This is a genomic window from Nocardiopsis prasina DSM 43845 (genome assembly GCF_000341265.1).
Lineage (GTDB): Bacteria > Actinomycetota > Actinomycetes > Streptosporangiales > Streptosporangiaceae > Nocardiopsis > Nocardiopsis prasina.
Genome location: NZ_ANAE01000146.1, coordinates 1 through 57671 on the forward strand (window position 1 = coordinate 1; position 57671 = coordinate 57671).

47 protein-coding genes (1 of these 47 running past the window's edge) are annotated in these 57671 nt (G+C 71.4%); 16 read left to right on the forward strand and 31 right to left on the reverse strand.

Annotated elements, in window-relative coordinates:
* Nucleotides 1-374 precede the first annotated feature (374 nt).
* Nucleotides 375-599 (reverse strand): DUF7455 domain-containing protein, encoded by a 225-nt coding sequence (locus D452_RS0116645; RefSeq protein WP_026129396.1) that lies wholly within the window; start codon nt 597-599, stop codon nt 375-377.
* Between the two features lie 494 nt (nt 600-1093).
* On the opposite strand from D452_RS0116645, the gene D452_RS0116650 reads away from it, so the two are divergent.
* Nucleotides 1094-3199, forward strand: coding sequence for a DNA gyrase/topoisomerase IV subunit B (locus tag D452_RS0116650; protein ID WP_017545282.1), 2106 nt, complete (start codon nt 1094-1096; stop codon nt 3197-3199).
* An 80-nt stretch (nt 3200-3279) separates the two neighbouring features.
* Here D452_RS0116650 and D452_RS0116655 read toward each other — a convergent pair whose 3' ends face one another.
* The 5 genes from D452_RS0116655 to D452_RS0116675 form a co-directional block, all read right to left on the reverse strand.
* Complete coding sequence (locus tag D452_RS0116655) at nt 3280-4416, reverse strand: L-cysteine desulfhydrase Cds1 (RefSeq protein ID WP_017545283.1); 1137 nt, start codon at nt 4414-4416, stop codon at nt 3280-3282.
* A gap of 176 nt (nt 4417-4592) precedes the next feature.
* On the reverse strand, nt 4593-4919 hold the full coding sequence (locus D452_RS0116660) for a tetratricopeptide repeat protein (protein WP_026129397.1): 327 nt from the start codon (nt 4917-4919) through the stop codon (nt 4593-4595).
* Nucleotides 4920-5144: 225 nt separating this feature from the next.
* A complete protein-coding gene (locus D452_RS0116665) occupies nt 5145-5675 on the reverse strand; it encodes a beta-class carbonic anhydrase (protein WP_017545285.1) in 531 nt (176 codons plus the stop codon).
* Between the two features lie 87 nt (nt 5676-5762).
* Complete coding sequence (locus D452_RS0116670; protein ID WP_017545286.1) at nt 5763-8255, reverse strand: DNA gyrase/topoisomerase IV subunit A; 2493 nt, start codon at nt 8253-8255, stop codon at nt 5763-5765.
* Between the two features lie 209 nt (nt 8256-8464).
* The gene (locus D452_RS0116675; RefSeq protein WP_017545287.1) at nt 8465-10789 is read right to left on the reverse strand and encodes a glycosyl hydrolase; all 2325 of its coding nucleotides are present in this window, start codon (nt 10787-10789) and stop codon (nt 8465-8467) included.
* Between the two features lie 523 nt (nt 10790-11312).
* On the opposite strand from D452_RS0116675, the gene D452_RS0116680 reads away from it, so the two are divergent.
* A complete protein-coding gene (locus D452_RS0116680) occupies nt 11313-13517 on the forward strand; it encodes a RecQ family ATP-dependent DNA helicase (protein WP_026129398.1) in 2205 nt (734 codons plus the stop codon).
* Nucleotides 13518-13787: 270 nt separating this feature from the next.
* On the opposite strand, the gene D452_RS0116685 is transcribed toward D452_RS0116680, so the two are convergent.
* On the reverse strand, nt 13788-14723 hold the full coding sequence (locus D452_RS0116685; protein ID WP_017545289.1) for a carbohydrate kinase family protein: 936 nt from the start codon (nt 14721-14723) through the stop codon (nt 13788-13790).
* A gap of 358 nt (nt 14724-15081) precedes the next feature.
* Here D452_RS0116685 and D452_RS0116690 point away from each other — a divergent pair, with 358 nt between their 5' ends.
* The 4 genes from D452_RS0116690 (at nt 15082) to D452_RS0116705 (ending at nt 20400) form a co-directional block, all read left to right on the forward strand.
* Nucleotides 15082-17802: a bifunctional acetate--CoA ligase family protein/GNAT family N-acetyltransferase gene (locus D452_RS0116690; protein WP_017545290.1), complete on the forward strand. Its 2721-nt coding sequence runs from the start codon at nt 15082-15084 to the stop codon at nt 17800-17802.
* Between the two features lie 86 nt (nt 17803-17888).
* Nucleotides 17889-18467 carry a DUF5998 family protein gene (locus tag D452_RS0116695; protein ID WP_017545291.1) on the forward strand — a complete coding sequence of 193 codons (579 nt, stop codon included), beginning with the start codon at nt 17889-17891 and terminating at the stop codon, nt 18465-18467.
* Nucleotides 18468-18821: 354 nt separating this feature from the next.
* Nucleotides 18822-19646, forward strand: coding sequence for an enoyl-CoA hydratase-related protein (locus tag D452_RS0116700; RefSeq protein ID WP_017545292.1), 825 nt, complete (start codon nt 18822-18824; stop codon nt 19644-19646).
* Between the two features lie 100 nt (nt 19647-19746).
* On the forward strand, nt 19747-20400 hold the full coding sequence (locus D452_RS0116705; RefSeq protein ID WP_017545293.1) for an MBL fold metallo-hydrolase: 654 nt from the start codon (nt 19747-19749) through the stop codon (nt 20398-20400).
* 48 nt (nt 20401-20448) lie between these two features.
* Here the strand turns inward: D452_RS0116705 and D452_RS0116710 are convergent, their stop codons facing one another.
* From D452_RS0116710 to D452_RS0116720, 3 genes are all read right to left on the reverse strand, one after another.
* Nucleotides 20449-22770 carry a CHAT domain-containing protein gene (locus tag D452_RS0116710; protein ID WP_239646411.1) on the reverse strand — a complete coding sequence of 774 codons (2322 nt, stop codon included), beginning with the start codon at nt 22768-22770 and terminating at the stop codon, nt 20449-20451.
* 208 nt (nt 22771-22978) lie between these two features.
* Nucleotides 22979-23398, reverse strand: a complete 420-nt coding sequence (locus tag D452_RS0116715) for a hypothetical protein (protein WP_017545295.1) — start codon at nt 23396-23398, stop codon at nt 22979-22981.
* Nucleotides 23399-23401: 3 nt separating this feature from the next.
* Nucleotides 23402-23881: an RNA polymerase sigma factor gene (locus tag D452_RS0116720; protein WP_449289521.1), complete on the reverse strand. Its 480-nt coding sequence runs from the start codon at nt 23879-23881 to the stop codon at nt 23402-23404.
* A gap of 450 nt (nt 23882-24331) precedes the next feature.
* On the opposite strand from D452_RS0116720, the gene D452_RS0116725 reads away from it, so the two are divergent.
* Nucleotides 24332-24826, forward strand: coding sequence for a DUF3145 domain-containing protein (locus D452_RS0116725; protein WP_040694042.1), 495 nt, complete (start codon nt 24332-24334; stop codon nt 24824-24826).
* 317 nt (nt 24827-25143) lie between these two features.
* Here D452_RS0116725 and D452_RS0116730 read toward each other — a convergent pair whose 3' ends face one another.
* The 4 genes from D452_RS0116730 to D452_RS0116745 form a co-directional block, all read right to left on the reverse strand.
* Nucleotides 25144-25599: a DUF1707 SHOCT-like domain-containing protein gene (locus D452_RS0116730; RefSeq protein WP_017545298.1), complete on the reverse strand. Its 456-nt coding sequence runs from the start codon at nt 25597-25599 to the stop codon at nt 25144-25146.
* A gap of 124 nt (nt 25600-25723) precedes the next feature.
* Entirely contained in the window at nt 25724-26512 is a 789-nt protein-coding gene (locus D452_RS0116735) for an inositol monophosphatase family protein (protein ID WP_017545299.1), read from the reverse strand.
* Complete coding sequence (locus D452_RS0116740; protein WP_017545300.1) at nt 26509-27567, reverse strand: ATP-grasp domain-containing protein; 1059 nt, start codon at nt 27565-27567, stop codon at nt 26509-26511. The genes D452_RS0116735 and D452_RS0116740 overlap by 4 nt, the downstream gene beginning before the upstream one ends.
* Nucleotides 27568-27817: 250 nt before the next feature.
* Nucleotides 27818-28348, reverse strand: coding sequence for a YbhB/YbcL family Raf kinase inhibitor-like protein (locus D452_RS0116745; protein WP_017545301.1), 531 nt, complete (start codon nt 28346-28348; stop codon nt 27818-27820).
* Between the two features lie 175 nt (nt 28349-28523).
* Between D452_RS0116745 and D452_RS0116750 the strand changes: the two genes are divergently transcribed.
* Nucleotides 28524-29489 carry an LLM class F420-dependent oxidoreductase gene (locus D452_RS0116750; protein ID WP_017545302.1) on the forward strand — a complete coding sequence of 322 codons (966 nt, stop codon included), beginning with the start codon at nt 28524-28526 and terminating at the stop codon, nt 29487-29489.
* Nucleotides 29490-29594: 105 nt separating this feature from the next.
* Here D452_RS0116750 and D452_RS0116755 read toward each other — a convergent pair whose 3' ends face one another.
* The 3 genes from D452_RS0116755 to D452_RS28435 all read right to left on the reverse strand — a co-directional run bounded on the left by D452_RS0116755 (nt 29595) and on the right by D452_RS28435 (nt 32768).
* Complete coding sequence (locus D452_RS0116755) at nt 29595-30845, reverse strand: PucR family transcriptional regulator (protein ID WP_017545303.1); 1251 nt, start codon at nt 30843-30845, stop codon at nt 29595-29597.
* 298 nt (nt 30846-31143) lie between these two features.
* Nucleotides 31144-31461, reverse strand: a complete 318-nt coding sequence (locus tag D452_RS31430; protein ID WP_017545304.1) for a hypothetical protein — start codon at nt 31459-31461, stop codon at nt 31144-31146.
* The gene (locus D452_RS28435) at nt 31407-32768 is read right to left on the reverse strand and encodes a bifunctional aspartate transaminase/aspartate 4-decarboxylase (protein ID WP_239646412.1); all 1362 of its coding nucleotides are present in this window, start codon (nt 32766-32768) and stop codon (nt 31407-31409) included. The genes D452_RS31430 and D452_RS28435 overlap by 55 nt, the downstream gene beginning before the upstream one ends.
* 266 nt (nt 32769-33034) lie before the next feature.
* Between D452_RS28435 and D452_RS0116765 the strand changes: the two genes are divergently transcribed.
* The 3 genes from D452_RS0116765 to D452_RS0116775 all read left to right on the forward strand — a co-directional run bounded on the left by D452_RS0116765 (nt 33035) and on the right by D452_RS0116775 (nt 35157).
* Nucleotides 33035-33541, forward strand: coding sequence for a hypothetical protein (locus D452_RS0116765; RefSeq protein ID WP_017545305.1), 507 nt, complete (start codon nt 33035-33037; stop codon nt 33539-33541).
* Between the two features lie 199 nt (nt 33542-33740).
* Nucleotides 33741-34064 carry a putative quinol monooxygenase gene (locus D452_RS0116770; RefSeq protein ID WP_017545306.1) on the forward strand — a complete coding sequence of 108 codons (324 nt, stop codon included), beginning with the start codon at nt 33741-33743 and terminating at the stop codon, nt 34062-34064.
* A gap of 43 nt (nt 34065-34107) precedes the next feature.
* The gene (locus D452_RS0116775; protein WP_017545307.1) at nt 34108-35157 is read left to right on the forward strand and encodes an aldo/keto reductase; all 1050 of its coding nucleotides are present in this window, start codon (nt 34108-34110) and stop codon (nt 35155-35157) included.
* Between the two features lie 51 nt (nt 35158-35208).
* Here D452_RS0116775 and D452_RS0116780 read toward each other — a convergent pair whose 3' ends face one another.
* Together D452_RS0116780 and D452_RS0116785 are read right to left on the reverse strand one after the other, a co-directional pair.
* A complete protein-coding gene (locus D452_RS0116780) occupies nt 35209-35406 on the reverse strand; it encodes a hypothetical protein (RefSeq protein WP_026129400.1) in 198 nt (65 codons plus the stop codon).
* 55 nt (nt 35407-35461) lie between these two features.
* Complete coding sequence (locus D452_RS0116785; protein ID WP_017545309.1) at nt 35462-36676, reverse strand: acyl-CoA dehydrogenase family protein; 1215 nt, start codon at nt 36674-36676, stop codon at nt 35462-35464.
* 269 nt (nt 36677-36945) lie between these two features.
* On the opposite strand from D452_RS0116785, the gene D452_RS0116790 reads away from it, so the two are divergent.
* The gene (locus D452_RS0116790; protein WP_017545310.1) at nt 36946-38748 is read left to right on the forward strand and encodes an AMP-dependent synthetase/ligase; all 1803 of its coding nucleotides are present in this window, start codon (nt 36946-36948) and stop codon (nt 38746-38748) included.
* 73 nt (nt 38749-38821) lie between these two features.
* On the opposite strand, the gene D452_RS0116795 is transcribed toward D452_RS0116790, so the two are convergent.
* Nucleotides 38822-39670 carry an LLM class F420-dependent oxidoreductase gene (locus D452_RS0116795; RefSeq protein WP_017545311.1) on the reverse strand — a complete coding sequence of 283 codons (849 nt, stop codon included), beginning with the start codon at nt 39668-39670 and terminating at the stop codon, nt 38822-38824.
* 186 nt (nt 39671-39856) lie between these two features.
* Here D452_RS0116795 and D452_RS0116800 point away from each other — a divergent pair, with 186 nt between their 5' ends.
* Nucleotides 39857-40657, forward strand: coding sequence for a hypothetical protein (locus D452_RS0116800; protein ID WP_017545312.1), 801 nt, complete (start codon nt 39857-39859; stop codon nt 40655-40657).
* A gap of 49 nt (nt 40658-40706) precedes the next feature.
* Here the strand turns inward: D452_RS0116800 and D452_RS0116805 are convergent, their stop codons facing one another.
* The 5 genes from D452_RS0116805 to D452_RS0116825 form a co-directional block, all read right to left on the reverse strand.
* Nucleotides 40707-41717 carry an ABC transporter permease gene (locus tag D452_RS0116805; RefSeq protein ID WP_083927541.1) on the reverse strand — a complete coding sequence of 337 codons (1011 nt, stop codon included), beginning with the start codon at nt 41715-41717 and terminating at the stop codon, nt 40707-40709.
* Nucleotides 41714-42676 (reverse strand): ABC transporter permease, encoded by a 963-nt coding sequence (locus tag D452_RS0116810; RefSeq protein WP_017545314.1) that lies wholly within the window; start codon nt 42674-42676, stop codon nt 41714-41716. Before D452_RS0116810 ends, D452_RS0116805 begins: the two co-directional genes overlap by 4 nt.
* The gene (locus D452_RS0116815) at nt 42673-44193 is read right to left on the reverse strand and encodes a sugar ABC transporter ATP-binding protein (RefSeq protein ID WP_017545315.1); all 1521 of its coding nucleotides are present in this window, start codon (nt 44191-44193) and stop codon (nt 42673-42675) included. Before D452_RS0116815 ends, D452_RS0116810 begins: the two co-directional genes overlap by 4 nt.
* Before the next feature lie 54 nt (nt 44194-44247).
* Nucleotides 44248-45369 carry an ABC transporter substrate-binding protein gene (locus D452_RS0116820; RefSeq protein WP_017545316.1) on the reverse strand — a complete coding sequence of 374 codons (1122 nt, stop codon included), beginning with the start codon at nt 45367-45369 and terminating at the stop codon, nt 44248-44250.
* 142 nt (nt 45370-45511) lie between these two features.
* On the reverse strand, nt 45512-47830 hold the full coding sequence (locus D452_RS0116825; RefSeq protein WP_017545317.1) for a glycoside hydrolase family 2: 2319 nt from the start codon (nt 47828-47830) through the stop codon (nt 45512-45514).
* Between the two features lie 249 nt (nt 47831-48079).
* On the opposite strand from D452_RS0116825, the gene D452_RS0116830 reads away from it, so the two are divergent.
* Nucleotides 48080-49126 carry a LacI family DNA-binding transcriptional regulator gene (locus tag D452_RS0116830; RefSeq protein WP_083927542.1) on the forward strand — a complete coding sequence of 349 codons (1047 nt, stop codon included), beginning with the start codon at nt 48080-48082 and terminating at the stop codon, nt 49124-49126.
* A gap of 157 nt (nt 49127-49283) precedes the next feature.
* Here D452_RS0116830 and D452_RS0116835 read toward each other — a convergent pair whose 3' ends face one another.
* Entirely contained in the window at nt 49284-50165 is an 882-nt protein-coding gene (locus tag D452_RS0116835; RefSeq protein ID WP_017545319.1) for a LysR family transcriptional regulator ArgP, read from the reverse strand.
* 84 nt (nt 50166-50249) lie between these two features.
* Between D452_RS0116835 and D452_RS0116840 the strand changes: the two genes are divergently transcribed.
* Nucleotides 50250-50927 (forward strand): LysE/ArgO family amino acid transporter, encoded by a 678-nt coding sequence (locus tag D452_RS0116840; protein ID WP_017545320.1) that lies wholly within the window; start codon nt 50250-50252, stop codon nt 50925-50927.
* 653 nt (nt 50928-51580) lie between these two features.
* Here the strand turns inward: D452_RS0116840 and D452_RS0116845 are convergent.
* Genes D452_RS0116845 through D452_RS0116860 form a run of 4 tightly spaced genes read right to left on the reverse strand, consistent with a single transcriptional unit; the run spans nt 51581 to nt 56204 of the window.
* Nucleotides 51581-53173: a glycoside hydrolase family 43 protein gene (locus tag D452_RS0116845; protein ID WP_017545321.1), complete on the reverse strand. Its 1593-nt coding sequence runs from the start codon at nt 53171-53173 to the stop codon at nt 51581-51583.
* Nucleotides 53174-53201: 28 nt separating this feature from the next.
* Complete coding sequence (locus D452_RS0116850) at nt 53202-54026, reverse strand: carbohydrate ABC transporter permease (RefSeq protein ID WP_017545322.1); 825 nt, start codon at nt 54024-54026, stop codon at nt 53202-53204.
* A gap of 1 nt (nt 54027) precedes the next feature.
* The gene (locus D452_RS0116855) at nt 54028-54915 is read right to left on the reverse strand and encodes a carbohydrate ABC transporter permease (RefSeq protein ID WP_017545323.1); all 888 of its coding nucleotides are present in this window, start codon (nt 54913-54915) and stop codon (nt 54028-54030) included.
* Nucleotides 54912-56204, reverse strand: coding sequence for an ABC transporter substrate-binding protein (locus D452_RS0116860; RefSeq protein ID WP_017545324.1), 1293 nt, complete (start codon nt 56202-56204; stop codon nt 54912-54914). The genes D452_RS0116855 and D452_RS0116860 overlap by 4 nt, the downstream gene beginning before the upstream one ends.
* Before the next feature lie 216 nt (nt 56205-56420).
* On the opposite strand from D452_RS0116860, the gene D452_RS0116865 reads away from it, so the two are divergent.
* Entirely contained in the window at nt 56421-57437 is a 1017-nt protein-coding gene (locus tag D452_RS0116865; RefSeq protein WP_017545325.1) for a LacI family DNA-binding transcriptional regulator, read from the forward strand.
* Between the two features lie 179 nt (nt 57438-57616).
* Here D452_RS0116865 and rpsN read toward each other — a convergent pair whose 3' ends face one another.
* Nucleotides 57617-57671, reverse strand: partial view of a 30S ribosomal protein S14 gene (gene rpsN / locus D452_RS0116870; RefSeq protein ID WP_017545326.1) — the final stretch only. The gene runs 251 nt beyond the window's last position; the window shows 55 of its 306 coding nt (coding positions 252-306); its start codon lies beyond the right edge, outside the window; its stop codon occupies nt 57617-57619.

A 57671-nucleotide genomic window follows, 5' to 3' on the forward strand; every position in this document is an offset into this window, starting at 1 on the left:
CGAACCCGCGCTGCGCCTGTACCGGAGTGCGGGGTTCGAGGAGGTCTCGCGCTACCACAACCGGGTCCTCGCGGACTGAGGTGGCGCTCCGGCCCCGCCGGAGTGCCGTACCCCTGGGTCCTCGGCCAGGGACGACCCGTCTCCGGACCGGAACCCGGAAGGGATCCATGGAGCCGGGTCCCGGGCTGGACACGTCACTCACTTCTCAGGGTCACACCTGGGACCCCGGCGGAGGCCCGTGTTTCCTCGGGCCTGATCCCCGAGGAGTTCCCGAGATCGCGTACGTCACTCGCGTCCCGGGTGTCACACCCCAGAACGAGGACGGCGGCCCCCGGAATCCGGGGACCGCCGTCGACGTTTCGTGGTCGTCGTGGCTAACGCTCTTCCGCGTCCTTGTCGCTCTTGGTGAGCTTGTCCGTCTCGTCCTGGATGTCCGAGGCGATCTTGCGGAGCGAGTCGTCGTGTTTACGCATGTGGTGCGCGCAGAACAGGAGTTCGCCGCCGGAGTTCAGCAGCACCCGGACGTACGCCTGTGCACCACAGCGGTCGCAGCGGTCAGCAGCCGTCAGCGGCTGAGTGGGGGCAAGGGTTCCAGTCACTTCGCCATCCTCAATACTCGGCGTTAGTCACCTCTGACAACATCTAACCCGACCCAGACGTTCCCAACCGGGTCCCGTGTACGCCGACAGCGGAATCCGCCCGGTTCGTGCCCGTCTGGTACCCAATGGGTCATATTCGTCGGACACGCTTCCTCGTTCTTGTTGTACCCCTGAGGGGGGCCTGGCTATCCCCGGAAAACGGGAGTATCCAGGTCGCATCCACCAGAGGTGGTAGTCTCGCGCGGGCAGGCCCCGTCCGACCCCCATGTCGGCCCGCTCCGACCCGCACACGGGTGCGTGGAGCCCGTCACGGCGGCCCCGGCGTCGACGCCGGAGACCCGCACCCGGGGGACACGACCCCGCCCACACACGGCCGTGCCACGGCAAAGTCCCCGGCTCGCCGTAGCCTGGCCCCCTCAACAGTCGGCGCGGCGCGGTACAAAGGGCACGCGCCGCACAGCCACGATGGCCCTCAAGACGCAGGAGATGTCCGAGTGACCGCCTTGACCGCAGCCGTCCACGATCCCGAGGATTACTCCGCTCGGCACCTGTCGGTCCTGGAGGGCCTCGAAGCGGTCCGCAAGCGGCCGGGCATGTACATCGGGTCCACCGACAGCCGAGGCCTCACCCACTGCATGTGGGAGATCATCGACAACTCCGTCGACGAGGCCCTGGGCGGCCACTGCGGGCGCATCGACGTGACCCTGCACAGCGACGGCTCCGTCTCCGTCAGCGACGACGGGCGCGGTATCCCCGTGGACACCGAGCCCAAGTCCGGACTCTCCGGTGTGGAACTGGTCATGACCAAGCTCCACGCCGGCGGCAAGTTCGGCTCGGGCTCCTACACCGCCTCCGGCGGTCTGCACGGCGTCGGCGCCTCCGTCGTCAACGCCCTCTCGGCCCGCGTGGACGTGGAGATCGACCGCCAGGGGCACACGCACGCCCTGAGCTTCCGCCGGGGCATCGCCGGACGGTTCGCCGGTGCGGGCCCCGACGCCGAGTTCACCCCGGTGTCCGGGCTGGAACAGGTCCGCAAGATCGCCAAGAAGATCACCGGCACCCGCATCCGGTTCTGGCCGGACATGCAGATCTTCCTCAAGGACGCCGAGATCACCCGGGAGAACCTGCTCGACCGGGCGCGCCAGACCGCCTTCCTCGTCCCCGGGCTGACCATCGCGGTGCGCGACGAGCGCGCCGAGGGGGAGACCGCCTACACCGAGGAGTTCCGCTTCGACGGCGGCATCAGCGAGTTCTGCACCTTCCTGGCCCCCGACGACCCGGTCAGCGACGTCCTGCGCATCCAGGGCTCCGGCAACTTCACCGAGACCGTCCCGGTCCTGGACGAGTCCGGTCACATGGTGCCCGCCGACGTCGAACGCCGCCTGGACGTGGACGTGGCCCTGCGCTGGGGCACCGGCTACGACACCACCGTGCGCTCCTTCGTCAACGTCATCTCCACCCCCAAGGGCGGAACCCACATCAACGGGTTCGAACGCGCTTTGGTGCGGGTGATCAACGACCAGCTGCGCGCCACCAAGCTGCTCAAGAACAGCGACGACCCGGTCACCAAGGACGACACCCAGGAGGGCCTGACCGCCGTCGTCACGGTGCGCCTGCCCGAGCCGCAGTTCGAGGGGCAGACCAAGGAGATCCTCGGCACCTCGGCGGCCTCCCGGATCGTCTCCCAGGTGGTCGGCAACGAGCTGCGCGAGTTCCTCACCTCCACCAAGAAGGCGGAGAAGGCCAGGGCCCGCACGGTCATGGAGAAGGTCGTCGGAGCCGCCAAGGCCCGGCTGGCCGCCCGCCAGCAGCGCGAGACCCAGCGCCGCAAGAACGCCCTGGAGAGTTCCGCGCTCCCCGCCAAGCTGGTGGACTGCCGCAGCGAGGGGCTGGAGCACAGCGAACTGTTCATCGTCGAGGGTGACTCCGCCCTGGGCACCGCCAAGCTCGCCCGAGACTCCGAGTTCCAGGCGCTGCTGCCCATCCGGGGCAAGATCCTCAACGTGCAGAAGTCCTCTGTCGCGGACATGCTCAAGAACGCCGAGTGCGCGGCGATCCTCCAGGTCATCGGGGCCGGTTCGGGGCGTACCTTCGACCTCGACGCCGCACGCTACGGCCGGGTCATCCTGATGGCCGACGCCGACGTGGACGGCGCGCACATCCGGTGCCTGCTGCTCACCCTCATCTACCGGTACATGCGGCCGATGCTGGAGGCCGGGCGCGTGTACGCGGCCGTGCCGCCGCTGCACCGCATCGAGCTGACCAACGTCCGGCGCAAGCGCGGGGCCAAGCCCGAGGACCGGTACGTCTACACCTACTCCGACGCCGAGCTGCGCCGTACCCTGCTGGACCTGGAGAAGCGCAAGATCTCCTGGAAGGAGCCGGTGCAGCGGTACAAGGGTCTGGGTGAGATGGACGCGGACCAGCTCGCCGAGACGACCATGGACCCGCGCCACCGCACGCTGCGCCGCATCCGGGTGGAGCAGGCGGAGGAGGCCGCGTCCGTGTTCAGCCTGCTGATGGGCAACGAGGTGGCGCCGCGTCGCAAGTTCATCCAGGAAGGCGCCCAGGAGCTGGACCTGGAGCGCATCGACGCCTGACCGGCTCCACACGCGAGGGCCGGCACCGGCCCGGGGTTCGATCGAACCCCGGGCCGGTGCGGGCCCGTTCGTGTTCCCGCTCAGGGGGCCTTCGGCGGCTCCCAGACCCCGTCCCCCAGGAAACGGTCGATCGCCGCCCGGTACGGGCCGGGGTCCAGGCCCCGCTCCGACACCCAGGCGTCGTTGTAGTAGCTCTGCTGGTACCGTTCGCCGCCGTCGCAGATCAGGGTGACCACGCTGCCCCCTCGGCCCTCACGGAGCATTCTGGCGACCAGGTGCCACACGCCCCACAGGTTGGTGCCGGTCGATCCGCCCGCGCACCGGCCGGTGACGTCGTTGAGGTGGCGCATCGCGGCGATGCTCGCGGCGTCGGGCACCGGCATCATCAGGTCGATCACCGACGGTACGAAGCTCGGCTCCATCCGGGGGCGGCCGATGCCCTCGATCCGGGAGGGCATGCCGGTGGCGTAGTCGGCGGCACCGGTGACCCAGCCCGGGAAGAACGCCGAGTTCTCGGGGTCCACCACGGCCAGGCGGGTGTGCAGGCGCCGGTAGCGCAGGTAGCGGCCGATGGTCGCCGAGGTCCCGCCCGTGCCCGCGCCCACCACGATCCAGTCCGGGTCGGGGTGGCGCTCCATGGCGAGCTGCTCGAAGATCGACTCGGCGATGTTGTTGTTGCCCCGCCAGTCCGTGGCCCGCTCCGCGTACGTGAACTGGTCCATGTAGTGGCCGCCCGTCTCGGCGGCGAGGCGCTCGGCCTCGGTGTACATGTCCGGCGGGTTGTCCACGAAGTGGCAGCGACCGCCGTACCTCTCGATGAGCGCGATCTTCTCCGGGCTGGTCCGGCGGGGGACCACCGTGATGAAGTCCAGCCCGACCAACTGCGCGAAGTAGGCCTCCGACACCGCCGTGGAGCCCGAACTGGCCTCCACGATCGTGGTGCCCTCGGTGATCCACCCGTTGGCCAGCCCGTACAGGAACAACGACCGCGCCAGCCGGTGCTTGAGGCTGCCGGTGGGGTGCACCGACTCGTCCTTCAGGTACAGGTCGATGCCCCACTCCGGGGGCAGCGGGAACACGTGCAGGTGCGTGTCGGCCGAACGCGTGTCGTCGGCGATCACCCTGCGGACCGCCTCGTCCGCCCAGGAACGGGCGCTGTCGGAACATCGGTCGACCCAGGGCAGGTCCGGGTCGGGGCGGTCAGGAAAGGGAGCCATGGTCAGGAGGCTACCCGCATCCTTTCGGGCCTGCCGCTTCGCTTCGTCCCGGGGTCGGCGCCTCGCGGAGGAACCTTCGGCGTCTGCGGTGCGATGGCTTGTTCCCCGCGATCCCACCGGGTTCCGGACGACACAGGGCCGGGCCCTGGGAGGCCCGGCCCGGTTCGGTGTTCCCGTCAGTCCAGGGAACCGCCCGACATCACCGCGTGCATGCGCCGGTAGGTGGCCGCCTCCTCGTGGCGGCTCTGCCTCTCCAGCGTGCGTGCCAGAGCGATGTGCGCCCAGTTGTCCACCGGGTCCAGCTCGATCAGACTGCGGAAGGCCGACTCGGCCTTGTTGAGCTGAGCGGAGTGGAAGTAGGCACGCCCCAGAAGCTCCAACATGGAGCGGCTGCCGGGCTCGTTCTCCACCACCGGTTCGAGGATCCGGGCGGCGTAGATCGGGTCGCCCAGCTCCATGAACATGCGGGCTCGGTTGTAGGTGTCGTAGGTGCTCTCTTCCACGGTGCTCCTCTCGACGGTGCCACCGTCCCGGGTCACAACCGTCCGGGAAGGGGCGGCATTCCCGGGTGATGGGCGAGGCGGGTGCGGGGGGCGGGGACGGGTGGTGGTGCGCACCACCCACCACAGTGATCCCCGTGCCGCACCCTCGCGACACCTTCCCGGAAACGACACACGACCGCCCCCGGCCGTACTCGGCTGGGGGCGGTCGTGTGTTCACCGGGCCGACTAGAGGTCGACCGGGGTCACGCTGCCGTTGTCCACGTCGTAGATCGCACCGGCCACCGGCAGGCCCTTGGGCAGCAGCGGGTGGTGCCGGATGCGCTCGAGGTCGTGCTGGAGCGCGCCCAACTGGTCGTTGTCGGTCTTGAACTCCAGGCTGCGCGTGTCCACCCCGTAGTCGTTCAGGATGAGGTCGTGGACGACGTCGTCGTTCTCCACGGACGCCATCTTGCACTTGGTGTGGGGCAGGATCAGGACTCGTTCGACACCCAGCAGGTACACGGCGAGGACCAGCGTACGCAGGGTGTCGTCGGTGACCCGGGCGCCCGCGTTACGCAGGATCTTGGCGTCGCCGGGCTCGAGGCCGAGCATGTCCAGCGGTTCGATCCTGGAGTCCATGCACGTGACGAGGGCCAGACCTCTCGCCGCCAACGGCTTGAGGCCGTTGAGTGAGAAGTCGGCGGCGTAGTCGGCGTTGGCGCCGAACACGTCGTCGAAGACCCCGGGGGGAGGGGTGGCGTCGGTGCTGTCGCTCACTTTCGGTGACTCCCTGTGTCGTTTGGGTGCATGGACTCTCGTGCACACAGACAAGCACATCCGCGTGCACGTTGGGTCGGGTTGTACTCAGGCCCCTGAGCCCGGAGGGGTGATTCCGGAGTCGGTCTGGCCACTGCCGACCGTGACGACCGCACTGGTCAGGGCCTCGCCGGAGCCGTCCCTGCGCTCGGTCAGGTCGGGCAGGCGGACCGGCTTTCCGTCGGCTCGTGAGGCACGGGCCGGTGCGCGTCCCACCCACGCGAACATCAGGGTGTCCTCACCCTTCAGGTAGCGGTGGCAGCGCACGCCGCCGGTGGCCCGCCCCTTGGACGGGTAGGACGCGAACGGGGTGACCTTGGCAGACCCGGGCTGGGTGCCCTCCAGGGCGTCGCCGCCGGACACGGTCACCACAAGGGAGTCCTCGGGGCTGGGCACCGCGCCGAACCACAGCACGCGGGCCTCCTCGGAGAGTCTGACCCCGGCCACGCCGCCCGCCTGGCGGCCCTGCGGCCGGGCGGTGGAGGCGGAGAAGCGCAGCAGCTGCGCCTCGGAGGTGATGAAGACCAGGTCCTCGTCGCCCGTGGACAGCTGGGTGACGCCGATCACGCGGTCGTCGTCCTTGAGTGTGATGATCTCGAAGTCGTCCTTGTTCGGCGGGAAGTCGGGTGCGACCCGCTTGACCACCCCGCCTACGGTGCCCACGACGAACCCGGGCCCGGAGGTGTTCATGGACACGATCGACACGACCCGTTCGCCCTCTTCGAGCTGGACGAACTCGCCGACGTCCAGACCGGCGGCCAGAGGCGGACGCTCGGGTTCGCCCTCGCCGTCGACAGGGAGCTCGGGCAGCTCCACCACAGGGACGCGGATCATCCGGCCCAGGTCGGTGACCAGCCCGATGTCCGAACGCGAGGTGGTCGGGACCGAGACCTCGATCGCGTCGTGCTTGGCGCGCAGGCCCGTGTACACGCGCGGCGGGGTCGCCCCCTTGGTGCGGCCGACGTGACCGTCGACGCCGAACAGCACGTGGCAGGGCTGGTCGGCCATCTCCAGCGGGATGACGGCGGCGCGGGCCACCCCGTCACTCTCGCGCAGCTGCGTGCGGCGCGGGGTCGCGAACTTCTTCGAGACGTCGTTGAGCTCCTTGGAGACCACGCGACGCAGCTTCTTGTCCGACTCCAGGATGGAGGTGAGCTCCTCGATCTCCAGGTCGAGCTTGTCCCGCTCGGTCTCCAGCTCCAGCCGGTCGAAGCGGGTGAGGCGGCGCAGCGGGGTGTCGAGGATGTAGCGCGCCTGGATCTCGGACAGGTCGTAGGCGCCCATCAGGGACTCACGCGCGGCGGCGGTGTCGTCGGCCTCGCGGATGAGCGCGATGACGCGGTCGATGTCGAGCAGGGCGACTAGCAGACCCGCGACCAGGTGCAGGCGCTCCTGGCGCTTCTTGCGGCGGTGCTCGCTGCGGCGGCGGACCACGTCGATGCGGTGGTTGACGTAGACCTCGAGCAGTTCACGCAGGCCCAGGGTCTGGGGCTGGCCGTCGACCAGGGCCACGTTGTTGATGCCGAAGGTCTCCTCCATCGGCGTGAGCCGGTAGAGCTCCTCCAGGACCGCCTCGGGGTTGAACCCGTTCTTGAGCTCGATGACCAGGCGCAGGCCCTGGTTGCGGTCGGTGAGGTCCTTCAGGTCCGAGATGCCCTGGAGCTTCTTGGACTGCACCAGTTCCTTGATGCGGCTGATGACCTTCTCGGGGCCGACGCTGTAGGGCAGTTCGGTGACGACCAGGCCGGTGCGGCGGGCGGAGACCTTCTCGATCGCGACGGTGGCGCGGGTCTTGAAGGTGCCGCGGCCCTTGCGGTAGGCGTCGCGGACGCCGTCCAGGCCGACGATGGTGCCGCCGGTGGGCAGGTCGGGTCCGGGGACGAACTCGGTGAGCTCCTCCAGGGTGGCCTCGGGGTTGGCGATCAGGTGGCGGGCGGCGGCGATCACCTCGCCCAGGTTGTGCGGGGCCATGTTGGTGGCCATGCCGACCGCGATGCCGGACGCGCCGTTGACCAGGAGGTTGGGGAAGGCCGCCGGTAGGACCTCGGGTTCGGTCTCCTGACCGTCGTAGTTGGGCTTGAAGTCGACGACGTCCTCGTCGATGGACGACACCAGGAGTTCCGCGGCGCTGTCCAGACGGGCCTCGGTGTACCGCATGGCGGCCGGGGCGTCGTCGCCGCCCAGGGAGCCGAAGTTGCCGTGGCCGTCGACCAGCGGGACGCGCATGGCGAAGGCCTGGCTCAGACGGACCAGGGCGTCGTAGATGGCGGAGTCGCCGTGGGGGTGCAGCCGACCCATCACCTCCCCGACAACGCGGGCGCACTTGACGTGGCCGCGGTCGGGCCGGAGGCCCATCTCGTTCATCTGGTACAGGATGCGCCGTTGGACCGGTTTCATGCCGTCACGCGCGTCGGGTAGCGCGCGTTGGTAGATCACCGAGTACGCGTACTCCAGGAAGCTGCCGCGCATCTCCTCGGAGACGTCGATGTCGATGATCTTCTCGGCGAGATCCTCGGGGGGACGGGAAGTAGTACGGGCCATGTCCGTAATTCTGGCCTGTGCCAGGGACTGAAACGTACCGGGGCGCGTGGTTGGGCGTGTGTGAGTCGCGCGACTGGGGGGTTTCGCACCGTCTTCGACACGGTTTTCCGTCCCCGGAGGACCCGGGGACGGAAAACCCGACTCGCGTGTCGCGGGTGCGCCTCCCGCCGCGCGCCCGGTCACGGGAGGGGGCGCGGAGGGAGGGACCGTCAGCCGGTGGTCACGGCGGTCTCCCCGGCGGGGACCTCAAGCGAGGTGCCGTCGGAGAAGGAGACGGTGAGCGGGCCCGTGCCCGGGTTGAAGGCGGTGTACGTGCTGGTCCCGTCCTTGTCGAACACCGCGTAGTGGGCGGTGTCGGCGGTCACGGACACGTCCACGGTGCCGAGCTCGGCGAGGGTGGAGACCCACTGGTAGGTGTGCGGCTTGGAGCCGCCCGCCTCGGGTTCGTAGGTCTGCCACTGCTCCTCGAACATCCGCAGGGCGTCCTCGCCGTCGGAGAGCGCGCGGTGCGCCCAGTGGATGTCCCGCCAGATCTCCGGCTCCCCGCCGAGCTTGTCCACGAGTGATTCGTAGATCACCCCGGCGTGCTCGGGGTCGTGGCCCAGGTAGAGGGAGCCAGCGGTGATGGGGAGGTAGTTGATGCCGTAGTGCTCCTCGTGGCCGCCGTCCCACCAGATGCGGTAGTCGCCGCCGTCGCCCCAGACCATGCCCACGACGTCCTCGGGGTAGTCCTCGGGGAAGGTGTCCCCGCCGGCGTTCTGCCAGTAGCGGGCGATGGTGGAGGCCTGGGTGGTGTGGAGGTAGACGCCGAGGTCGCGCAGCTCCTCGTCGCCGGTCAGCGCGCCGAAGTGGGCGGTGGCGGCGGCGAAGTGCATGCCCTCGGAGGAGGACTCCTGGTTGTTGCCCGCCGCGAACCCGGCGTGGCCGGAGGCCCAGCCGTGCCCGGCGTAGGGGGAGAAGGAGCGCAGGCGCGGGAACATGTCGCCTTCGGTTCCGGCCACGTCCTGGATGAGCAGGCGGATCATGCCTCCCCAGGCGTCCTCGTCGGCCCAGTCGCGATCGTAGCGGGCGACAACGGCAGGGGCCGGGGCGNCGTGGTCGTTGAGTTCGGTGGCGGCCCCGAAGCTGTCGGGGTAGCCGAGCATGGTGCCCCACTCCTCGTTGTAGTGGAACTGGCGGGTGCCCCCGGCGGTCAGCCAGTCCTCCAGGCGCTCCTGGACCAGGGTGAGGAGTTCGTCGCGGGCCTCGGTGTGGCCGATGGAGTCCGCGATGGGGATGAGCTGGGCCAGACGGCCCATGGCCTTGCCGTCCCAGTAGGTGTCGCCGGGCTCGGGGAAGAGTTCCTCCTCCGCGAGGACCTCGTCGATCAGGGAGGCCAGCCGCTCGTGGTCCGCGGCGTCGACGGTGGGCAGGCTGGGCATGATGCCCTGCGTGGTCAGCTCGGTGGTGAAGGAGGCGCCCTCGGAGACCTTCATCTCACCGCGGGGGGAGGCGTAGGCGAGGTCGGTGAGGTCGCTCGTGGCGTTGGCCCACTGGTGGGGGTACAGGGCGGTGAGGGTTCCGGTCTCCTCGCCCTCCCTGGCCTCGGTCTCCAGCTGGTAGGTGCTGGTGAGGGTGGACGCGGCCTCGTCGTAGTCGTACTCCACGACGGAGCCGGTGACGAAGGAGTGGGCGTAGGGGGCGAAGGCGTCCAGGTCCTCGGGTGAGGGCAGGACGGCCACCGAGTAGTACCCGTCGTCCCCGGTGTCGGCGGTGAGGGTGTCACCGGAGACGCTCCAGGGCGAGTCGGAGGGCGAGAACAGGGCGTAGTGCCTGCCGTTGACGGTGGCACCGACGGTGGAGCCGTCCTCGTGCCAGATCTCGGGGGTGCCCGAGAAGGTCACCTCGGCCCCGGCGCCGTCGGTCTCGGCGTAGGCGAAGGGGAGCCCCTGGCCGATGGTGACCCGGAGCTGGGCCCCGCCGCCCTCCCACTGCGCGGTGACGGTCCAGTCGCCGCTGTCCGCGGTGCGGGTGTCCGGGGAGTCCAGACCGGCCGCGCCGAGGGTGAGGTCGGAGACGGCGGTGTACTCGTACTTGAGGTCGTCGCCGACCATCTGGTGGGAGTCGGGGTAGCCCATGTCGAGCCCGCCCTCGTGGGGCTTGTAGCTCAGGGGGTGCGCGAAGAGGTTCTCTCCGTGGGGATTGTCGGGGTAGCGCTGGAAGATCAGTGACGACCACCACTCGTTGGTGGGGGCTGGACCGGTGTGGTCGTCGGTGACCTTGGGCGCGACGGGAGCGCCGTTGAGGTCGGAGGGGCCGGAGGCGCCCGCGGGGAGCGTGGTGGTGTAGCTGCCGGAGCCGACCGGGACCTCGGCCGCGCTGTCGGCGGAGACCGTGGTGGCCGGCGTGGCGCCGGTGACCGCGAGGGTCGCGCCGCCGACCGCGAGGGCGGAGGCGGCGGCCAGCAGACCCAGGGAGGTCCGGGTCCGCGGGTGCGCGTGTCGGGGGGATCGGGGGAGGAAACCGCTGGTGGGGCGGCCTCGTGGTTGCGCCATCGTCTGCCTTCCGTGTTTCTCTCGGGGGAGCCCACGTGATCGGGAGCGCTCCCATTCCTGGGAGACATGAGCCCTGGCGTCGAGTGTTCAGATGACACTCGGTGAGCGCAATGCCACATAACTGGAAAGTTTCCATTCTGTTACCGGCGCCGCCTCTGTGGAACCCGGAACCCGGTTCCCGTCCGTACCCGCTGCCCCGGACGTGATCCAGGGCCGGAGGAAGCGCCTCACCTCCTCCGTCGACCCGCTCAGCGGCGTTCCGGGCGGGGGCCACGGGACTGCGAGGAAGGACAGGGAGCTTGGGAACGCCGCCGAGCGGCCGGGTGGAGCCCGGTGGCGTTCGGCGGTGCGGCCGGAGCCGTCAAGCGACCGAACGGGCCCTGGTGCGTCGCGTGGCCTCCGTGCGGGCCCGCTGAGAGTTCGCCCACGGAGCCGTCGCGCGAACCCACGCCCACGGGCGCCCGGAACGGTCGCACCTGTGGACAACCGCGTCCACCCCCGCGGCCTCTGGTACCAAGGACTCATGGCCACTCCCACCCCGCCTGACGTCCCCGTCCCCGACGCACCGACCGCCGCCTGCTCGGCATCGCCCGCCGCCACCGGCGGTGTCCTGCGTGAACGCGCCGAGGGGCACCTGCGCGCCCTCGCCGGAGAGTCCGCGCGCCTTCGTGAGGACCAGTGGACCGCCATCCACGCCCTGGTCGCCGAACAGCGCCGGGCGCTGGTCGTCCAGCGCACCGGTTGGGGCAAGTCGGCGGTGTACTTCGTGGCCACCGCCCTGCGCCGGGCCGAAGGAGCCGGGCCCACGGTCATCGTCTCCCCGCTGCTCGCGCTGATGCGCAACCAGATCGCTGCCGCCGAGCGCGCCGGCATCCGCGCCCGCACCATCAACAGCTCCAACACCACCGCATGGGAGTCCACCTACGCCGAGGTCTCCCAGGGTCTGGTGGACGTGCTCCTGGTCAGCCCCGAACGGCTCAACAACCCGGAGTTCCGGGACCGCGTCCTGCCCGAACTCGCCGCGGGGGCGGGTCTGGTCGTCATCGACGAGGCGCACTGCGTCTCCGACTGGGGCCACGACTTCCGCCCCGACTACCGACGCATCCGCTCCCTCCTGCACGACCTGCCCGACGGGGTTCCGGTCCTGGCCACCACCGCCACCGCCAACGAACGCGTCACCCGCGACGTGGCCGAACAGCTCCAGGCCGGGGCCGACCGCGCCGACACCCTGGTCCTGCGCGGCAGTCTGGAACGCGAGAGCCTGAGCCTGGGTGTGGCCGAACTCCCCGATCCCACCGCGCGGCTCAGCTGGCTGGCCGAGCACCTGCCCAAGATCCCCGGTTCGGGCATCGTCTACACGCTCACCGTCAGCGCCGCAGCCGAGACCGCGCGCTTCCTCACCGAGCAGGGCCTGGAGGTCCTGCCCTACACCGGGCAGACCGACCCCGACGAGCGCAAACTCGCCGAGGACGCCCTCCTCGGCAACCGGGTCAAGGCGCTCGTGGCCACCAGTGCGCTCGGCATGGGCTTCGACAAACCCGATCTGGGCTTCGTGGTGCACCTGGGCGCCCCGCAGTCGCCGATCTCCTACTACCAGCAGGTCGGCCGTGCGGGGCGCGGTGTGGAGCGCGCCGAGGTGGTGCTCCTGCCGGGCCGCGAGGACGTCCGGATCTGGGAGTACTTCGCGGGGCTCTCCTTCCCGCCGGAGGACACCGTGCGCCAGACCCTCCAGGTGCTGGCGGAGTCCGACAAACCCCTGTCCACCGCCAACCTGGAGACCCGGGTGGACCTGCGCCGCACCCGCCTCGAGCAGATGCTCAAGGTGCTCGACGTGGACGGGGCGGTGCGCCGGGTGCGCGGCGGCTGGACCGCCACCGGCGAACCGTGGACCTACGACGCCGAGCGCTACGCGGCCGTCAGCGCGGCCCGTGAACGGGAACAGCGCGCCATGCTCGACTACGTCTCCACGGACAACTGCCGGATGGAGTTCCTCCGCCGTCAGCTCGACGATCCGGGCGCCGAACCCTGTGGCCGGTGCGACGTGTGCACCGGACAGTTCTGGACCACCGACGTCGACTCCGGACGCCGTCAGGCCGCGGCCGACCACCTGGACCGGCCCGGCACGCCCCTCGCGCCGCGCCGCCAGTGGCCCACCGGCATGAACACTCTCGGGGTGAGCCTGTCCGGCAAGATCCCCGAGAACCTGCGCGCGGGGGAGGGGCGTGCCCTGGGCCGCCTCACCGACATCGGCTGGGGCACCGAGCTGCGCCGCGTCCTCGCCGAGGACGCGCCGGACACCCCCGTGGACGAGCGTCTCCTCCAGGGAGTGGTCCGCGTGCTCGCGGCGTGGGGTTGGGAGAACCGTCCGGTCGGGGTGGTCGCGATGCCGTCGATCTCGCGGCCGACCCTGGTGGGTGACCTCGCCGCCCGCATCGCCGAGCTCGGCCGGCTCACACCGCTGGGCTCGCTGTCCTACCGGACACCGGAGGGCCCGGGAGCCCGCCGCCACAACAGCGCCATGCGCCTGGGGCAGGTGTACGACGCGCTGGCGGCCGGCCCCGAGCTGAGAGAGCGCGTGGCCCAACTCCGGAGGGACGACCCGGGTCCGATCCTGCTGGTCGACGACCAAGCCGACACCGGGTGGAGCCTGACCGTGGGCGCGGCTCTGCTTCGTGAGGCGGGTGCCCCCGAGGTGCTGCCCCTGACTCTGGCGACCACGGGAGGCTGACCGGTGCGGGCCGGGGGTGGGTGTCCGGGAGACGTGGTCGCCCGCCCCGGTTGCCCGGGCGCTTGCTCGGCGCCCCGGGCAGGTGGTCCCTCGCCCGGTCCCGCAGGCGTGGAAGCTCGACCAGGGGTCAGCCCGCCGTGGCTCCGGCCGGTGTCCTCGTGGCGCGCGCCCTTGAGAGCCGCTCGGGGCGCGTGCCGGCAGGAGGGGCGCGAGGGCGGACACGACAGGGCCCCGCCACCTGGAGGTGACGGGGCCCTGTCGGGGAACTCGCTAGCGGAGGCGCTGGCCTCGGGGCGCTCCTCGGCGCACCGGTTGACCCTCACCCAGGTCCGGGCGGGCGCCCGGCTGGTGCAGCGCCCGGGCGGCCAGCCTGCTGGCCCGGCCGAGTGCCTCTTTGGGGTGCCGACCGGTCAGCCACGCGGGGAGGAAACCGGCGATGAACGCGTCACCGGCGCCGACCGAACCGGGGGAGGGGTCCACCGGCTCGGCGGGGGCGGTCACGCAGTCCTCACGGGTCTTGGAGGCCCACAGTCCGCCCTCCTCGCCGAGCTTGATCACGACGTTGGGGTACCAGGCGGTGAGCACCTTCGCGGCGGCCTCGGCGTCGTCACGGCCGGTGAGCACCCGGGCCTGGTTGACGTTGACGAACAGCAACCGCGCGCCCTGCGTCCAGTCCAGGAAGTTCTCCGCCCCCGCGCGCTCCAGCGGCGCGTGCGAGCCGCCGTCCACGGAGATGGACATCCCGCTCTCCCGCGCCATGCGCAGGGCCACCCGGGCCGCGCGGCGGGAGTCGGAGTTGATCAGGGTGTACCCGGACACGTGCAGGTGACCGTCGGGGCCGAACACGTCGCGGGGCAGGTCCTCGGGCTGGAGGCGGGCGTTGGCGCCCGGGTCGCTCAGCATCGTCCGGTCGCCCCGGTGGGTGATCATCACGACGCAGGTGCCGGTCGGACGCTCGGGATCCATCACCATGCGGGAGTCCAGGCCGTAGCCCATGAGCTCCATCTCGCGGGTGCGCCCGGTGATGTCGGAGCCGCGACGGCCGACGAACGTGGTTTCGGTGCCCTCGACCGCGAGCCACGAGGCGATGTTCGCACCGGAACCGCCGCCGTACATGATCACCGACGCAGGGGTGTCGCTGCCGCGGGCCAACGGGTGGAACGCGCGCGCGACGGCATCGGTCATCAGATCACCGATCACGACCACTCGAGTCATTTCGCCAGCCACCACCGAGGGTTTGAGAATCTGTGCCCGCACGACGTTAACAGCTTAACGATCAGTGTCGGGTAACGAACTGACAGCACTCGGGACACGCGGTCGCGCGGGGCTGTCGCGGGTCGCGAGCCCCTGCGCACAGGGGGTTTCGACCCACCCAGGAAGACTATCCGCACTCGGCGTTATCTCGGACGCCAGTCAGCGCCCCGGCGGGGGTGCCCGGGTGCCCCCGGCTCGGGCCGGAGGGGCCGTCGACACCCATCAGCCCAGGCCCTTCCAGGGGGTCGATTTCGGTCACCCCGCATGGACTTTCTCCGAATTCGGCCGATTGTCGTCTAGTCTCGCTGTCGTGCAGTCCTACCCGAACCACTGGGAAGCCGACGTCGTCCTGACCGACGGAGGCACCGCGCACCTGCGCCCCATCACCCCTGACGACGCCGACCTGCTGCGCGAGTTCCACTCCCGGCTCTCGCCGGAGACGATCTACTACCGGTTCTTCGCGCCCTACCCCAAGCTCTCCGACCGGGACGTGAAACGCTTCACGACGGTCGACTACGAGGACCGCGTGGCCCTGGTAGCCACCATCTCCGACTCCATGGTCTCCGTGGTGCGCTACGACAAGGTGGCCCCCGAGGAGGCCGAGGTCGCCTTCGTCGTGGAGGACGGACACCAGGGGCGGGGCCTGGCCTCGGTGCTCCTGGAGCACATCGGGGCCGCCGCCCGCGAACGGGGGGTGCGTCGCTTCATCGCCGACGTCCTGCCCGAGAACCGGCGCATGATCAACGTCTTCCGCGAGGCCGGGTACACGGCGCAGCAGACCTTCGACGAGGGCGTCATCCGCCTCACCCTGGACCTCCAGCCGACGGATGACTCCACGGAGGTCATGCGGGCCCGCGAACAGCGCGCCGAGTCGCGCTCCATCGCCCGCCTGCTCTTCCCCGAGTCCGTCGCCGTCATCGGCGCCAGCCGCACCGCGCACACCATCGGCCAGACCGCGCTGCGCAACCTGCTCGGCGGGGAGTTCCAGGGACCGGTCTACCCCGTCCATCCCGAGGCGAAGGCCGTCGTGGGCGTGCGCGCCTACCCCTCCGTCCTGGACATCCCGGACCAGATCGACCTCGCGGTGGTGGCGGTGCGCGCCGACACCGTCGTCGACGTGGTGGAGCAGTGCGCCGAGAAGGGCGTGCACGGGCTGATCGTGGTCAGTTCCGGGTTCGGCGAGGTCGGCCCCGAGGGGCGTGCCCGCCAGGACGAACTGGTGCGCACCGCCCGCGCCGCGGGTATGCGTGTGGTCGGGCCCAACTGCCTGGGCATCGCGAACAGCGACCCCACGGTCTCGCTGAACGCCACCCTGTCCCCGGACCTGCCGCCGCAGGGCCCCATCGGCTTCTTCTCCCAGTCCGGGGCCCTGGGCCGGGCCATCCTCCAACGGGTGGCCGAACGCGGGATGGGGCTGTCCACCTTCGTCTCCGCGGGCAACCGCGCGGACGTGTCCGGCAACGACCTCATGCAGTACTGGCAGGAGGACCCCGCCACCAAGGTGGTCCTCCAGTACCTGGAGTCCCTGGGCAACCCACGCAAGTTCACCCGCCTGGCCCGGCGCCTGGCCAAGCAGAAGCCGGTCGTCGCCGTGCGCAGCGGCGGTTCCGCGCAGACCACCCCCACGGGGCACGCCGCCGGTGGCCTGGCCCTGCCCGACTACGCCGTCACCTCCCTGTTCCAACAGGCGGGCGTGGTGCGCGTGGACGACATCACGCAGATGTTCGACGCCGCCCAGGTGTTCGCCTACCAGCCGCTGCCCGACGGGCCGCGCGTGGGCATCATCGGCAACTCCGACTCCCTGGAGCTGTTGGTCAAGGACGCCGCCGTCCGCCAGGGGCTCAAACCGCACGACCCGGTCAACCTGGGCCCGCAGGCCACCGCCGACGACTTCGACACCGCGATCCGGGCCGCGCAGGCCGCCGAGGACGTGCATTCGATCGTGGTGGTCTTCGTCCCGGCCCTGCACCCCATCGGCGACGACGTCGCCCGGGTGCTGCGTGCCCGCTCGCTGGACTCCGACAAGCCCATCGTCACCACCTACCTCGCGCGCCAGGGCCTCCCGGAGGAACTTCGCCACGTCGGGGACCAGGGGCAGACCCTGCACGGGTCGGTGCCCTCCTACCCCTCGCCCGAGGACGCCGTCCGCGCCGTCGCCCACGCCACCCGGTACGCGCAGTGGCGCAACCGCAAGCCCGGACGCCACCCGGAGCTGCCCGACATCGACCGCGCCCGGGCCCGCGCCACCATCGGCCGCGCTCTCAAGAAGGCCGCGCCGACCGAGGAGGACATCGCCTGGTTCGGCGGCGAGCGCCGCTACGACGAGGAGACGGCGATCTCCGCGGAGGACGCCCGCGACCTCCTGGCCTGCTACGGCATCGCCGCCTACCCGGACATCAAGGTCACCTCCGCCGAGGAGGCCGTGGTCGCCGCCGGTGAACTCGGCTACCCCGCCGTGGTCAAGGCCGACGCCCCCGACCTGCGGGTACGCGCGGGTGGCACGTTTGTCCGCGCGGACCTGCGCACCCCGGAGGACGTCCGGAGCGCCTACCTGTCCCTGGAGGACCGCTTCGGCGGTGAGGCGGAGCTGGTGGTCCAGCGCATGGCCGCGCCCGGTGTGCCCACGGTGGTGCGCGCGGGCGACAACCAGTCCTTCGGCTCGGTGGTCTCCTTCGGGCTCGCGGACGTCACCGCCGAGCTGCTCGACGACCGCTCCTTCCGGCTGGCTCCGCTGACCGACATGGACGCGGCCGACCTCATCCACGCGGTCCGGGCCGCCCCGCTGCTGTTCGGGCTGCCCGCCGGGGCCACCTCACTGGCCGAACAGCCCAACGTGGAGGCACTGGAGGAGCTGCTCATCCGGGTGTCCCGCCTGGTGGAGGCCTTCCCCGAGATCGGCTACGTGGACCTGGACCCGGTTCTGGTCAACGCCACCGGAGCCCACGTCCTGGGTGCCCGCATGTGGCTGCGCGAGGCCCCCGATGTGCGCCCCGACGTGGGCCCGCGCCGACTGCGCGGGGTGACGTTCTGATCAGGGAGTGGGCCTCACGTTTGGGTGGACGGTCGCGAAGTGTCGCCGGAAGGGGGCAGGATAGAGGTATGAGGAAAACACGTGCCGTGTCCACGGATTGGCGCCTGGAGATCGAACGGAGCGGCTACTACCCCGCTCTGGTCATCGACGCCGTCGCGACCACCCTGGGCGAGGAGGCCGCCGAGGCGTTCATCGTGCACCATGAGGCGACCTTCGACCCGGCCATGGAGATGCGGCGGCACATCACCGTCATGCTCCTGACCGCCACCCGCCTCGTCGTCTGCCACACCGACGAGCACCCGCCCACCGAACCCGGTGGGACCTCGCACGCCTCCACCACGACCGACAGCATCCAGTTGGGCAACATCCAGTCGGTGGCACTGACCCGGGTCGTGCCCAACCCCGCCCAGTACACGCCGGGCAGCCTGCCCAGCGAGCTGGTGCTCAGCGTGAACCTCTCGGTGAACTGGGGTGCGGTCGCGCACATCGACCTCGAACCCGCCTCCTGCGCGGACGAGAGCTGCGAGCTCGACCACGGCTACACGGGTGCCCTGACCGCCGAACCGCTCACCCTGAGGGTCAGCGAGGCGGCCGACGGGGCCGAGGCCGTCACCACGATGCTGCACTTCGCGGACGCACTGTCCGCCGCGACCACCCGGCGCTGACCGGCTGACTCGCCCGAAACACCCGGCGGGGCCGGGGCGGCCTCAAGGAGGACGCCCCGGCCCCGCCCGCTGTGGGCGAGGTACGCGTTTCCGGGCTGGTGATCCACGCGCCGTCCTACGCGGGGTCTCGGTGACCGAGCGTCGTTCGGTGGCTTCCGTGGGGCGGGTGCGGGCCGTGACGTCCGTGAGCGCTAGCGTGTGGTGCACGTAACACAGGCGCGGCCGCCCGTAACACGGGCCCGGCAGACTCGGCGTCGGTGGACCCCGGCCGTGACGGCCGCGTGTACCGCCGCCAGTCAGACGCGGCCGCCGTGGCCGGTCCGCGCGCGTTCAACGGAGAGAGGTCAGCCTGCGATGACGCAGCACCCGACGCCCCCGAACCCCTCGGACGACGCCCCCCTCGTGCGGTCGAGTGTCGACCGTGCCATCGCCACCATCACCCTCGACTCCCCACGCAACCGCAACGCGCTGTCCGCTCGGCTGCGCACCCAGCTCTCCTCGGCGCTCTCCGCCGCCATGGCCGACGACGAGGTCCGGGGCGTCGTCCTCACCGGCAGCGGTCCCGTGTTCTGCGCGGGTGCGGACCTCAAGGAGGTCGGCGCCGCACTCCAGGGAACCCCGGTCGAGCCCGCACCGGAGCTCCCGGAGATCTTCGAGCAGATCATGGGCGGGCCCAAACCGGTGATCGCGGTCCTCAACGGCGCCGCGCGCGCGGGCGGTATCGGCCTGGTCGCCGCCGCCGACATCGCACTCGCGCCCAAGAGCGCCACCTTCGCCTTCACCGAGGTGCGGATCGGTGTGGTCCCGGCGATCATCTCCGTCCCGGTCTCGGCGCGCATGCACTCGCGGCAGCTCAGCCGCTACTTCCTCACCGGAGAACTCTTCGACGCCTCCGACGCGGCGAGGGCGGGGCTCATCACACAGGCCGTCTCCGACCGCGACATGGAGCAGGCGGTGGACGCCGTCCTCCAGGGCCTGCGCGGCTCCGCCCCGCGCGCTCTCTCCCGCACCAAGGAACTCCTGGGAGAACTCGGCGGCGGGGCCCAGGCCGCCCCGGACCGCCGCACGGAGGTGTTCACCCGCATGGGTGAGCTGTCCGCCGAGTTCTTCGCCGGGGAGGACGCGGCGGAGGGCAGGGCGTCCTTCTTCGAGAAGCGCCCGCCACGCTGGGCCAGGTGACACCGTCTCGGAGCACGCATGGGCGCGGAGGTGGGACACCCGGATCACCGGGTGTCCCACCCGGGTTCGTACGCTCCCCACGACAGGCCACAATGGTCGTGTGAGCTACTCCGGAGATACCAAGGTCGGCGGCCCCGCCGACCTGCGCCAACTACCGCATCTGACGATCACCAAGCTGGCCGTGGGCCCGATGGACAACAACGCCTACCTCCTCCGCTGCCGGAGCACGGGCGAGGCGGTCCTCATCGACGCGGCGGCCGAACCCGACCGAATCCTGGAGCTGATTGGTGAGGACGGGCTGACCCGAGTGGTCACCACCCACCGCCACCAGGACCACTGGCAGGCCCTGGCCGAGGTCGTCGGCCAGACCGGTGCCCGCACGGTCGCCCACCCCGACGACGCCGACGAACTGCCGGTGTCCGTGGACGAGCCCGTCGCACACGGCGGTACCGTCCCGGTCGGGGACAGCGCACTCACCGTCATCCACCTGCGCGGCCACACGCCCGGGTCGATCGCCCTGCGCTACGACGACCCCGAAGGCCACACCCACCTGTTCACCGGCGACAGCCTCTTCCCGGGCGGGGTCGGTAAGACCTGGTCCGACGCGGACTTCCAGACGCTGTTCGGTGACGTGTCGGAGCGGCTCTTCGGCGCGCTGGGCGACGACACCTGGGTCTACCCCGGGCACGGCGGGGACACCACCCTGGGCGCCGAGCGTCCGCACCTCGCGGAGTGGCGCGAGCGGGGTTGGTAGGAACCCGCGGGGCGCGGCGGTGATCAAGGACCGCCGCGCCCCGGGCCCTCAGGCCCCGTAGCAGCAGAATCCGAGGTGGCCGAGGTGCTCCGCCACGGCCTCGGACACCTCGGTGCCGTCGGTGAGCGCCCGGTGGAAGGCACGCATGGCCACCCCCGTCCGCTCGTCGTCCACCGGCACCGGGCTGGCCACCACCGTGCGCGTGCCCCGGGCGAGCAGCGCGCCCACGAAGCCGCCAGAACGCCCGGGTGCGCCGCCGAACCCGTGCCCTCCCCAGCAGCTGGACAGGACGGCCAGCGCCGGGGCGGCGGGGAGCGCCGCGAGGTCGCAGGCGAGCAGCGGCCCGTCGTGCAGGTCGAATCGGCCGAGCATGGGTGTCCGGTCGCCGACGCTCCCGTGCCCGGCCAGATGGGCGAGGTCGCACTGGGCGAGGGCGTCCAGGACCCGTGCCTGGCCAGCGCGCACCAGGACCCGCGCGCCCGGGTGGACCCCGGCCAGGGCGCCCACCTCCAGCCGGGCCATGCGGGGCTCCGGCCCGCACACCAGCAGGACTCTGTCCCGACTGGGCCTCGTGGCTGGCCGTTCGGCCCACGACCTCGCCGTGGACACCAGGCGCAACGGCCGTCCGCGCAGGGCCGGGAGTTGCCCCCAGGGCAGGTCGCCCAGGTACGGCGCGGCCGTCACCACCAGGGGCCGGTCTCCGACCACGGGCAGGATCGGGCCGAGCAGGGTCGAGGAGACCAGGTCCGCCGGGGACGACCGTGCGGCGTCTCCGGGCGGGCCGGGGAGTCGGAGCGGGCCTGTGCGCGCCGCGGAGCGCGCGTGGGGAAGCGGCACGTTCCGCTCGTGGACGAACCTGCCGAGCGCCCGGCGGATCCGCACGAGGGGGCCGAGCCCCCGCGCGTGCACCTGCCCGGCGACCGCTACCAGTGCCACGGCCTCGGAGCCCGCCACCGCGTAGTGGACGAACGCCCGGCCGCCCAGGCGTTCCATCAGCGCTTCCAGCACCGGGAGCCGGTGCTGGCGTGCTCCGCCGTCCTCTGTCCGCGGCGCCCGCCAGTGAGCCGACTCCCAGCGCCGCGCGTGGTGGTGGGCCTCGGGGCCGGCGCCGCGTCCCAGGGCCAGACGGTAGCGGCCGGTCGGGTCCGCCATCCTGGGAGCGGCGGCGGTGTCCGGTGCCGGTGCCAGTCCGTCGGCCCAGGTATGGCTCATCTCCGCCCACTCCAGGGCGGTCGCGGGGTCACCGGCGAGCAGGGAGCTCTCCAACCCGGCCCGGATCACGTGGGGGTCGCGGTCGGCGCTCCCCAACCAGGGTCCGGGCGCCGGGGCGCCGCGCTCAGCGAGACGGTCCAGCGCCCGACGCGCGTCCGTGAGCGTTCCCCGCCTCCCGGCGACGTCCCACGCGTTCCGGAATCCGTCCCCTCCGCCACCCGCGACACTCGCGCGATCTGCGACACCTGCGACACCTGCGACACCTGTGCCACCCGCGCCCTCCGCTCCATCTGCGCCACCTGTGCCACCCGCGACAACCGCGCCACCTGCGGCTCCTGTGCCAGCCACTCCACCTGAGTCACCGGTGCAGCCGGCGGGCCCGTCGGCGAAGGGTTGCGCCACGGCGGGCACGCGGAGTTCCAGGAGGTCCCGGGCCCTCCTGGCCGGTGCCAGGCTCCGGGTGGCGGCCTCCGCCACCCCCTCCAGCCGCCCGGCCAGACGGTGCCAGAGCGAGCCCGGCCCGAGGCCCGCGCGTACCCTCCGGGTGAGGTGGAGCGCACCGGAGCGGTCGCCCTCCAACAGGCGGAGCTTGGCCTCCACCAGTACGCGCGCGGTGTCGTCCTCGTCGGCCCGCCACGGGGCCTCCGCGAGGACGCGCCCGGCCTCCTCCACCAGCCCCACCGCGAGCAGGGCCTCGGCCAGGTCCACGCGCAGCGGGTCCTGGCGGTCGTCGGGCATCTGGTGGGTGAGTTCGTGGAAGGTGGTCAGGGCGGCGGCGGTGTCACCCCGGTACAGGTCCAGGCAGCCCAGGTTGTGCCGCGCCACCAGCCCGAGAAGGGGGAGGCGGCGCTCGTCGGCCAGGGAGAGCGCCTCGTTGAGGTGGTCCGCGGCCGGGCCGAACCGTCCGCACATGGTCTGGGCCAGCCCGAGGTCCGTCAGTACCCCGGGCAGCACGGGGTCGAGCTCGGAGACGGGGTGGCCGCGCAGGCGCCTTCTGCTGTCGTCGAGGAGCACCACGGTCTGATCGAAGCGTCCGGTCTGCGCCAACCGCACGCCCTGGGTGACCTGCGCCAACAGTGCGCGTCCGGTGGCCAGGAACGGTGGGTCGTCCGGGGGAGGGCTTGTGGTCGAGCGGGCGGGCGTTGCGCTGGGGAGCACGTCCGGCAGCCTTCTTTCGCCAGGGGGCCGATCAACTCCAGTGATAGCAGCGCGTCCGTCCAGGCGGGAGTGGCCCGCGTCAACCTGTGGACAACCGATCGGTGGCGGGGTGGGGCGAACCGGGGCGAAGCCAGACACGTGGAGGTGAGTTGGCGCACGGAGAAAACCGGGTTCGGGTCGTATCCGTTTCCCGTCTCCCGGGCGGGTCTCAGACGGTGAACCAGTCCGTGACGGTCGCAGGGTGGTCGGGTCGTTCCACGACCAGGCAGAGCGGCCCGGAGGGCACGGAGGTGTCGAAGCGGCCGTCGAGTCCGACGAACAGGAGGAGTGTGCCGTCCAGGCGCCGCAGGCGCACGTCCACGTGGTCGAACTCGCCGCTGACCAGGCCGGACAGGAGGCGCTGGTCGCCGCGGGCGCGTACCTGGAGGTCCAGGTGGACGCCGTCCAGGTCGAAGCTCAGAACGCTCGGAGCGGTTCCCTGCTCGTCGCGTTGGAGTGGTCGCGTGGGGGACGGGGCCGTGTCACTGACGGTTCTGGCCATCCTGGCACCGTCGAACGAGCGGTCGAAGGCGGCCAGCGCGGCGGCCCGACCGGCTCGGTCCTGAGTGGGGTCTGGATCGTTCCGCACGGTTCACGCACGCCTTTCACTCGGATCAGTGTTCGCTCGAAGGGAACGGCGAAGCTGACGGATCAGGTGCCGCCGCTGGTTCGGAGTGGTCCGGTGGGAGATCGGTCCGGCGTCGGGGGAGTCGTCCAGGTAGAGCCGCGCTACCCGGCGGTCCACCGGGTCGGTGAGGCCGTCGACGGCGCGGTGGAGAGCGGCGTTCCGTTCGTCGCGCAGGTACCGGAGCTCGGGGTCGTCCTGGTCGTGGGCGTACCCGTCCATGTCCACGGGGTCCGTGGGGACGAAGCGCCGCTGGTGCAGCCGTTGGCGGTCACAGGCCGTGTGTGTGGCCCGGCGCAGCCAGGAGGCGAGCCGGTGCGGGGAGTGGAGGCGGGGGAGGGGGCGNAGGCGGGGCAGGTGCTGGTTGAGGCGGAGCCAGACCGTCTGGACGGCGTCCTCGCGGTCCTGCTGGGGGAGCCGGTAGGACCGGGCGATGGCGTTCACCATGGCGAGGTGGCGGTCCACGATGGCCTCCCAGGCGTCCGCCCTTCCGTGACAGGCGCCCAGTACGAGTTCGGCGTCGGTGGGCTCGACCGCCTCGGGAGGGGGCGCCGGGGCGGGGCCGGATGTGGCCGGAACCGGCAAGGAAGTGGTAGAAACATACCCTGAACAGTGCGGATGGGCGTTTCTGTCGTGGGTTTCCGGAGAGTGGATGCCCTCTCGAGTCTGGTCTGGCACATCCGCCCCCACTATGATCGGACTCCCTGTCGCCGCCTGGGGCACACGCTAATCACTGGGTGCCGCGGGCGCGGTGGGAACGCTGGAAAATACCAGCGTGCGAGATGGTTCTCAGGGTGCCATTGGGGCACAATGGGGCAAAAGGCATTCAGGCGGGTAAGCAACCTTCTCGAGTACGAGGGCGTCGGGGAAGCGCACTCGTTCGTATCAGGAGGTTCGGTGTCCGCACGTGGCGTCTTGTACGTCCACTCCGCGCCCGCGGCGCTGTGCCCACATGTCGAGTGGGCGGTCGCGGGCGTTGTTGGAGTACCCGTCAAACTCGACTGGGCCGCCCAGCCGGCGGCCCCCGGCCATCACCGTGCCGAGCTCAACTGGCAGGGGAAGCCGGGGACCTCGGCGGCGATGGCCTCCGCGCTCAACGAATGGCAGCGCCTGCGTTTCGAGGTGACCGAGGAGGGGTCGCCCGGCTGCGACGGCATGCGCTACAGCTACACGCCATCCCTCGGGGTGTTCACCGCCGTCACGAGCGCCGCCGGTGAGGTACTCGTTCCCGAGGGCAGACTGCGCGCCGCCATGGCCACCGCGGCCGCCGAGGGCACCGAGCTCGCGGCCGAACTCGACCGGCTCACCGGCCGCGCCTGGGACGAGGAACTCGAACCCTTCCGTTACGCGGGTGACGGCGCCCCCGTGCGCTGGCTGCACGCCGTGGGCTGACCCCTCTCCGGGCAGCACCATGCGGGCGAAGGCGCGAGTCCCCCGATATGTCGAGTATCGCCCTCCGGCCCGAGACATCACCAGTCAGACGACGCAGGCCTGTGGACAACCCCGTGCCCTGCTCGCGCACGTCCGCGCCGTGCCCCGGTCCTGCTCCCCGAGGGGCTGTCGCGGGTTACCGAGTGGGCGCTCCGGGAGCTCATGCCGGTCCCGAGGACTGGCGGCTGGTACTTGAACGGCCCCCCGGGGACTCACCGTGTGCGCGGGCCGCTCCGGCCCCGAGGGGTCTCCCCGGGGCCGTGACCGCGCGGGTCGGGTCAGGGCGGGGTCTCCTCGCTGGGCCAGATCGCGGAGGCCAGCAGGACCGCGGCCCAGATCCCCAGGGGAACCAGAGGCCAGTACGGAACCAGCTCGCCGCCGAGCAGGCTCGCCACACCCCAGACGCCGGTCAGCGCCCCGGCCACGCCCAGCCACCAGCGCCACTCCTCGCCCCACTCCTCCCACGGCACCAGCACACCGGCCGGTTCGGGGGAGGGACGCGACTCGCGGTGGAACCTGGGCTGCGGTACCGGGAGTTCGGGTTCGGGGAGGTCCGCGGTGAGCGAACGCAGCTCACCGACCATGACCGAGCACAGGGCCGCACCGACACGGCGCTCGTACTCCTCGTGGTCCAGACGGCCCTCGGAGAACGCCACCGCGAGGCGGTCGACCGTCAGGTCCCGCTCGGTGTCCGAGGCGCGCATCTGGTTCAGCGGCAGACGTTGGGCCTCCACTTCCCACCCCCAAAGGCGCGTTGGTTCCCACACGATACGCGCCGTGTACGGCGCGCGAAAGGGCCCCGGGTCACCAGTTCGGACGGCTTGCGAACCACCCCTGAAGGAGTGGTTTCGCCGCAGGTCAGAGCGCTAACCAACGGGACACCGTGCGACACGTGGACGGATCCGCGGCACCCACCAGCCCGGTGTGCTCGAAGGCCCCCTGGTAGGTGAACCCGGAGCCGTCCAGACGGGTCAGCAGACCCCCCGTCTCGGCCAGTACCAGACCGGGCGCGGCCACGTCCCAGTCACGGACCGGGACGTCCTTCACGAACAGCTGGGCGTCGCCCTCGGCGATCCGGCAGAGCTTCAGCGAGATACTCCCGCTCTCCAGGTACCCGTCGTAGCCGAAGTGGTCGTACACGCTTCGGGCGATGCCCGAGGGGGCGGGGGTGTTGTCGGTGAGCACCCCCTGACCGGGAGGGGCGGGCGGCTGCTGTGGCAGCGCCCGGCCGTCGCGCCAGGCGCCCCGCCCGCGCACGGCCGTGTAGAGGGTTCCCCTCTCGGGGGCGAAGACCGCCGCCACCTCGGGGCGCTCCCCGACAACCAGCGCGGCCTGGGTCACGTACCCGTCGAACCCGTGCGCGTAGCTGGCGGTGCCGTCGATGGGGTCGATCAGCCAGTACCGGGGCGGGCGCTCCCGGGTCAGCGAGTCCGGGTCCTCCTCGCTCACCACAGGGATGCTGGCGTCGATGCCGGTGAGTCTCCGGGAGAGCGCCCGGTGCGCCCTGGCGTCGGCCTCGGCCTTGAACTGGCTCCCCTCCCACACACCGTCGCGCGCCGTCGGGTCCGAACGCCACGCGCGCAACAGCCCGCCGACCTCCACCACCGCGTTCGCCATCGCCTCGGACAGCGCGTGCCGAGGGCTCATCGGGCCGCGGGAAAGGTGGCGGACCGCTCTCCGGTGCCCACCCCGCCGGGCAGGGAGAATCCCCCGCCGCTGGTGGTCGGGGTGGGTGCGGGGGAGATCCCGTGGGAGGCGAACCGCTCCTCGGACATGAACTCGTCGGTCCAGCGCCGCACCATGGCCACACCCTCACGCCATTCGTCGGTGAGTCGGGGGCCGTCGCACACGGCCTGGCGGAGCAGACCGGTGATCTCGTCGACCCCGGCGGCCACGGTGAGCGCCGCCGTGGAGGAGAAACGGGGATTGATCTCGAAGACCCGGGGCTGACCCCGGTCGTCCAGGCACAGCTGGACGTTGAACGGTCCGTCCGCGCGCAGGGCGTTCTGGACCGCCCGGCAGGTGCGGACGACCTCCGGGTGGCGCCGCGTGACCGCGTACTTGGTGACCCCCTGCTTGAGGAGGACCTCCTTGGGCACCACGGCCTGTACGTCGCCGTCCCGCCACACCACGACGGACACCGTGTACTCGGGGCCGGTGACGCGTTCCTGGACGATCAGGTCGTCGGCCGCGTAACCGCTCTCGGAGACCGCTCGGGCCATGTCGCGGGCCGAGTCGACCACCATCACACCCCGGCTGCCCCGACCGCTGCGGGGTTTGACGATCAGCCCGCCCGGCGACCTGTCTGCGGCGTCGGTGGGCCACTCCGAGGCGAGCCAGGTGCGGGGCACACCGATCCCGGCGTCCTCCAACTGCCGCATGAGGGCGTACTTGTCCAGGCAGGTGCTGACGAACTCCAGACGGGGCAGCAGGACCGCCACCCCGTCCTTGGCCAGGTCGGTCACCCGGACCAGTTCCTCGTCCACCAGCGGCACCACGGCGGCGGCGTCCTCCTCGGCGCACAGGGAACGCATCCGGGGCAGGAAGGCCTCGCTGTCGCCCGGCGGTACCAGGCAGCCGCGGTCGGCGAGGTACAGGCCCGGAGCGGCCGGGTCCAGGTCGGTGGCCACCACCCGGAAACCGTTCTCACGCAGGCGCAGGATGGTTCCGGGTGTGGGGGCGGAGCCCGCCGTCGTCACCACGACGGTCGGTTTCCTCGAAGTCTGCTGTGGCACCGGCTGAACCCTTCCGAGCGAGATTCGAGTGGGCCGAGGGGATGGCCCGAGCCTAGACGGGGGAGTGCCCCCGCGGCTCGGGATTGGCCGGATGCGGTTGCCGGGACAACCAAACGGGCCTCTCGCGCGTGTACTCACCGGCCCCGGGAGGAAGGGCAGAGGGCGGGTGACGCGCTCGGTGCGTCACCCGCCCTCCGGCGGCGGGGGTCGAGACCCCCTAGCCCTGCTCGTACGTGGGCGTGACGACCGCGCGGCCGATCGCGTGCGAGAACAGGTTGAAGCCGAGGAACGCCGGGCTCGCGGAGGCTTCGATGCCCAGGCTCGGGACGTCCACGGCGTGCACCACGAACATGTACCGGTGGGGGCCGTGCCCGGCGGGCGGGGCCGCACCGATGTAGCGGTGGCTCCCGGCGTCGTTGCGCAGGGTGATCGCCTGTTCCGGCAGACCGGAACCGTTGCCCGCGTCAGCCGCCAACTCGGTCACGTCGACGGGGATGTCGCAGACCGACCAGTGCCAGAACCCGCTGGCGGTGGGAGCGTCCGGGTCGAAGCAGGTCACGGCGAAGCTCCGGGTCCCCTCGGGGAACCCGCTCCAGGACAGGTGCGGGGAGGCGTCCTCGCCCCCGGCACCCATGATCCCGCTGACCTGCGCCCGGGGCAGGCCCTGGCCGTCCCTGACGTCGTCGCTGGTGACGGTGAACGCGTCGACGTCGGGCAGGAAGTCGTAGGGAGAGGGTGGCTTGGCCACGGGGATGGCCTCCTTCGTTCTCGGGGTCGTCCGTTCCGGCCCGCTGGCGGGCCCTGCACCGAACATACGCCCCGACGGGCGGGGTGCGGTCTTCTGCGCGGACCTCGGCGGGGGTACGGTCGTGCCACACCGGACCGAACCCGGTTCGGTCCGCCCACCGACCCATGGAGCCACCATGACCGAACGCTGGGGCATCACCGTTCCCTTCGAGGGCGTCCCCCTGACCGGCCAGCGCGCACTGTTCGAGTCCCTGCCCGACCTCGGCTACACCGACGCGTGGTCATCCGAGGCCAACGGCACCGACGCGTTCACCCCGCTGGCCCTGGCCAGTGTGTGGGCGCCGAGACTGCGACTGGGCACCGCGATCGTGCCCGTCTACACGCGCGGCCCCGCCACCCTGGCCATGAGCGCCGCCACCATGGCCGCCGCCGCACCCGGCCGGTTCGTGTTGGGGGTGGGCACCTCCTCGAACGTGATCGTGGAGCGCTGGAACTCCCTCCCCTTCGAGGAGCCCTACAAGAGGGTCCGCGACACCGTGCGCTTCCTGCGCCAGGCGCTGACCGGCGAGAAGGTCAGGGCCGACTACGACACCTTCTCGGTGCGCGGGTTCACGCTCGGCGCCGTCCCGGAGCGGGTGCCGCCCGTCCTGGTGGCCGCGCTGCGCCCGGGCATGCTGCGTCTGGCCGGGCGGGAGGCCGACGGCGCCATCCTCAACTGGCTGTCCGCCGAGGACGTGCGGACGGTCGCTCCGATCGTGCGGGAGTTCGGTGACGACAAGGAGATCGTGGCGCGGATCTTCGCCGTGCCCGACACCGACGCCGACACCGCGCGGGGGATCGGCCGGTGGGCGATCTCGGCCTACCTGAACGTCCCCGTCTACCGGGCCTTCCACGAGTGGCTGGGTCGAGAGGAACTCGGTCCCATGTGGAAGGCGTGGGAGGAGGGGGACCGCAAGGGCGCGCTCGCCGCGATTCCGGACTCCGTGGTGGACGAACTCGTCGTGCACGGACCGGCCGAGTACTGCCGTGAGCGGATCGGCGCCTACGTCGAGGCGGGCGTGGACACTCCGGTGATCGCCCCGATCGGCCCGCCCGGCACGGATCCGGCCGCGGTGGTCAGGGCCCTGGCTCCCCGGGGCTGACCCGGCCCGCGGTCCCGGGCGGGTCCGCTGGCGGGCCTGGAGGGGGCTCCCTCGGGATGTTCCCCGCGCACCATCGCGCAGGGAACATCCCGACTGTTCGGTATGTCATCGGTCCCGGTCCAGCGGGCCCAGCAGCCTGCGGGCCCGCAGCACCAGCTCCAACTCGAAGCGCGCCCCCGGATCCCGCAGACCGGGACCGAACAGCTCCTCCAGCTGCCGCATCCGGTACCGCACGGTCTGCGGATGGATGCGCAACCGTTCCGCCGCCCCGTTGGCGTTGAACCCCGACTCCAACCACGCCAGCAGGGTGTCGGCCATCCGCTCCCGCTGCTGCTCCCGCATCGCTGACAGCGGCGCCAACCGCACCCGGGCCAGCTCCGCGACCAGCGCCGTGTCCCGCGACAGCAGCAGTTCCGGCAGGTGGTCGCTCCACCGCAGCACGCCCTGCCCCGACACCACCCCGGCCCGCGCCAGCTCGGCCAGCTCCCGTGCCCGCGACAGGGAAGCCGGGGCCTCGTCCAGGGGCACAGCCGGACCGAGCACCGCGCGGCAGCCCCGCATCGACCGCTCCAGCGACCTCAGCCTGCCCGGGCCCTCCGGGTCGGGCACCAGCGCGCACGGCTCCAGGCGGTCCAGGTCCACCAGCACGTCCGAGGGCAGCACCGGGGCACTCGCCGACCCCTCCTGGTCGAGCAGTGCCACGGCCACCCGCTCGGGCACGCGCCACCGCGCCGCCCGCGCCAGGGCGGACACCGTTCGCGCCTCCGGCTCCGTCCCGGACTCAGCCAACAGCACTTCCAGCAGCCGGGAGCGGCGTCGTCGCAGCGCCTCCACCCCGGCGCCCCGCACCTGGGCGTGCCCCTCCGCCGCGGCCGAGGAGATCTCCTCCTGGAACGCGAAGAGCGCCTCGCCGAGCGCGGCCATCTGGTCCCGGTCGATCGTGTCGGCCTCGGCCAACCGACGCCACGCCACCGCTGCCGACGTGCGCATGCCGGTGTGCAGGCACTCCAGGCCGCGTCCCTGCCGGGCCTCACCCGCCCCGAACGCGCGGAAGGTCCGCTCGATCGCGCCGGTGTGCTCGACGCCGGGGGCGGCCTCGCCGTCTCCGGCGCCGGTGGCCCTCACGCCGTCCTCGATCCGGTCCAGGAAGGTGTGCACGGCGGCCCCGATCACCGCCCGGACCGACTCCACGTGCGCGGGCTCCAACGCCTGGGCATGAGCCTCGGCCCGGCGCCGGATGGCCTCCACGGCCTCCTCGGTCAGGTGCGGCACCAGGGGGCGGAGCCTGGCCCCCAGGGTCGGGGGAAGGTCCGCGACGAGGGCGCCGCGGGCACCGTCCCGTAGTCGGTACGACATGTCACCTCCGGCGCGGACGCACGGCGGCGCGGCTCCCCGCGCGCCCGTGCGCGCGCCGAACCGCTGGTGGCACGCCCGCGCGTGCTCTGTGCGCCAGTGGATACCGTGATGCCGGTCACCCTCCTCCATATCACCAGAGGCCGCCCCGGGGGACAAGCCCCCGTCTCGCTCGCTGGAAACGCCCGCCTCCCAAGGAAGTCGGTCCGCTCCTACACGGGCCGATGCGCTTGCGTACGGGTCGGCCCTTCTCCGGGACCGGCTCCCTTGGTGGAACCAGTCCCCTCCTCTCGGGTCGGTCTCAGGGGCGCTCGGTGGCCTCGGTGTACCTCCGGTGGTACTCCTCGCCGATCTCCCTGAGGACGCGCCCGATCCGCTTGTAGGCCTCGTGGTCGAGGTTGGCGAGGCTGATCCGCACGGACCACTCCGGGCCGTCGAAGCCGCCGCCGTTGAGCAGCACCACGCCGTCCTCCCGGGCCAGGCGCAGGACCGGGTCCACCGGTTCGTAGTTCGCGCGCGTCCACTCGGCGAACTCGGCGCCCCAGTGGCGTTCGGCCCAGGACATCAGGTCGAGTTCGACGTAGTAGCCCGCGCGACGGGTGTCGGTGGGCAGGGGCACGCCCAGCCCTCGGACAGCGCGGCGAGCCGCCGGTCCAGCACGCTCATGACCGGTGCGTGGTACTCCTCGTCGGCGTGGGTGAGCGAGAAGAGGGCGAACAGCGCCATCTGCACCTGCTGGGGCGTGGACAGCCCGGCGGTGTGATTCAGCGCCACGGAACGGCTGTCGGCCACCATGCGGTCGATGAACCGCATCCCCGGCACGTCCAGCGACAACGGGGCGTAGCGCCGCCGGACCGCCTCGGCGTCCTCCCCGTCCAGGCGGGCGATCAGATCGTCCACGACGTTGTCGGGCTGGAGGGCCACCACTCCCAGGCGCCAGCCGGTCGCACCGAAGTACTTCGAGAACGAGTACACGCCGAGGGTGTTGCGCGGGCACACCTCCATCAGCGAGGTGAAGCCGCGCACGAACGTGCCGTACACGTCGTCCGTGACGATCACCAGGTCGCGGTTGCGCCGCTCCACGATGTCTCGGACGCGTTCCAGGGAGTGCTCGGACAACGCCACCGAGGGCGGGTTGCTCGGGTTGACCAGGCACACCAGGCGCACCGACGGGTCTGCCAGCTTCTCCAGCTCGGCGTCGTCGTAGTCCCAGGTGTGGAAGTCGCTCTCGGTGCCCCGCGAGGCGCTGACCTCCACGACGTCGAAGTCGTAGCGGTCCAGGCGGGGGATCTCCAGGTAGGGGGTGAAGATCGGTGTCATCAGCGCGATCCGGTCGCCCCGGCGCAGGACGCGGTTGGCCTGGAGGGAGTCGAAGACACAGCACATGGCGGCGGTGCCGCCCTCGACCGCGAACAGGTCGTAGGGGGTCTCGGGGGCGCGGTCGCCCATCGCCCGGACCACGTACTCGTGCACCGACTCGGCCACGAACGGCAGGATGCGGGCGGGCACGGGGTAGTTGTCACCGATGACGCCGTCGACCAGTTCGTGCAGGACCTCGTCTGGGCGGTGCGGTTCCAGCCGGTTGAGGACGCGGCGGAGCAGGTCGGCGCCCGGCTCGCCCGCGTTCTGGTCGAGGAACAGGGAGAAGCGCTCGCCGACGCCCTCGGCGGCGGGCATCCCCGCGACGGCGGGCCACTCGTTCCAGGTACGGCGGGACTCCAGGACGGCGAACCGGCCGAGCAGGAAGAACGCCTCACGGGGAGGGGCGGCGGTCCAGTTCGGGTTCCCGCGTCCGGCGTTGAGCATGGCGTGGGCGCTCTTGTGCGAGGAGTCCCCCGCCAGGTCCATCAGGTGCCCCCTGAGTTCGAAGGGGCTCAGGCCCTCCAGCTCGCGTTGGGCCTCGCGGTCGTCGTCGAGGTCGGTCATCGGACCCTTCCGGTAGGTCGCCCGGTCTGAACGCGCGTGTTCGCGGAGTGCGCGCTGGAGGGGTGCCCCGGGCCGGGTCAAGCCGAACCGAACCCGGACCCATGCTTTGCCTGGTCAGGGGTGTGCCAGGGAGCGAATGGCGGGCACACGTAGTCATCGATCGGGTGAATGCGGTAACAATGGTGCGTCCCGGAAACACCGATGGCGCCCACCCCCGCCGCACCCGCCGTCGGCCGTCCCAGTCCGTCCACGGAAGGCGACCCCCCATGCGACGCACCCTGATGTGTGCTGCCCTGCCCCTGTTCCTCGCGCTCACCGCCTGTTCGGGAGGGGACGGGGCCCCCGAGGAAGAGGCCGTCGAGGAAGCGGCGGACGCCCAGGGCGGTTCCGAACCCAGCGAGGAGGACACCGCCGAGGCCACCGATGCCGCCCGCACCGTGGCGGAGGGGTTCGTGGCCGCGCTCGCGGTCGACGACGGGGAGCTGGCCTGCACCTTCGCTGACGAGAGCGCCCAGGCGGCGATCATCGGCCAGGGAGAGGACGGACAGGACTGCGTGGAGGCCTTTCCCGCCTACGCCGCCGGACTGCCCGACGCGGACGGCATCGAGGTCGGCGAGGTCACCGTGAGCACCGACCTGAACGGGGACACCCTCGTCGCCAGCGTCGAGATGGTCCACGCCGAGGAGACCCTCGGCTCCCTGGAGGTGCGTGAGGACTCGGACGGCGAGTGGCGCGCCACCCGCCTGCCCGGTACCACCCTCGGCGGAGCCTAGGGCGCTTCGGCGCCGCCCCGCCGCCCCGCCGCCCCGACGCCCTGACGCCGTGCGGCGCCGGCCACGGTCCCGGGTGAGGGGACGAACACCCCTTGTGCCCGGGCCGTCGAGCCCCGACCCTCCTGGCTCTGGGAGAGTGGTCGACCAAGGGGCGAGGCACGACCGCGCGCCCCGTGGCACACATCGAAGGAGATGCGGGATGATCCTGATCGTCGTCAAGTTCCGGACCAAGCCGGAGGCCGTGGACGGCTTCCTCGACGCGGTCGCCGACTTCACCGCGGCCACCCGCGCCGAGCCCGGCAACCTGTGGTTCGAGTGGTCCCGCAGCGTCGAGCGCGACGACGAGTTCGTGCTCGTCGAGGCGTTCAAGGACGGTGCCGCCGAGGCCCACGTCAACAGCGACCACTTCCGTGCCGGGCTGGCCTCGATGAAGCCGCTGCTGAAGGAGACCCCGCTGATCGTCAGCCGTGTGGTCGACGGCGAGGGCTGGGACCGGATGGGCGAGCTGACCATCGACGAGTAGCGTCGGCACGGGCACATCGGCTGGACGGAAGGGGAGCGGAAGTTTGGGCACGTACGTGGCGGACGACGACCGGTACGAGTCTCTGGAGTACCGGACCTGCGGCAGGAGCGGGCTGAACCTGCCGAGACTGTCACTGGGACTGTGGCAGAACTTCGGTGACGACCGGGACCTGGAGGGGCAGCGCCGCATCCTGCGCCGCGCCTTCGACCTCGGTGTCTTCCACTTCGACCTGGCCAACAACTACGGTCCGCCGCCGGGCAGCGCCGAGGTCAACCTCGGCCGCGCCCTGGCGAAGGACCTCGGTCCCTACCGCGACGAGCTGGTGATCACCACCAAGGCCGGGTGGGTGATGGGGCCGGGGCCGCACCAGCGGGGCGGTTCGCGCAAGTACCTGCTGTCCTCGCTGGACCGCTCGCTGGCCCGGATGGGCCTGGACTACGTGGACGTCTTCTACAGCCACCGGCCGGACCCGGACACACCGCTGGAGGAGACCATGCTGGCCCTCCACCACGCGGTGGTGTCCGGGCGGGCCCTGTACGCGGGGATCTCCTCCTACGGTCCGTCGCTGACCCGGCGCGCGGCGGCGATCATGCGCGACCTCGGTACGCCGCTGGTCGTCCACCAGCCCTCGTACTCGATGCTCAACCGGTGGGTCGAGGACGGATTGCTGGAGGCCGCGGCGGACGAGGGTATGGGCGTGGTCGCCTTCTCCCCCCTGGCCCAGGGGCTGCTCACCTCCCGGTACCTGGGCGGTGAGGTGCCCTCGGACTCCCGAGCGGGTGTGGGGCGGCCCAGCTGGCGGGAGAACATGCTCACCGAAGAGGTGCTCGGCCGGGCCCGGGCACTCAACCAGATCGCCACCGAGCGCGGTCAGACCCTCGCCCAGATGGCGATCTCCTGGGTCCTGCGGGACCAGGGGCCGCGCACCGTCACCACGGCGCTGGTCGGCGCCTCGAGCGTGGAGCAGCTGGAGCAGAACCTCCGTGCGGTGGACCACACGGACTTCTCCGATGAGGAACTGCGCGACATCGACCGCTGGGCGGTCGACTCCGACGTGAACATCTGGTGGGGCGCCACCGCCTCCAAGGAGTAGCTCCCCACCGGATCGGTGCCCCGAGGCCAACGGGGGCCGGGGATCCGGGGCCTACCGGTCGTCTCCGGTGCGGCCCCGGTCCTCGTCCTCGTCGGTCCGACCGCCGGGGACCTGGTCCCAGTAGTCGGGCGAGCGGACGGCCTTCTCCGCCTGGCGCTGGACGATCCTGAAGATCGCCAGCACCAGGAAGATGATCGCGACGGGTACGGCGATGCCGATCAGGACGCCGAGTGCGGGCCATGCGAACACCGGCCTCACCTCCTCACCCTGAGTCTCCCCGCTCACCTGCGGGTTCACCCGTGTGTCAGCGGATCGGCAGGCCGGTGACGGTGCGGCCGATGATGAGCCTCTGGATCTCGCTGGCGCCCTCGAAGATGGTGAAGATGGAGGCGTCGCGGTGCCAGCGCTCCACCGGGTAGTCCCTGGTGTAGCCGTTGCCGCCGAGGATGCGCAGGGCGTTCTGGGTGACGAGGGTGGCGGTCTCCGAAGCGTAGAGCTTGCTCATGGAGCCCTCGGCGTTGGCGAAGTCCTTGCCGTTGCGGGCCATCCACGCGGCCCGCCACACCCGCAGACGGGCGGCGTCGATGCGGGTGGCCATGTCGGCCAGGAGGAAGGCCACGCCCTGGTTGTCGCCGATCGGCCTGCCGAACTGCTCGCGCTGGGTGGAGTAGTCGCGGGCGTACTCGTAGGCGGCGCGGGCGCAGCCCACCGCCATCGCGCCGACGGTGGGCCGGGTCGCCTCGAAGGTCTTCATGGCGGCCTGGCCCTTGGAGCGCTTGCCCTCCTTGGCGCGGGCGATCCGCTCGTCCAGCTTCTCCTTCCCCCCCAGGAGGCAGGAGCCGGGGACGCGGACGTCGTCGAGGACGACCTCGGCCGTGTGGGAGGCGCGGATGCCGTGCTTGGCGAACTTCTGGCCCTGGGACAGGCCGGGGGTGTTGGGCGGAATGATGAACGAGGCCTGGCCGCGTGAGCCGAGTTCGGGTTCCACGGAGGCGATCACCACGTGCACGTGGGCGATGCCGCCGTTGGTGGCCCAGGTCTTGACGCCGTTGATGACCCACTCGTCCTTGGCCTGGTCGTAGACGGCGCGGGTGCGGATGGCGGAGACGTCCGAACCGGCGTCGGGCTCGGACGCGCAGAACGCAGCGAGCCTGACGTCGTCCGGAGTGCCGAACATCTGCGGGGCCCACTCGCCGATCTGCTCGGGGGTGCCGGTCTTGCTCAGCGAGGCGGCGGCCAGGCCGGTGCCCATGATGGACAGGCCGATGCCGGAGTCGCCCCAGAACAGCTCCTCGATGGTGACGGCCATGCCCAGGCCGCTCTCCTCGAAGGCCTGGGTGGCGAAGAAGTCCAGGGAGTAGAGGCCGATCTTGGCGGCCTCCTGGATGATCGGCCAGGGGGTCTCCTCCCGCTCGTCCCACTCGGCGGCGGCGGGGCGGATGACGTCGGCGGCGAACCCGTGGGCCCAGTCCCGGACGTCGCTGATCTCTTCGGGAAGCTGGAGGGAGAAGTCGGGCATGGGGGCTCCTTGGGGGTCACGCGGGGACGCGGGGGTGGGGCGGCAGGGTGTTACCGGTGGTTACCTTAGTGAACATTACCCGTGAGTAGCATTCGGGGCGTCGGGGGGTCGGGGCGGGATGGTCGGCGGGTCGTCCGATCACCCCTGGTCCGGGCCGCTCCTTTCACTGGAAAGCGCCCACGGGAAACCCTTTCCGAGGAAAGGCGGAATGCTAGGCTCGTGTGTGTTCTGGATCACAAAGTAGAGGAAGCTGCCCCCCAGGAGCACAGATGACCTCCGCCCCCGGCACCGAGGACGATCCCACGAACCGCACTCTCCCCGAACTCCTCCTGCGCAACGCGCGTGAGCACCCCGGTCTCCCAGCCCTGTCCTGGCGTGAACCCGGCGCCACCACCTGGTCCACCCTCACCTGGGAGCAGGCCCGCGAGACGGTGTCCGCCCTCGCCGAAGGGTACGCGGCCCTCGGCGTCCGGCCCGGCGACCACGTGCTCCTCATGATGGGAAACCGGCCCGAACACTGGCTCTCCGACCTCGCCCTGGTCCACGCCGGGGCCGTCCCCACCACCGTCTACTCCACCGCCGCCCCCGAACAGATCGGCTACGTCTGCCGTCACAGCCGCGCCCGGATGGCCGTGGTGGAGGACCCCGACGTCGCCGCCCACTGGGAGAAGCTCCTCGACGACCCCGGCACCGCCCTGGAGACCCTCGTGGTGCTGGACCGGCCCGATCCCGGGCGCGGCCACACCCCCTACGACGGACTGACCGGCTCCGCCCCCTCGGGCGCCTTCGAGCGGTGGCGCGACCTCACACCCGACCACCTGGTCACCGTCGTCTACACCTCCGGCACCACCGGTGACCCCAAGGGGGCCGCCATCACCCACCGGCAGGTCCTCGCCCAGGCCACCGCCCTCGACGCCGCCGTCGACCTGCCCGACCACCCCAGCCACGTCTGCTACCTTCCGCTGGCCCACATCGCGGAACGGCTGCTCAGCGTCTACCTGCCCCTCGNCGTGTGGATGTGCGCCGATCCCGCCGCACTCGCCCGGGCCCTGCCCGAGATCAGACCTCCGCACTTCGTGGGGGTGCCGCGCGTGTGGGAGAAGCTCGCCACCGGTGTGCGGGCCTCCCTCGCCGCCCTGCCCGAGGAGTTCACCGCCGTCATCGACGCCGCACGCGAGGTCGCCAGCGACTACCACGGGCGGCGGGCCCGCGGCGAGGAGGTCCCCGCTGACCTGGAGGAGCGGTACCGGGACGCGCACGCCTCCGTGCTCACCCCGCTCCTGGCCCGACTCGGCCTGGACCGGCTGCGCCTGGCCTCCAGCGCCTCCGCGCCCATGCCCGTGGACGTGCTGCGCTTCTGGTCCTCCCTGGGCGTGGCCGTCATGGACGTGTGGGGGCTCACCGAGTCCGTGGGCGTGGCCACCCTCAACACCCCGGAGGTCGGCCGAAACCGGCTCGGCTCCGTGGGCCGCCCCGTCCAGGGCGTCCAGGTGCGGCTGGCCGACGACGGCGAGGTGTTCCTGCGCGGACCCTCGGTCTTCGAGGGCTACCTCCAGCCGGACGGTTCCGTCAGCCCCGCCACGGACGACGAGGGCTGGTTCGCCACAGGGGACGTGGGCCGGAACGACGAGGACGGCTTCCTGTGGATCACCGACCGCAAGAAGGAGATCATCGTGACCTCGGGCGGGAAGAACGTCCCGCCCGTCCTGGTGGAGAACACCCTCAAGGAGCACCCGCTGGTGGGGCAGGCCCTCGTGCACGGCGACGGCCGCCCCTACCTGGTGGCGCTGCTCGTCCTCGACCCCGAGATGGCGCTGGCGTGGGCCCGCGAACACGGGGTCGACACCGGGGGAGCGGTTCCGGCCGACCACCCGGACGTGGTGGCGGAGGTCGAACGCGCGGTGGCGGCGGCCAACACCCGCCTCAGCCGTCCCGAACAGGTCAAGCGCCACCGACTGCTGTCGGGGGAGTGGGGGCCGGGGACGGGTGAGCTGACCCCCTCCCTCAAGCTCCGCCGCCGCGTGGTCGAGGACCGCTACGCCGAGGAACTGGCCGCTCTCTACCGGGACTGAACAGGATCCCCGTCCGATGCGGGGCCGCGCCGAGGCCGGCCCCGCGCCGAGGCCGGCCCCGGTCCGGAACGAGTCAGGCGGTCAGCGCCGGGGCCAGCCGGGCGAGCGTGCCGAGCAGGCCGGACTCCCCGGGGATCGGCTGCACCACCACGTGGTCGGCCCCGGCGTCCAGGTGCGCCCGCAGCACCGCCGCGGTCTGGTCCGCGTCGCCCTGCGCGACGAGGTCGTCGATCAGCGCGTCACTGCCGCCGTCGGCCAGGTCCAGCACCGTGTACCCCAACCGCTCCAGGTTGGCCGCGTAGTTGCGCATGCCCAGGTAGAACGACATGCCCCGGCGGGCCTCCTCCCGGGTCCGTGCGGGGTCGGAGCCCAGCACCAGCTTGTGTTCGGTGGCCAGCAGCGGTCCGTCGCCGAGCACGCCGCGCGCGAACCGTGTGTACGCCGGGGTGACCAGGTACGGGTGCGCGCCCGCCGCCCGTTCGGCGCTGAGGCCGAGCATCCTCGGGCCCAGTGCCGCCAGCACCCTCCGGTCGGCGGGTACGCCGCCGCGGTCCAGCACGTCCAGGTAGTCCCGCATCCCCTGGAGCGGGCGGACCGCCTCGGGGCCGTTGAGCTCCCGGTGCCCGGCCCCGATGCCCAGCAGGAACCGTCCCGGGTAGGCCGACTCCAGCCGTGCGAAGGAGTCGGCGACCTCCTCGGCGGAGGACGCCCAGATGTTGACGATCCCCGTGGCCACCGCCAGCCGCGACGTCGCCGCCAGGGCCGTGGCCACCGGCTCCAGGTCGGCCGGGGCGGAGCCGCCCAGCCACACGGCGCCGAACCCCAGGCGCTCGATCTCGGCGGCGACGTCCTCGTCGAGGTTCTGGTGGCTCAGCCAGACGCCGTACCTGCCCAGGTCGACCGGTGTCGCGTTCAGACCCATGGATACTCCTCGGTGAACTCGGTGATCCCCGTGCCCGTGGGGCGGTGCCGCCACCAACCTACGGCGGCGAGGCCCGGAGGTCGCGGATCGGCGCTCGCCCCGCCAGTCGGGGGCCGCGACGTATCCTGCGGGGGCGGGCCCCCACCCCGGAGGCCGCTTCTCCTCTGACCCCCTGGAGACGGCGAGATGAGCGTGCACCTGTTCCCGGCCGACGACCTCGACCTGGTCGTCACGGTCCAACAGGACTACGAGAGCGACACCCCCATGGACACCCACCACCTGACCCCGGGGGAGACCCGGACCTTCGGGCGCGGCGGTCGGGACCGGGACGTGGACATGAGGCTCGGAGCAGGAGACCGGGCCGTGCACCGGCACGCCGGAGAGATCACCTCCCACGGGGACCACTGGCGGATCAGCAACCTGAGCCCCAACAAGTCCTACATCGTGGAGAACACGGAGCGGTTGGCCGGGTACGTGCAGGTCCAGCCGAACACCCACGGCATGGTGGTGCCCTTCGAGACCTCCCGGGTGCGCGTCCCGGGAGCGACGGGGGAGCACAGCTTCCTGGTGATGGCCCCGGCCGCGTGCAGCGCCGTCCTCTCCCCGGAGTCCCCGGGCATCGCCGAGGACGACTGGGCGGACTCCACCGGGGAGCGCACCGAGGCCAACAGCTTCCGCATGGACCGGTGGCACACCTACTACCGCGTCCTGGTCGCCCTCTGCGAACCCCGGCTGCGCGGCCTCACCCCGCCGGTACCGACCCAGAACCAGGTGGCCCAGCGCCTGGGTATCGGTACTGCGGCCGTGAACGCCCAGGTCAACTACCTGCTCAAGGACAAGTTCAAGGTCGAACTGGAGGGCGGGGGACAGGGGCAGGGATGGCGGTCCCAGGTCCTCATCGACAAGGCCCTCCACTTCGGGGTGGTCACCGAACGCGACCTGCGGCTCCTCGACGACGATCACAGCGGGCCGAAGGCCCCGGCGTAGCGCCGCCGCCCCGGGAGCCGGAACGGCGGGCGCACGCCCACGGGACGGCTCAGCCGGGATCGCGCCCCCGGCTCAGGTGCCGCTGCACCAGCACCACGATGATCAGGAACAGACCGCTGACCACCTCCTGGAAGGCCGAGGTCAGGGAACCCACCGCGTTGATGACGTTCTGGATGACCCCCAGCAGCAGGACCCCCACCAGGGTGCTGCCGACGAACCCGTAGCCGCCGGTCAGCAGGGTGCCGCCGATCACCACCGCCGAGATCGCCTGGAGTTCGGTGCCGATCCCGAAGATCGTCACCCCCGATCCCAGCCACACCGCGTTCAGCGCCCCCGCCGTGCCCGCGCACAGACCGGAGAACGTGTACACGGCGATCCGGGTCCGCGCCACCGGCACGCCCATCAGCGCGGCGGTCCGCTCGTTGCCGCCCACCGCGTACACGTGCTGGCCGACGGTGGTCCGGCGCAGCACCAGGCCGCCGACCACGAAGGCCCCCACCACGAGCAGGAACGGGTACCCCAGCACCCCGAACAGCTTCCCGTGCACCAGCGCCGACAGCGCCATCCCGTCCGGGACCAGGTAGGTGGTGTTGCCCTCGTCGGACACCGACAGCATCAGCCCCCACGCGCCGAGCATGGTCGCCAAAGTCGTGATGAACGGCGCCAGCCGTGCCCGGGCGATCAGCACCCCGTTGAGCAGCCCGATCAGCCCGCACACCGCCAGCGGAACCGCCATCAGCGCCAGGCCCCCGTACTGCGAGGCCCACGCGGCCAGCACGCCGCCGAGCGCGAACACCGTGCCCACCGACAGGTCGATCCCGCCGGTGATGATCACGAACGTCATGCCGAGCGCGATGATCGCCAGGAACGACGCGCTCACGGCGATCCGGTTCAGGTTGCCCAGGGCCAGGAAGCCTTCCAGGCTCACCCCGGCCACCGCCACCACCAGCAACAGCACCACCAGTGCGCCGTGCCGGGCGGCCAGCTCACGCCAGGGCACGCCTGGAGCGGGCCCCCGGCCACCGGCGCGCGGCCCCGGTCCCCTCACGGTGGTACTCATGTCCTCCCCCGATCCCGGGCCAGGTAGACGGCGCCGATGATCACGGCCGTCTGCGCCATCTGCGTCCACGACGGCGGCAGGTCGTGCTTGATGAGCGTGGCCACGAGCAGCTGCATCAGCACCGCCCCGGCCACCGTCCCCGCGATCCGCACCCGCCCGCCGGTCAGCGGGGTACCGCCGACCACCACGGCGGTGATCGCCGACAGTTCGATCAGCACGCCCACCGAGTTCGGGTCGGCCGCCTGCAACCGGGCGGTCACCAGGACCCCGGCCACCGCCGCCAACGCGCCGCTCAGCGCGTACACGCCCAGCAGTACCCGGCGCACCGGCAGCCCGGAGAGCTCGGCCGCGCGCCGGTTGCCGCCCACCGCCACGAGGCGTCGGCCGAACACGCTCCGGCGCACCAGGAACGCCACCGCCGCCACGAGCAGAGCGGCGATCCACACCACGTAGGGCACGGCCAGGAACGACCCCGAACCCAGTTCCCTCAGGTCCGGGTTGCGCACGCCGTCCAGCTGCGGGAGCAGTACCAGGGCCAGCCCCCGCCCGCCGATCATCATCGCCAGGGTCACGATGATCGCCTGCACACCCGCGAAGGCCACCAGCACACCGTTGGCAGCCCCGGCCAGGGCGCCCACGCCCACCGCCACCAGCACGGCCACCAGCGGCCCGTACCCCAGGTACAGCGAGATCATCGCGGCGGACAGCGCCATCACCGAACCCACGCTGAGGTCGATGCCGCCGGTCGCGATCACCAACGCCATGCCAAGAGCGACGATCAGCACCGGGGCGACCTGCACGGCCTGCGTGCGGAAGTTCTCGAAGGACAGGAAGTTCGGTGTGAACACCACGTTGAACAACACGACCAGAGCCACGCCCACGTACACGCCGTAGTCCCGCATCCACAGGAGGAGCCGTTCGCGGTCCACCCGGGGGCGCCCGCGCAGGGAGACGGTCACCGCTCCTCACCGCCCCGCGCGATCGCGGCCAGCAGGGAGTCCTCGGTGACCTCGTCACCGACCAGCTCACCCACCACCGCTCCGTCCCTGAGCACCACCACCCGGTCGGCGCCCTCCACCAGTTCCTCCAGGTCCGAGGAGACCAGCAGCACGCCCAGGCCCTCCTCGGCCAGTTCGTCCACCAACCTCTGTACCTCCGCCTTGGCGCCCACGTCGATCCCGCGCGTGGGCTCGTCGAGCAGCAGCACTCTGGGGTTCAGCGCAAGCCACCGGGCCAGCAGCACCTTCTGCTGGTTGCCGCCGGACAGCTCCTCCACCTTCTGGTGCGGGCCCACCGCCTTGATCCGCAGGCGCTCCATGAACCGCTCCACCACCCGGTCGATCGCCCGCTCGGACACCAGCCCGAACCGGCTCAGGCCCGGCATGGCCGCGAGCGCGATGTTCTCCCGGATCGACAGGCCCGGCACGACGCCCTCGTGCTTGCGGTCCTCCGGCAGGAGACTCACCCCCGCCCGGATGGCCGCAGCCGTGGACCCCGTCCGCAACGGGGCGCCCACCACCGACACACGGCCCGCGTCCAACGGCAGCGCGCCCGCGATCGCCTTCGCGGTCTCGGTGCGCCCCGACCCCAGCAGTCCGCCGAGCCCCACGACCTCGCCCGGCCGGACCGTCAGCGACACCCCGTGCAGCCGGTGCCGGGCGCTCAGCCCCTCGGCCTCCAGCGCGGGGGTCCCCGACCACGCCTCCCGGTCGCCGGAGAACGTGGTGGCGCCCTCGCTCCGCACCCGCTCCATGTCCCGGCCCAGCATCAGCGAGACCAGCCGCAGCCGCTCCAACCCGGCCATCGCGCCCCGGTGCACCAGGCGGCCGTCCCGCAGCACCGTCACCCGGTCGCACACCCGGAACAGCTCGTCCAGGCGGTGGCTCACGTAGACCACCGCCACACCGTCCTCGCGGAGGCGTTCGATCGCTCCGAACAGCGTCTCCACCTCGCGCGGCTCCAGAGACGACGTGGGCTCGTCCATGATCACCACGCGGGCCCGCGCCGACACCGCCCGGGCCAGCGCCACCATCTGCCGGGCGCCCATGGACAGGGTCCCCAGCGGACGGCGCACGTCCACGTCCACGCCGTAGTCCCCGAGCGTCCGGGCGGCCTCGCGGTGCATGCGCGCGAAATCGATCAGCCCGAACCGCCTCGGCTCGCGCCCCAGGTACAGGTTGCGGGCCACGCTCAGCAGCGGCAGGAGGTCGACCTCCTGGTAGATCGTGGCGATCCCGTCCCGTTGGGCGTGCAGGGGAGTGGCGAACCGGGTGGGCTCCCCGTGGTGGCGCAGCTCGCCCCCGTCGGGCTGGTACACCCCCGTCAGCACCTTGATCAGGGTGGACTTTCCCGCGCCGTTCTCGCCGACGAGCGCGTGCACCTCGCCGGGAAGCAGCTCGAAGTCCACCCCGTCCAACGCCAGGACGCCCGGGAACCGCTTGGTCAGCCCGCGGGTGTCCAGGACCGGAACGGTCACCGTCCCACCCCCTCCGCTCGCGGGGGCGCCCCGCCCGGGGCGCGACCGGAACCCCTAGTAGGCATGGGGTAGCTCCTCCTCGGCGTTGTCCGCGTCGTACTCGCGGTCGGTGATGATCAGCTGCGTGCCGACGTCCTCACCGGAGCCGAAGGCCGAGGCCGCCTCGAAGGCCAGCGGGCCGAAGCGCGGGTTCGACTCCACGACAGCCGCGATCCACCCGTCGACGATGTACTCCACCGCCGCCTGGGTGCCGTCCACGGTCACGATCCGGACGTCGCCGGGCGCCTTGCCCGCGCCGTTGAGCGCGGTGACCGCCCCGATGCCCATCTCGTCGTTCTGCGCGTAGATCCCGGAGATGTCGGGCTGCGACTGGATGAGCTGCTCGGTCACCGACTGCCCGCCCTCGCGGGTGAAGTCGCCGGACTGCTGGAAGACGATCTCGATCCCGGGGGCCTCGGCCTCGATCCGCTCCAGGAAGCCGCTGGTGCGGTCGGTGGTCACGTTGTTGCCGGGCGCGCCCAGCAGGATGGCCACCTCGCCCTCGCCGCCCAGCACGTCGATCATCTGGTCGGCGGCGCGACGCCCCTGCTCCACGAAGTCGGACCCGATGAAGGTCACGTAGTCCTCGCAGGCGGTGCCGTTGATGGGCCGGTCGATGGTGAGGATCGGGATCGCGTCGGCGCGCGCCTGGTCCAGGACGGGCTTCCAGCCGTCGGAGTTGAGCGGCGCGATGATCAGCACCTCCGCGCCCTGGGACATGAGGTCCTGGACGTCGCTGATCTGCTGCGAGAAGTCGGACTGGGCGTTGGAGGTGATGAGTTCGACGCCCCGGTCCGCGGCCTCGTCCTTGATGGACTGCGTCTCGGTGATGCGGAAGGGGTTGGACTCGGCCTCGGACTGGGAGAAGCCGACCTTCTTGTCCGTGAGATCGAAGGGCTCGATCCCGTGGTCCTGAGCGTTGCAGGTCTGGCCGCCGCTGGCCGCCTCGTCCAGGACCTGGGCCTGGCCCTCGGTGTCCCCGGCGGCGGCGTTCCCCGCTGCGACGTCGTCCTCGCCCCGGGCGCAGCCGGTGGCCGCCAGGGTCAGGGCCGCGCCCACTGCGGCGGTGGCCAGCAGGACCCGACGGGGTCGGGAGAGCGTTCCCGCGCCGGTGTGGTGGGTGTGGTGTTCGATCATGTCCGGTCTCCGCCCGGGTTGAGGGGAAGCCGGCTGAGGGGAGCCGGCGCAGGGGTGCGGGAGGGGCGGGGCGCCGGGTCGGGGGCGCCCCGCTGAGGGATGTGGTCAGTCACGGGATCCGAGGGTCACCGGGGGCGACGGCTCAGGGTGACCAGGGGGTCTCCACGGACCACGAGGTGTCGTGGTCGTAGTGCTCGGCGGTGTCGTGGTCCTCGCCGACGGTGCCCGCTCCGGACAGCCAGAGCTCGGAGTCGTGGTGGCGCAGGTACCGGTCCGGGTAGTTGTAGGAGCGCAGGGAGATCCCCTCGCCGCTCAGTCCGGGCACGGCGCACCAGGTGGCGTCCTGGTCGAACAGGCCGGAGCCGTCCGCGGGCTCCCGGCCCACCCGCGACGCCTTGTGCCGCAGGTACTCGCCCGGATGGTCCACCGACTCCAGCGTCAGGCACTGGTCGTCGGCCAGGCCGGGCACGAACCGCCAGGTGGCGGCGGACCTGTCGGTCTCGGAGCTGTCACCGTCCACCGGGGCGGTGACGCCGAGCCCGCCCTCGTGGGCCAGGTAGCGGTCCTCGTGGCCGGGGGTGGTGACCCGCAGCGACAGGTTCTCCTCCACGGGCACGTCCGCGACCCCGCCGACCGGCTCCCCGGACAGCAGCTGCTCGTGCGCCCCGGCGACGACCTCGGGGTCGACCTTGAGCACCCGGCGGTCGTAGGTCCAGAACCCGTTGAGCTCGGTCTCCACGTCGGTGATCTCGGTGTAGATCGCCGCAGACAGACCGTGGGTGCGCTCCAGCCGCTGCACGCCCGCCATCAGGCCGACGTAGCGGGTGGCCAGGGAGTGGCCGTCACTGATGTCCTCGTAGCCGAAGCCGTCGCCGGGGCTCCACTCGTGGCCCTCCACCGGGAGGTTGTAGCCGCCGAACTCGCCCAGCACCGAGATCCGCTCGTCCTCCGCGGGCGCGGGATCACCGGGGCCGACGTAGATGTGGGAGTCGACGATGTCGCCGTTGCCGGTGTCGTGCCAGCCGGAGGCGCCGGTGACCAGGCGCGAGGGGTCGGACGCCTTGACCTCGTCGGTGAGGCGTGCGTCGCCGTCGTACTGGCCCCAGCCCTCGTTGAACACGATCCAGTTCACGATGGACGGGAAGCTGCGGTGCTCGTCCACCAGGGCGTGCAGCTCGGACTCGAACTGGTCGCGCCCCGCCTGGCTCGGGTCGCCCGACATCGACGGCATGTCCTGCATGACCATCACGCCGAGCCGGTCGGCCCAGTAGTACCAGCGGTCCGGCTCCACCTTCACGTGCTTGCGGATGGTGTTGAAGCCGAGTTCCTTGTGCGACTCGATGTCGAAGCGCAGGGCCTCGTCGGTGGGTGCGGTGGAGATGCCGTCCGGCCAGTAGCCCTGGTCGAGCGTGCCCACCTGGAACACGTACTCGCCGTTGAGGAGCGGGCGCAGGACCCCGTCCACCTCACCGGTCTCGATGGAGCGCATCCCGGTGTAGCCCGCGACCTCGTCGCGGACCTCGCCTCCGTCGCCGGAGGTGAGGGTGACGTCCACGTCGTACAGGTAGGGGTCGTCCGGGCTCCAGAGGCGGGCGTCCGGGACCGGAACGGTGATGGCGGAGTCGGGGGCACCGGTGGCCGAGCCGACCTCGGCGCCCTCGTCGTCCAGGACGGTGACGGTGGCCGTGGCGTCCTCGGCGCCGGTCGCGTTCACCACCACCTCGACCCGTTCACCGGGCACGTCCGGGGTGATGTCCAGCCGGGTGACGTGGGCCTCGGAGACCGGTTCCATCCACACCGTCTGCCAGATGCCGGTGAAGGTCGTGTACCAGATGCCGCCGGGTTCCAGCCGTTGCTTGCCGACGGGCTGCTCACCCTCGTCGCTGGGGTCGTGGACCCCGACGACGACCTCGTTCTCACCCTCCTGGAGGGCGTCGGTGACGTCGAAGGAGAACTTGTCGAACCCGCCCTTGTGGGAGCCGACGGAAGTGCCGTTCACCCACACCTCGGAGTCCCAGTCCACGGCGCCGAAGTGGAGCAGGACGCGGTCGCCGTCCCAGGAGTCCGGGACCTCCATGGTGCGGCGGTACCAGAGGCGGTCGTGGTGCTCCTCCACGCCGGACAGCGCGGACTCCACCGGGTAGGGGACCAGGATCTCGCCGTCCAGGTCGGTGCCGAAGGGCGGTGCCTCGCCGTCCTCGGCCGGGGCCCACTGCCAGAGGCCGTTGAGGTTCTCCCAGTCCTCCCGCACCATCTGCGGGCGCGGGTACTCGGGCAGGGCGTTGTCCGGGGAGACCTCCGAGGTCCAGGGGGTCTCCAGGCGGGGCTCGTCCGACGCTGCGGCCGGGAGCGCGGTCAGCGCCGAAGCGGTCAGGAACGCGGCCAGAACGGGGGCGGCCGCGCGGACGGTCGTCCGGCGGGCGGGACTCGGGGACAGGGACGCGGGGGGTTGACGTCTCATGGGGGGTTCTCCGTGTCGAGTGGTGCGGGAGGACCTGCACGAGGCAGTGCCACCCCCGCTTTTACAACGTGGGAAACCTGACTTAGCCAAGATGACAGCACGATCAACGAGTCCTGTCCAGACCCTGAAAGGAAACCCGCTGGACATCTGGGGAAACCTCAGGGACCGACACAGGGGGGAAACCAGCCCGTCAGCAACGCTGGGCAGAGAACGCACCCGTGTTGTATAACGATGTAAAACTCAACGGCCCTGGGTACAGCGGCCCGGAAGGGGAAGCGAGTGGGCATCAGCCTGAAGGACGTCGCGCTACGGGCGGGGGTGTCGGTCAAGACCGTGTCGAACGTCGTCAACGGCTACCGGCACGTCACCCCCGAGACCCGCCAGCGCGTCCAGCGGGTCATCGACGAACTCGGATACCGCCCCAACCTCACCGCCCGCCACCTGCGCAAGGGCAGGACCGGGATGATCGCCCTCGCCCTGCCCGAACTCGGCAACCCCTACTTCGCCGAACTCGCCGACGCCGTCATCGAGTACGCGGGCGGGCTCGACTACATCGTGCTGCTCGACCACACGGGCGGCCGCCGCGACCAGGAGGTCCTCTTCGCCCAGGGCCTGCGGGCCCGGGTGATCGACGGGCTGATCCTCAGTCCCATCGAACTGGAGAACGAGGACCTGCTCGCCCGTGAGAGCGAGGCGCCCCTGGTCCTGCTCGGCGAGCGCGAGTACGACGCCCCCCACGACCACGTCGCCATCGACAACGTCGCCGCCGCCCGCACCGCGGCCGCCCACCTGGTGGAGATCGGCCGGGAGCGGATCGCCTTCCTCGGCGCCCGGCACGGACGGGCGCGCCAGACCGCCCACCTGCGCCTCCAGGGCTGGCGCGAGGTGATCACCGAGCACGGGCGGCCCACCGGCGACGAGTTCGTCGCGGTCACCGACGGCTACGCCCGCGAGGACGGCGCCCAGGCGATGGCCCGCCTCCTGGACTCGGGCGTCCGCCCGGACGCGGTGTTCTGCTACAACGACCTCGTGGCCATAGGGGCCATGCGCACCCTCACTGAACGCGGCCTGCGCATCCCCGAGGACGTGGCGGTGGTGGGCTTCGACGACATCGAGGACGGCAGGTACGGCGCCACCACCCTGACCACCGTGGCCCCGCACAAGAGGGCCATCGCCCGTGCCGCCACGGACGCGCTCCTGGAGCGGCTGGCCGACGCGAACCGGGCGATAGCGCCCAGGCGCGTGCAGCCGGGCTTCGCCCTCGTGCCCCGGGAGAGCACCGTGGGAAAGCCCTGAGAACCCGACGGAACCGCCCACACGCGCCCTGGGATCCCGCTGGTTTCTCCCGGTGAGGGATGCTCCGCCCACCAGGGATGACACACTGTGCGCGCCAGTTCGAGTGTTCCCCGCGCTCAGCGGGGATGGTGGTTTCGCCAGCATCCCGCCTCCGGACTCACACCGGGCGCAGGTACGCGGCGGCCCCGGCACGCACGTGGCGGGTGACCTCGTCGAGCAGGGGCGAACGCAGGTTCCACCGCTGCCAGTACAGGCGGACCTCCACGGGCCTGCCGGGCGCCAACGGCACCAGCCTCCCGGACGCCAGGGCCTCGGCGCACTGCTGCTCGGGGACCACCCCCCAACCCCAACCCAGCAGCACCGCGCGGGCGAAGTCCTCCGAGGCCGGAACGTAGTGGGTCGGCCCCCGGGACCCCTCACCGGTGAGATCGCGCAGGAAGCGGTCCTGGAGGTCGTCCTTGCGGTCGAAGTTCACCATCGGCGCGTCCGGTAGGCGCGCGGGATCGGTGGCGTCGTACCGTTCCGCGAAGCCAGGGGCGCACACTGCCTGGTAGTTGAGCCCGCCCAGGGGCTCCACGGAGCAACCCTGGACCGCCTCGGGGGTGGAGGTCACCGCCGCCATGACCGCGCCCGACCTCAGCAGGCCCGTGGTGTGCTCCTCGTCCTCGCGGTGGAGCTCGAAGACGGCCCCCGACTCCGTCGGGAGCGCCTCCAGGAACCAGGTGGACAGGCTGTCGGCGTTCACGGCCAACGGCACCCGGGTGCGGCCGCCCTCGTGGCCCGCGGCCCTGAGTTCGGAGCGCACCTCCTGGTCCAGCAGAAGCACCTGCCTGGCGTGACGCAGCACCGCGTCGCCCGCCTCGGTCGGCAGGACCGGGTTGGTGCGGCGGACCAGGACCTGACCGGCGGCCTGCTCCATGGCCCGGACCCGCTGGGACACGGCCGAGGAGGTCACGTGTAGCCGTCGCGCGGCCGCCTCGAAGGTGCCCTCCTCGACGAGGGCGGTCAGGGTGCGCAGATGGTCGAACTGAAAGGGCACCGTACGCTCCTGTCATAAGCATCTCTAAGGGGATCTGAGAAAGTTTAGCTTTACTGCACGGGCTCCTTCCTGGAGGCTTGTCCCGTGAACGAAACCCTTCTCCCCGCACTGATGGGCCTGGGCACCGGACTGGCGCTCATCGTGGCCATCGGTGCCCAGAACGCGTACCTGCTCCGCCTCGGCATCGACGGCAGGCCGTCCTCGGTGCTGGCCGTGGTGCTGGTCTGCGCGGTATCGGACGCCCTGCTCATCACCGCCGGTGTCGTGGGCATCGGTGGCCTGGTCGAGGCGATGCCCACGGCCATGGTGGTCATCCGCCTGCTCGGCGCGGGCTTCCTCATCGTCTACGGACTGTTCGCGGCCCACCGTGCCCTGCGACCGGGGCGGGCCGAGGTCCTGGTCCCCACGGAGAGTGAACCCGCCCAGCCCACTCAGGGTGCGGGGGTCGCGCTGGCGACGACCCGCTCCACCGGAACCGGAGCGGCGGTGGTCACCGCCCTCGCCCTCACCTGGCTGAACCCGCACGTGTACCTGGATACCGTGTTGTTCCTCGGTTCGGTCGCCAGCCAGCAGGTCGGCGAGGCCCGCTGGTGGTGGGCGGGCGGTGCGGTCACCGGAAGCTTCGTGTGGTTCTTCGCCCTGGGCTTCGGCGCCCGGCTGCTCCGCCCCGTCTTCGCGAAGCCCGGAGCCTGGCGGGTGCTCGATGGCATCATCGCCCTTGTCATGCTCACCCTCGGGCTGCGTCTTGCCCTGGGCGGCTGACCCGAAGATCGGTAGCCTGCTCTGGTGAGCGGGAGAGAGGCCCCTGCGTGGGTTCCCTTTGGGGTGTATGTCTTCGGAGTCTGTTTCTCGACAAGTTGTAGATTTCGCTGGTTTCGCGCTCTGGAACCGCAGGTCAACGAGTGTGCTCCCCGCGCACGCGGGGATGGACCCGTGTGTGGTGTGGCGTTCGCGGTCCGTGGAGGGTGCTCCCCGCGCACGCGGGGATGGACCCGAGGCCATCACGGACCTGCTCACCCGCAAGCCGTGCTCCCCGCACACGCGGGGATGGACCCCCGCGGCGGCTGTCGTACATGTTCACCACCAGGTGCTCCCCGAGCAGGCGGGGATGGACCCTTGTTCGTAGCCAGGGTCATAACCTGGCGGGCGTGCTCCCCGCGCACGCGGGGATGGACCGTAGGTGTCGTCCTCGTCGACTGACGCGGTGGTGTGCTCCCCGCGTACGCGGGGATGGGTCTAGGTCGGGGGAGTGGGTCACTCCGCCGCTCGGGGCAGGCTGGTGCGGCTGCTCGGCGAGCTGCGGACTCTGCGCCCGAATCCCGCGCAGCTCGACGCGCTCGACCGGCTGGCGTAGTACTAAGAATCTACGTAGTAAAGGTGGGGGAGCGCCCCGTCAGGAGAGCGCTCCCCGGTACTCAGGATCCTTGGTAGGTGGCGTGGTCGAAGTCGGCGTGACAACCCGTGCCGGTCAGGTCCTGGACCCACAGACCCAGGAACGCGCCCGTGAAGCCCCAGATGGTCGCCGTCTCACCGTCGCTCTCTGCGGCGTAGTCGTCGGACAGGATGCTGGCGTCCAGGACCCCGCCGACGGGCGTCCAGTCCTGGCCATCGGGGGAGAGGGCGAACCGCAGTGCGGCTCCGTCGATCTCCGCGCGCAGGTGAAACCGCTCCCAGCCCCGCACGTCGACCCGGTCCCCGGACTCGCGCACCCGTCCCCGGTCGGAACTGAGCACACCGGCGAACAGTCCGTCCCGCTCGTCGAAGCCGACGCGCAGGTAGTGCCACTGCCGCATGTTGTAGTACGCCGTCAGTCCGGCCATCCGCTGGAAGGTGTCGGTGGAGAACTCCATCACCGTCTCCAGCACGCACCGTTCGTGCTGCACCCGTCGGGCCACCAGGCTGGGCGCGCGGGTCCCGGAGGGGGACTGCCCGCCCTGCACACGCAGGTGTCCGGGACGCTCGGTCAGCGAGACCCACTCCTCGTCCACGTGGCGCCGCAGCGTGCTCCACTCCGGGCGCAGCACCGGCGCGTCGAAGTCGTCCCTCTCGGGCACCTCCGGCCACGGGTGCGGCTCCAGGTCGGGCCCCTCGACCTCCACGTGCGGCACCCCGTCGCGGATCCGGGGCCAGCCGTCCACCCAGTCCACCCGTTGCAGGGCGGTCTCGCGTCCGCGCACGCAGCGGCCGCGTTCGGTGAGCGGTCGTGAGGCCAGGTGCGCCAGGAACCACTCGCCCGACGGGGTGCTGACCAGGCTCCCGTGCCCGGCCTTCTGCAGGGGCAGTGAGGGGTGTTCACGTGAGGACAGCATGGGCCCGGCCGGGTCCACCTCGTAGGGCCCGGTGACGCTCCTGGACCGAGCCACTGTCACCTGGTGGTCCCACTGCGTCCCGCCCTCGGCGGTCACCAGGTAGTACCACCCGTTCTCGCGGTACAGGTGCGGCGCTTCGGTCACCCGGGCCGAGGTGCCCTCGAAGACCACCGTCGGCTCGCCCAGGAGGCGCATCCACTCGGTGTCCAGCTCCTGGAGCACGATCCCCGCGAAGGCGTGGTGCCCGGGCCTCCAGTCCATCAGGCTGGTGACCACCCAGCTCCGGCCGTCCTTGTCGTGGAACAGGGACGGGTCGAATCCCATGGAGTGGATCGGCGCGGGGTCGCTCCACGGGCCGTCGAGGGTGGGCGAGGTGGTCACGTAGTTGGGCGTGTCCCAAAAGCCTCCGGCGTAGTTCTCCACGTCGGTGAAGATCAGGTGGAACACTCCGTCCTTGCGGGACAGGCAGGGCGCCCACACGCCCGCCCCGTCGCGGTGCCCGGTCAGGTCGAGAAGGCGGTCCTCGTTGAGGACGCCGCCGAGGGGGCGCCAGTGGACCAGGTCCCGGGAGTGGTGCAGCAGCACTCCCGGGCTCCACTCGAAGGTCGAGGTCGCCAGGTAGTAGTCCTCGCCGACCCTCAGGATCGACGGGTCGGGGTGGAACCCGGGCAGGACCGGGTTGTGGATGGTCGCGGTCATCACGGCCTTTCGAGGAGGGGGTGGGGTCCTACTTGCCGAAACCGGCGGCGAGACCGCCCAGGAGGTGTCTGCGGCCGAACAGGTACAGGGCCAGGATCGGGATGGTGGAGAGCACCACCGCGGCCATCAGGCCGGGCACGTCGGTTCCGTACTGGGTCTGGAACGCCCAGAGTCCGAGGGGCAGGACCCGGTTGGACTCGCTCTGGGTGAGCACCAGCGGGAAGATGAAGTTGTTCCAGGCGTTGAGGCCGACGAAGATCGCCACCGTCACCACGCCGGGCCGTGACAGGGGCAGGACCAGGCGGAGGAACACCTGCCAGGTCGCGGCCCCGTCCAGCGCCATCGCTTCGTACAGCTCGCCGGGCACGTCCCGCAGGGAGCTGGTGAGCACGACGATGGAGATCGGCAGCGTGAACGCGGCGGTCGGCAGGATGATCGCGGGCAGGCTGTCGTACAGGTGCAGTCGGGTGATGATCAGGTAGATCGGGATGATCACCGCCTGGGCCGGTACCGCCAGCCCCAGGAGGAACAGGGTGAAGCTGATCCGGACCGCCCGGCTGCGTCCGCGCACGATCGCGAACGCAGCCGGTACCGCCACCAGCAGCACCAGGAGGATGGCCCCCGCGGCCACGATCAGGCTGTTGGCGAGGAATCCGAGGAACCCGACCTCGAAGACGTTGCGGTAGTTGTCCAGGGTGAGTGACTCGGGCAGGGACAGCGGGCCCCGTGACAGGTAGTCACCGGGTCCGCGCAGGCTCGTGGCGACCAGGTAGTACAGGGGGACGCACACGACCAGCAGCCAGAGGGCGGCCCCGGCCCCGGCGGCGTACGCCGGTCTGCTTCGGGAGGCCATGTCACATCCCCTCTCTCTGGCTGGTCATCCGGGAGTAGCCGGTCGCCCGGACCACCGCCAGCGACAGCCCCGTTCCCAGGACCACAAGCAACACCGCGATGGCGCTCGCGTAGCCCATCTCGAAGGCGACGAAGCCCTGGTTGTACATGTGGAGCGGCAGGATGCGGGTGGCGTTGCCCGGGCCGCCGGCGGTCAGCAGCAGGACCGTCTCGAAGTACGTCATGGACCCGACGAGCATCAGCACCGACGACGCGATGATCGTGTGCCGCAGCTGCGGCACGGTCACGCGCAGGAAACGCTGGAGGGCGGAGGCCCCGTCCAGTTCGGCCGCCTCATGGAGCGAACGCGGTATCTGCCGGGCGGCCGCCTGGTACAGGAGCATGTGGAACGGCAGGAACTGCCAGAGCAGGATGAAGACGATCGCGTACAGCGCCAGTGTCGGATCGCCGAGCACGTTGCTGTGGCTGAGTTCGAACCACTCGCGGACCTGGGAGGGGATGCCGAAGCTCGGGTCGAGCAGCGCCTTCCACACCAGGGCGATGGCCGCGGTGGACAGCAGCAGCGGCAGGAAGAAGACCGCGCTCACCACCGCTCGGACGCGCTGCGGGCCGGCCGCCCACACTCCGAACGCCAGGGCCAGCGGGGTCTGGGTCGCCCAGCACAGGGCGGTCAGGGTCAGGGTGATCGTGAGGCCGCCGCGCACCCGGCCGTCGTTGGTGAGCGCGGACCAGTTGGCCAGGCCCACCCACTCGGGAGAGCCGATCCCGCTCCACGAGGTCAGGCTGAGGTATCCCACGATGACCACGGGGGCCAGGCCGAACAGGCCGAAGAACAGCAGGGCCGGGGCGACCCAGAGGAGTCCGGGCCGTTCCGTGGCGGAGTTCCTCACCGCTGTTGCTCCATGTCCTCGGCGAACTCCTCGGGGGTGATGTCGCCGATGAAGAGCAGTTGGAGGTTGGTCAGCATGGCCTCGGCCGCCGCCGGGGCCAGCGCCTGGTCCCAGGACTGGGTGAAGGTGGGCGCACCCGAGACGAGTTGGTGCGTGAAGGTGGCGAACTCGGCGTGGTCGCTCTCCTGGAGCTGGTCCTCGATGCCCTCGACAGCGGGGACCTGACCTGCCCTGATGAGCTCGTCGACGTACTCCTCGGAAGCCATGGTCTCGACGAGGAAGTCGGTCGCCGCTTCAGCGTGCTGGCTGTCGCTGTTGACGGAGAAGTAGTTGCTGGGGTTGCCGACGATCGCGTCGGGGTCTCCCGCTCCGCCCTCCACGACGGGGAAGGAGGTGAAGCCGAGCTCGTCGTTCTCCACGAACCCGGGGTTGTTGTCCATCTGCTGGGCGATGTCCCAGCTGCCCATCAGGAACATCGCGGACTCGCCGGTGGCCAGGAGCGCGGAGGCGCTGCCGTTGTCGTAGTCGATGGAGGTGAAGTTGGAGCCGAAGGCCCCGCGGTCGACCAGGTCCTGGCAGGTCGCCAGGGCCTCCAGGACGGCGGGGTGCCGCCAGGCGTCCTCCTCCTCGTCGACGACGGCCTGGAACACGTCCGGGCCGCCGATCCGGTCCACCAGGTAGGAGAACCACATCAGCTGGGTCCAGCCCTGGGCGCCGGGGAGGACGATCGGGGTGACACCGTCCGACTGGAGGAGCTCGATCGCCTCGTGCAGGTCGTCGAGGGTCCGCGGGGGCTGGAGCCCGGCCGCCTCCAGGACGGGCTTGTTGTAGTACATGACGACGGGCTGGACGCCGAGGAGGGGCACGCCGTAGTAGGCGCCGTCGATGGCGGCCACGTCCAGGACGCTCGGCAGGAAGGCGTCGCGGAACCCGGGGTTGTCGTCCAGGGTCGGGGTGAGGTCGAGGACCTGGCCCTGGTCGGTGTACTGGGCGAGGTTGCCGCCGCCCCAGTTGAAGAACACGTCGGGTGCGTTGGGGGAGCCGAGCGCCACCTGGAGGCGCTGCTTGTAGGCGTCGTTGACGAAGGTGACCAGTTCGGCGGGCACGTCGTGGGACGCGTTGTGCGCCTCGATGCCCCGTTCGACGATCTCGTTGACCGCCGCGTCCTCCAGGGCCCAGACCTGTAGGGCGTCACCGCCTCCGGGGCCGGAGGTGCCGCAGCCGGTGGCGAGGAGGGAGAGGGCCAGAGCGGTACTGCCGATCACACGTGTCCGGTGGGTGCGACTCATGGCGTGTACACCGTTCTTCCGTTGTTCCGGGGGGAGCCGCAAGCTGACGAAAAGTTTCCGATAGCTTTCGGGAAGCACGACGCTAAGTTCTCCCTGTGTCCCCGTCAAGGGGAGTTCTCGTTGCGAGGAGGTTTCGGTGTGCGTCCTCGAAAACTTTCGGGATACAATCCAGCGCAGCGAACCGAGGGAACCCGGTCCCCGACGACGAGGAGGCACATGGCGAAGCGTCGCCCCACCCTGGCCGAGATCGCTGGTGAGGCGGGGGTGTCCGTCTCGACCGTCTCCAAGGTCATCAACGGCCATCTCGACGTCGCGGCCGAGACCCGGCGACAGGTGGAACGGCTCCTGGAACACCACCGCTACCAGCAGCGCCGCCACCGCGAGCGCCGCCCGGTCGGTCTGATCGACCTCGTCTTCCTGGACCTCGGCAGCCCCTGGGCCATGGAGATCCTCACCGGGGTCGAGGAGGTCACGCACGACGCCGGTTTCGGGGTCGTGGTCTCCGCCGTGCACGACCGCAAGCGCAGCAGGCCCGGCCGCAAGTGGCTCGACAACATCCAGGCCCGGCGTTCGGACGGCGTGGTCCTGGTGCTGTCCGAGCTCTCCTCCCAGCAGCAGGAACAGCTGGACGCGCTGGGCGTGCCCGTGGTGCTCGTCGACCCGGTCGGCGACCCCGCGCGAGAGATCCCGGCGGTGGGCGCCGCCAACTGGGACGGGGGGTTGACCGCCACCGAACACCTCATCGGCCTCGGCCACCGGCGCGTCGCCATGCTCGCCGGGCCAGCCGACGTCATGTGCAGTCGGGCCCGGGTCGACGGGTACCGCAGCGCCATGCGGGACGCCGGGCTCCCGGTGCCCGACGGCTACGTCTCCCACGGGGACTTCCTGGCGGGGACCGGCAAGGACCTCACCGAGATCCTGCTCGACCTGCCCGAACCGCCGACCGCGATCTTCGCGGGATCGGACCAGATGGCCCGGGGTGCCTACGAGGTCCTGTACAAGCGGGGCCTGCGTGTGCCCGACGACGTCTCGGTGGTGGGGTTCGACGACCTCCCGGAGGCCAGGTGGGCGACCCCGCCGCTGACCACCGTCCGGCAGCCGTTGCGGGACATGGCGCAGATGGCCACCCGGATGCTGTTCGACCTGGTCAACGGGAACGAGCCCGAGACCACGCGGGTGGAACTGGCCACTCGTCTGGTCCGACGCGACAGTACGGCCCCGCCCAAGGAGTGAGCTGGGGGAGTGCTCTCACGGCTCTCGGCGCGGGGAGCGCGGGGGCGGGTCCCCGGGGACGGGGGAGGGGGCTCCCGGGGGAGGGAGTGCCCCGGGAACCCTCGGGCCGACCGGATCGCGAACGGTCGGTCCCGTTCTCGGAGCCGGTGGGCGTCAGCGCGCCCACACGGCAGGCCCGGTTACCAGCTGGACTTGGTGACCCCGGGCAGTTCGCCGCGGTGGGCCATCTCCCGG

Excerpts from the sequence above, each read along its gene's own strand:
- D452_RS0116655 (WP_017545283.1), bottom strand. The coding sequence starts at position 4,416 with ATGGCTCCCTTTCCTGACCGCCCCGACCCGGACCTGCCCTGGGTCGAC.
- D452_RS0116670 (WP_017545286.1), bottom strand. The coding sequence starts at position 8,255 with ATGGCCCGTACTACTTCCCGTCCCCCCGAGGATCTCGCCGAGAAGATC.
- D452_RS0116680 (WP_026129398.1), top strand. The coding sequence starts at position 11,313 with ATGGCCACTCCCACCCCGCCTGACGTCCCCGTCCCCGACGCACCGACC.
- D452_RS0116700 (WP_017545292.1), top strand. The coding sequence starts at position 18,822 with ATGACGCAGCACCCGACGCCCCCGAACCCCTCGGACGACGCCCCCCTC.
- D452_RS0116735 (WP_017545299.1), bottom strand. The coding sequence starts at position 26,512 with ATGAGCCCTCGGCACGCGCTGTCCGAGGCGATGGCGAACGCGGTGGTG.
- D452_RS0116750 (WP_017545302.1), top strand. The coding sequence starts at position 28,524 with ATGACCGAACGCTGGGGCATCACCGTTCCCTTCGAGGGCGTCCCCCTG.
- D452_RS0116755 (WP_017545303.1), bottom strand. The coding sequence starts at position 30,845 with ATGTCGTACCGACTACGGGACGGTGCCCGCGGCGCCCTCGTCGCGGAC.
- D452_RS28435 (WP_239646412.1), bottom strand. The coding sequence starts at position 32,768 with ATGACCGACCTCGACGACGACCGCGAGGCCCAACGCGAGCTGGAGGGC.
- D452_RS0116765 (WP_017545305.1), top strand. The coding sequence starts at position 33,035 with ATGCGACGCACCCTGATGTGTGCTGCCCTGCCCCTGTTCCTCGCGCTC.
- D452_RS0116770 (WP_017545306.1), top strand. The coding sequence starts at position 33,741 with ATGATCCTGATCGTCGTCAAGTTCCGGACCAAGCCGGAGGCCGTGGAC.
- D452_RS0116785 (WP_017545309.1), bottom strand. The coding sequence starts at position 36,676 with ATGCCCGACTTCTCCCTCCAGCTTCCCGAAGAGATCAGCGACGTCCGG.
- D452_RS0116795 (WP_017545311.1), bottom strand. The coding sequence starts at position 39,670 with ATGGGTCTGAACGCGACACCGGTCGACCTGGGCAGGTACGGCGTCTGG.
- D452_RS0116800 (WP_017545312.1), top strand. The coding sequence starts at position 39,857 with ATGAGCGTGCACCTGTTCCCGGCCGACGACCTCGACCTGGTCGTCACG.
- D452_RS0116805 (WP_083927541.1), bottom strand. The coding sequence starts at position 41,717 with ATGAGTACCACCGTGAGGGGACCGGGGCCGCGCGCCGGTGGCCGGGGG.
- D452_RS0116820 (WP_017545316.1), bottom strand. The coding sequence starts at position 45,369 with ATGATCGAACACCACACCCACCACACCGGCGCGGGAACGCTCTCCCGA.
- D452_RS0116825 (WP_017545317.1), bottom strand. The coding sequence starts at position 47,830 with ATGAGACGTCAACCCCCCGCGTCCCTGTCCCCGAGTCCCGCCCGCCGG.
- D452_RS0116845 (WP_017545321.1), bottom strand. The coding sequence starts at position 53,173 with ATGACCGCGACCATCCACAACCCGGTCCTGCCCGGGTTCCACCCCGAC.
- D452_RS0116850 (WP_017545322.1), bottom strand. The coding sequence starts at position 54,026 with ATGGCCTCCCGAAGCAGACCGGCGTACGCCGCCGGGGCCGGGGCCGCC.
- D452_RS0116860 (WP_017545324.1), bottom strand. The coding sequence starts at position 56,204 with ATGAGTCGCACCCACCGGACACGTGTGATCGGCAGTACCGCTCTGGCC.
- D452_RS0116865 (WP_017545325.1), top strand. The coding sequence starts at position 56,421 with ATGGCGAAGCGTCGCCCCACCCTGGCCGAGATCGCTGGTGAGGCGGGG.